36 protein-coding genes, 1 pseudogene and 1 riboswitch are annotated in these 40,717 nt (G+C 69.8%); of the genes and pseudogenes, 15 read left to right on the forward strand and 22 right to left on the reverse strand.

Going from position 1 to position 40,717, the window contains the following annotated elements; translation table 11 throughout:
• The first annotated feature begins 288 nt into the window (after positions 1-288).
• Positions 289-477 (forward strand): hypothetical protein, encoded by a 189-nt coding sequence (locus tag FSY98_RS17035; protein WP_396652355.1) that lies wholly within the window; start codon positions 289-291, stop codon positions 475-477.
• Between the two features lie 667 nt (positions 478-1,144).
• Here FSY98_RS17035 and FSY98_RS17040 read toward each other — a convergent pair.
• From FSY98_RS17040 to FSY98_RS12655, 3 genes and pseudogenes are all read right to left on the reverse strand, one after another.
• Positions 1,145-1,660, reverse strand: a pseudogene (locus tag FSY98_RS17040) (RNA polymerase sigma factor); the annotation flags it as partial.
• A 607-nt stretch (positions 1,661-2,267) separates the two neighbouring features.
• On the reverse strand, positions 2,268-3,434 hold the full coding sequence (gene nagA / locus FSY98_RS12650) for an N-acetylglucosamine-6-phosphate deacetylase (RefSeq protein WP_144877025.1): 1,167 nt from the start codon (positions 3,432-3,434) through the stop codon (positions 2,268-2,270).
• Positions 3,431-4,945 carry a beta-N-acetylhexosaminidase gene (locus tag FSY98_RS12655; RefSeq protein ID WP_144877026.1) on the reverse strand — a complete coding sequence of 505 codons (1,515 nt, stop codon included), beginning with the start codon at positions 4,943-4,945 and terminating at the stop codon, positions 3,431-3,433. The genes nagA and FSY98_RS12655 overlap by 4 nt, the downstream gene beginning before the upstream one ends.
• A 54-nt stretch (positions 4,946-4,999) precedes the next feature.
• Positions 5,000-5,084, forward strand: a riboswitch (ZMP/ZTP riboswitch).
• A gap of 38 nt (positions 5,085-5,122) precedes the next feature.
• Between FSY98_RS12655 and glyA the strand changes: the two genes are divergently transcribed.
• Both glyA and FSY98_RS12665 read left to right on the forward strand, forming a co-directional pair.
• On the forward strand, positions 5,123-6,397 hold the full coding sequence (gene glyA, locus FSY98_RS12660; protein ID WP_144877027.1) for a serine hydroxymethyltransferase: 1,275 nt from the start codon (positions 5,123-5,125) through the stop codon (positions 6,395-6,397).
• 115 nt (positions 6,398-6,512) lie between these two features.
• The gene (locus tag FSY98_RS12665; protein ID WP_144877028.1) at positions 6,513-7,391 is read left to right on the forward strand and encodes a bifunctional methylenetetrahydrofolate dehydrogenase/methenyltetrahydrofolate cyclohydrolase; all 879 of its coding nucleotides are present in this window, start codon (positions 6,513-6,515) and stop codon (positions 7,389-7,391) included.
• Positions 7,392-7,508: 117 nt separating this feature from the next.
• On the opposite strand, the gene FSY98_RS12670 is transcribed toward FSY98_RS12665, so the two are convergent.
• From FSY98_RS12670 to FSY98_RS12705, 8 genes are all read right to left on the reverse strand, one after another.
• Positions 7,509-8,231 carry a DUF6882 domain-containing protein gene (locus tag FSY98_RS12670; protein WP_144877029.1) on the reverse strand — a complete coding sequence of 241 codons (723 nt, stop codon included), beginning with the start codon at positions 8,229-8,231 and terminating at the stop codon, positions 7,509-7,511.
• Between the two features lie 22 nt (positions 8,232-8,253).
• Complete coding sequence (locus tag FSY98_RS12675; protein WP_186307677.1) at positions 8,254-9,504, reverse strand: MFS transporter; 1,251 nt, start codon at positions 9,502-9,504, stop codon at positions 8,254-8,256.
• Positions 9,505-9,622: 118 nt separating this feature from the next.
• Positions 9,623-10,426: an HpcH/HpaI aldolase/citrate lyase family protein gene (locus tag FSY98_RS12680; protein WP_144877031.1), complete on the reverse strand. Its 804-nt coding sequence runs from the start codon at positions 10,424-10,426 to the stop codon at positions 9,623-9,625.
• Positions 10,411-11,196 carry a fumarylacetoacetate hydrolase family protein gene (locus FSY98_RS12685; RefSeq protein ID WP_144877032.1) on the reverse strand — a complete coding sequence of 262 codons (786 nt, stop codon included), beginning with the start codon at positions 11,194-11,196 and terminating at the stop codon, positions 10,411-10,413. Before FSY98_RS12685 ends, FSY98_RS12680 begins: the two co-directional genes overlap by 16 nt.
• 11 nt (positions 11,197-11,207) lie before the next feature.
• Positions 11,208-12,344: a 3,4-dihydroxyphenylacetate 2,3-dioxygenase gene (hpaD, locus tag FSY98_RS12690; protein WP_144877033.1), complete on the reverse strand. Its 1,137-nt coding sequence runs from the start codon at positions 12,342-12,344 to the stop codon at positions 11,208-11,210.
• Positions 12,345-12,438: 94 nt separating this feature from the next.
• Positions 12,439-13,935, reverse strand: a complete 1,497-nt coding sequence (hpaE, locus tag FSY98_RS12695) for a 5-carboxymethyl-2-hydroxymuconate semialdehyde dehydrogenase (RefSeq protein ID WP_144877034.1) — start codon at positions 13,933-13,935, stop codon at positions 12,439-12,441.
• Positions 13,932-14,612: a GntR family transcriptional regulator gene (locus FSY98_RS12700; protein WP_144877035.1), complete on the reverse strand. Its 681-nt coding sequence runs from the start codon at positions 14,610-14,612 to the stop codon at positions 13,932-13,934. The genes hpaE and FSY98_RS12700 overlap by 4 nt, the downstream gene beginning before the upstream one ends.
• Positions 14,609-16,192 carry a fumarylacetoacetate hydrolase family protein gene (locus tag FSY98_RS12705; RefSeq protein WP_144877036.1) on the reverse strand — a complete coding sequence of 528 codons (1,584 nt, stop codon included), beginning with the start codon at positions 16,190-16,192 and terminating at the stop codon, positions 14,609-14,611. Before FSY98_RS12705 ends, FSY98_RS12700 begins: the two co-directional genes overlap by 4 nt.
• Positions 16,193-16,344: 152 nt before the next feature.
• Here FSY98_RS12705 and FSY98_RS12710 point away from each other — a divergent pair, with 152 nt between their 5' ends.
• The 3 genes from FSY98_RS12710 to FSY98_RS12720 all read left to right on the forward strand — a co-directional run bounded on the left by FSY98_RS12710 (position 16,345) and on the right by FSY98_RS12720 (position 20,195).
• The gene (locus FSY98_RS12710; protein ID WP_144877037.1) at positions 16,345-17,724 is read left to right on the forward strand and encodes an MFS transporter; all 1,380 of its coding nucleotides are present in this window, start codon (positions 16,345-16,347) and stop codon (positions 17,722-17,724) included.
• Between the two features lie 85 nt (positions 17,725-17,809).
• Positions 17,810-19,675 (forward strand): FAD-dependent monooxygenase, encoded by a 1,866-nt coding sequence (locus FSY98_RS12715; RefSeq protein WP_144877721.1) that lies wholly within the window; start codon positions 17,810-17,812, stop codon positions 19,673-19,675.
• Between the two features lie 139 nt (positions 19,676-19,814).
• Complete coding sequence (locus FSY98_RS12720; protein WP_144877038.1) at positions 19,815-20,195, forward strand: VOC family protein; 381 nt, start codon at positions 19,815-19,817, stop codon at positions 20,193-20,195.
• 261 nt (positions 20,196-20,456) lie between these two features.
• Here the strand turns inward: FSY98_RS12720 and FSY98_RS12725 are convergent, their stop codons facing one another.
• From FSY98_RS12725 to FSY98_RS12735, 3 genes are all read right to left on the reverse strand, one after another.
• The gene (locus FSY98_RS12725) at positions 20,457-20,891 is read right to left on the reverse strand and encodes an NUDIX domain-containing protein (protein WP_186307678.1); all 435 of its coding nucleotides are present in this window, start codon (positions 20,889-20,891) and stop codon (positions 20,457-20,459) included.
• A 46-nt stretch (positions 20,892-20,937) separates the two neighbouring features.
• Positions 20,938-21,714: a PhzF family phenazine biosynthesis protein gene (locus FSY98_RS12730; protein WP_313955872.1), complete on the reverse strand. Its 777-nt coding sequence runs from the start codon at positions 21,712-21,714 to the stop codon at positions 20,938-20,940.
• A gap of 166 nt (positions 21,715-21,880) precedes the next feature.
• Complete coding sequence (locus tag FSY98_RS12735; protein WP_144877041.1) at positions 21,881-23,533, reverse strand: thiamine pyrophosphate-binding protein; 1,653 nt, start codon at positions 23,531-23,533, stop codon at positions 21,881-21,883.
• Between the two features lie 162 nt (positions 23,534-23,695).
• On the opposite strand from FSY98_RS12735, the gene FSY98_RS12740 reads away from it, so the two are divergent.
• Positions 23,696-24,205, forward strand: coding sequence for a phosphoribosyltransferase (locus tag FSY98_RS12740; protein ID WP_144877042.1), 510 nt, complete (start codon positions 23,696-23,698; stop codon positions 24,203-24,205).
• Positions 24,206-24,224: 19 nt separating this feature from the next.
• Here the strand turns inward: FSY98_RS12740 and FSY98_RS12745 are convergent, their stop codons facing one another.
• The 8 genes from FSY98_RS12745 to FSY98_RS12780 all read right to left on the reverse strand — a co-directional run bounded on the left by FSY98_RS12745 (position 24,225) and on the right by FSY98_RS12780 (position 31,452).
• Complete coding sequence (locus FSY98_RS12745; protein ID WP_144877043.1) at positions 24,225-25,748, reverse strand: ATP-dependent DNA ligase; 1,524 nt, start codon at positions 25,746-25,748, stop codon at positions 24,225-24,227.
• 158 nt (positions 25,749-25,906) lie between these two features.
• Positions 25,907-26,677, reverse strand: coding sequence for an enoyl-CoA hydratase/isomerase family protein (locus FSY98_RS12750; RefSeq protein WP_144877044.1), 771 nt, complete (start codon positions 26,675-26,677; stop codon positions 25,907-25,909).
• 25 nt (positions 26,678-26,702) lie between these two features.
• Positions 26,703-27,890 carry a 1,2-phenylacetyl-CoA epoxidase subunit PaaE gene (paaE, locus tag FSY98_RS12755; protein WP_144877045.1) on the reverse strand — a complete coding sequence of 396 codons (1,188 nt, stop codon included), beginning with the start codon at positions 27,888-27,890 and terminating at the stop codon, positions 26,703-26,705.
• 118 nt (positions 27,891-28,008) lie between these two features.
• The gene (gene paaD / locus FSY98_RS12760) at positions 28,009-28,515 is read right to left on the reverse strand and encodes a 1,2-phenylacetyl-CoA epoxidase subunit PaaD (protein WP_144877046.1); all 507 of its coding nucleotides are present in this window, start codon (positions 28,513-28,515) and stop codon (positions 28,009-28,011) included.
• Positions 28,509-29,390, reverse strand: coding sequence for a 1,2-phenylacetyl-CoA epoxidase subunit PaaC (gene paaC / locus FSY98_RS12765; RefSeq protein ID WP_144877047.1), 882 nt, complete (start codon positions 29,388-29,390; stop codon positions 28,509-28,511). The genes paaD and paaC overlap by 7 nt, the downstream gene beginning before the upstream one ends.
• On the reverse strand, positions 29,387-29,692 hold the full coding sequence (gene paaB, locus FSY98_RS12770) for a 1,2-phenylacetyl-CoA epoxidase subunit PaaB (RefSeq protein ID WP_144877048.1): 306 nt from the start codon (positions 29,690-29,692) through the stop codon (positions 29,387-29,389). The genes paaC and paaB overlap by 4 nt, the downstream gene beginning before the upstream one ends.
• A 135-nt stretch (positions 29,693-29,827) precedes the next feature.
• On the reverse strand, positions 29,828-30,802 hold the full coding sequence (gene paaA / locus FSY98_RS12775) for a 1,2-phenylacetyl-CoA epoxidase subunit PaaA (protein WP_144877049.1): 975 nt from the start codon (positions 30,800-30,802) through the stop codon (positions 29,828-29,830).
• A gap of 230 nt (positions 30,803-31,032) precedes the next feature.
• Complete coding sequence (locus FSY98_RS12780) at positions 31,033-31,452, reverse strand: pilus assembly protein CpaE (protein ID WP_144877050.1); 420 nt, start codon at positions 31,450-31,452, stop codon at positions 31,033-31,035.
• Positions 31,453-31,564: 112 nt separating this feature from the next.
• Between FSY98_RS12780 and FSY98_RS12785 the strand changes: the two genes are divergently transcribed.
• The 8 genes from FSY98_RS12785 (at position 31,565) to FSY98_RS12820 (ending at position 40,695) form a co-directional block, all read left to right on the forward strand.
• Positions 31,565-33,745, forward strand: a complete 2,181-nt coding sequence (locus FSY98_RS12785) for a RecQ family ATP-dependent DNA helicase (RefSeq protein WP_144877051.1) — start codon at positions 31,565-31,567, stop codon at positions 33,743-33,745.
• A gap of 195 nt (positions 33,746-33,940) precedes the next feature.
• Positions 33,941-34,933, forward strand: a complete 993-nt coding sequence (gene dhaK / locus FSY98_RS12790) for a dihydroxyacetone kinase subunit DhaK (RefSeq protein WP_144877052.1) — start codon at positions 33,941-33,943, stop codon at positions 34,931-34,933.
• A gap of 4 nt (positions 34,934-34,937) precedes the next feature.
• The gene (dhaL, locus tag FSY98_RS12795; protein WP_144877053.1) at positions 34,938-35,582 is read left to right on the forward strand and encodes a dihydroxyacetone kinase subunit DhaL; all 645 of its coding nucleotides are present in this window, start codon (positions 34,938-34,940) and stop codon (positions 35,580-35,582) included.
• Entirely contained in the window at positions 35,582-36,346 is a 765-nt protein-coding gene (locus FSY98_RS12800; protein WP_144877054.1) for an HPr family phosphocarrier protein, read from the forward strand. Before dhaL ends, FSY98_RS12800 begins: the two co-directional genes overlap by 1 nt.
• Before the next feature lie 164 nt (positions 36,347-36,510).
• On the forward strand, positions 36,511-37,809 hold the full coding sequence (locus tag FSY98_RS12805) for a hypothetical protein (protein WP_144877055.1): 1,299 nt from the start codon (positions 36,511-36,513) through the stop codon (positions 37,807-37,809).
• 236 nt (positions 37,810-38,045) lie between these two features.
• Positions 38,046-38,423 (forward strand): hydroxyphenylacetyl-CoA thioesterase PaaI, encoded by a 378-nt coding sequence (gene paaI, locus FSY98_RS12810; RefSeq protein WP_144877722.1) that lies wholly within the window; start codon positions 38,046-38,048, stop codon positions 38,421-38,423.
• Between the two features lie 148 nt (positions 38,424-38,571).
• Positions 38,572-39,924: a phenylacetate--CoA ligase PaaK gene (paaK, locus tag FSY98_RS12815; RefSeq protein ID WP_396652349.1), complete on the forward strand. Its 1,353-nt coding sequence runs from the start codon at positions 38,572-38,574 to the stop codon at positions 39,922-39,924.
• A gap of 156 nt (positions 39,925-40,080) precedes the next feature.
• Positions 40,081-40,695, forward strand: a complete 615-nt coding sequence (locus tag FSY98_RS12820; RefSeq protein ID WP_144877057.1) for a TetR/AcrR family transcriptional regulator — start codon at positions 40,081-40,083, stop codon at positions 40,693-40,695.
• The last annotated feature ends 22 nt before the right edge of the window (positions 40,696-40,717 follow it).

Raw genomic sequence — 40,717 nt, forward strand, 5'->3', positions numbered from 1 at the left:
CGTCGGTGCCGGGCTGTTCGGTGCCGGGTTCGTCGGTGCCGGGTTCGTCGGTGCCGGGTTCGTCGGTGCCGGGTTCGTCGGTGCCGGGCTGTTCGGTGCCGGGTTCGTCGGTGCCGGGTTCGTCGGTGCCGGGTTCGTCCGTGCCGGGTTCGTCCGTGCCTGGTTCGCCTGTGCCGGGTTGGTCGGTGCCGGGCTGTTCGGTGCCGGGTTCGTCTGTGCCGGGTTCGTCCGTGCCGGGCTCTTCGGTGCCGGGTTCGCCTGCGCCGGGTTCGCCTGCGCCGGGTTCGCCTGCGCCGGGTTCGCCTGCGCCGGGTTCGCCTGCACCGGGCTCGCCTGCGCCGGGCTCGTCCGTGCCTGGCTCGTCCGTGCCTGGTTCGCCTGTGCCGGGTTCGCCTGCGCCGGGCTCGTCCGTGCCGGGCTTCCCGGTGCCCGGCCCGTCGGTGCCGGGCGTCGTGGTGGGCGGCGCCGGGGGTGTGACAGGCGCGGCAGCCACGGGCGCCGTCGCTGGCGCGAGGTCTTCGGCGGGTTCCGGAGTGATCGGGGCCTCGATCGGCGGTACGTCGGGCAGAGGAGCGGGCGTCGGCACGGGGTCGGTCGTCTCGACGGTCACGGGCTTGTCGGCGGACATCGCCTCATCCGGACCGATGTCGGCGCTGATCGACGATGAATCGCCTCCGCCGGCGCTGGGCATCGACGCAGCGGGGTTCGCCCCGACGAGTCCGGGGATGATGGTCGCCGCGGTGACGACACCGGCGACGACGAGAGCCGCGGAACCGGCGCCGACGAGAGCCCCGACACCGCTGAGTATCCCTCCGCCTGATGTGCCGGCGCCGCCCGTGCCTCCGGCGCCACCTGCCCCTGCTCCGCCCATCCCCGCGCCGGAAGCGGTGCCGGCACTCGCGGCGGCGGCACCGCTGCCGACGACGACAGCGCCCTCGGTCACGGACGAGGGCATCGCGGCCAGTGCGACGATCGGTGCGCCGGCGCCTTGAAGTGTCGCCAGATAGCCGGCCGCGCCGGCGACGCCGAGTACGAGTGGCAGCAGTACGAGCGCGAGTCGCGTCGAGACGTCCTTGGCCTCCGCTGCGACGATCATGCAGCGGGCGCAGTCCTCGAGGTGGGCCTCGAGACGCTTCTGATCACGGACGCCCAGGTTGCCGCGCGAGTAGGCGCCGAGGTGCTCGATGGTCCACTGGCAATCGGACTCGGGCGCTGCGCTGCGGAGGTGAGCCTGGATCCACGCCTCGCGCAGGCCCTCACGCGCGCGGAACGCGAGCTGGGACACCGCTCCCGCCTTCATGCCGAGCAGCGCCCCGGCCTCGGCCGGCTTCATCTGCTCGATCTCGGTGTACCAGAGCACCTCCTGCCAGCGGGAGGGCAGGCTGCGGAAGGCCTGGGCGGTGAGGCTGCGGTCGAGCGCCTCGTTGGCCGCCTGCTCCGTGCTGTCAGGATCGGCGACGGTGTCGAGCTCGTCGATGGCCGATTCGCGGCGTGAGCGACCCCACGCGGCAGCGGTGTTGCGGATGCTCGTGAACAGATAGGCGCGGAACGATCCGTTCGGGCCGCCGCCCTTGAGGATCGCCTGGTAGATGCGCGTGTACGACTCCTGAACGAGGTCGTCCGGGTCGATGGAGGACGTGATGGAGCGGGCGACGGACATGCCAGACGGATAGTGCCGTCTCCACAGCTCGCCGAACGCGGCGGCGTCACCCGAGCGGGTACGCAGAACGAGGTCGGCGTCGGCGACCGCCCCGTCATCCGGGACTGTCCGACCGTTCGCTGTGGTGTCCTGGCTCACTGTCACCCATCTGTCATGGAGAGCGGATGCATCTCCACATGAAGAGACGCGTGAGACCGTCCTTCATCACGCGCCTCGTCCATTCTCTCTCCGATATGACGGGCGCGCCACCCCGCACCGGAAAGTCCGGGTGTCCGATCTCGAAGCGAAAAGGCCAGGTCACGGGGATTTTGCTTCGGGAGGCCGGAAAAACTCAAGAAAAATCCGTGAAGGCGCGTAATGGATCGGGCATCCCGCCGTCTCATCCGATAGAGACAGCCATGGTCCTCTCCGGGGGGCGGAGGGACCACGGCGCTGGTGCCGAGGGGCATGAGCACCGGTGGATGGCGGGTCGGGCACCTCGGGGGAGGAGTTCCCGGCCCGCCGGCTCTGAGAAGGGACAGTGCGAGGGCCGCCGTTCTGGGGGAAGGCGGCCCTCCCCGCCCTGTCGGAAGACCGGAGACAGCAGAGCTGCGCGTCGCGCAGAGGGTCAGCGGAGTTCGCCCACCCAGACACGCGCGATGCGCAGCTGTGCGTCCAGCAGCACTGCGTCGCCCACGTATCCCGATGCGAGAGCGCCGAGGCGGTCGCCGAAGCCGACTGCGGAAGCCGGGGTGGCAGTCAGAGCGCGCACCGCCGTCGGCAGCGGCACTCCGGCGTCCACAGCACGTCGCAGCGCGACATCCTGCGTGAGCGTCGAACCGGCGATGGACCCCGTGTCGTCGGCGCGGGCGATGCCGTCGCGCACCGTCACGCTGACCGCGCCGAGGTCGTAGTGTCCGTCGGCGCTGCCCGCCGCGGCCATGGCGTCGGTGATCAGGGCGACGCGGTCGGGCGCGGTGTCGAAGAGCAGCTTGACGACGTGCGGATCGAGGTGCACGTCATCGGCGATGGCTTCGAGTACGACGCGGTGGTCGGCCGCCGCCGCCAGGACCGGGCCGGGGGCGCGATGATGGATGCCCGGCATCGCGTTGAACGCATGGGTGAGCACCGAGGCGCCGGCGTCGAAAGCCGCGCGTGCCATGGTGGCGTCTGCATCGGTGTGGCCGACGGCTGCCGCAGCCCCGGCCTCGACGATCAGCCGCACGGCATCCAGCCCGCCGGGGAGTTCCGGCGCGACGGTGACCTGTCGCACGGTTCCGGCGCCGGCGTCCAGCAGCCGAGCGACGTCGGCCGGTACGGGTGCTCGCAGCAGGCTCGGCTCGTGAGCGCCGTGGTGACCGGGATCGAGGAACGGCCCCTCGAGATGGGATCCGAGGATGTCGCGGTCGGTGCGCATCAGCTCGGCGATTTCGGCGACGCGACGCGCGAGGTCGTCGAGCGGCGCGGTGACCAGAGAGACGATGGCGCGGGTCGTGCCGTGCGAACGGTGCAGGGCGCGGGCCGTGCGGATGGCATCCACGCCGTCGTCGAACGACGCACCTGCCCCGCCGTGGCCGTGGATGTCGATGAAGCCCGGTGCCAGCAGCGCGCCCCGGCCCGCGGTCTCCTGAGCGTCGACGACCCGGTCGGCCGACTCCCATCCGCCGCCGATGCCCGTCGCCACGACGACGCCGTCTTCGATGCGGACCCAGGCGTCCTCGGCGATGGTGCCGGCATCCACCAGCCGGGCGCCGTGGATGACGAGCGACCCGGACGAGGTCTGCTCGACCGTCACTGCTCGATCCAGTCGATCTCTGGCGAGGCGTAGAAGTTCACGCCGCGGGCGCGCCACCCCGGTGCGAGGGTCGCGACGCGGTCGCGGAACGACGTCCACTCGCGTCCGTCGCCCTGCTGCGGCGACCAGGCCACCTCGGCCAGCGCTGCCGCCCTCGGGAACACGAGCTGCTCGACGTCGGCATAGGTGCGGGTGGTCTCGCTCCACAGCGGCGCCTCGATGCCGAGGATCGCGCTGTCCGGCACGTCGAGCACGGCGGCCGGGTCCCACGAGTACGCGCGCTGCACGTCGACGACCGCCGCCCAGGTGAGTCCGAGCGGGAAATCCGGCGTGTACTTCATGTCGAGGTAGGCGGCGTCCGCGGCCGACACGATCAGGGCCCCGCCGCGCTCGACGAAGCGCGCGGCCTCCGCCGCATGGGTCTCGGAGGGCGTCGTCATGCCCCAGTACTGTCCGACGGTGCCCTCGGCGATGCCGGCGGCCGACCCCATCTCGTGCCACGCGACCGGGATCCGGCCCTCCTCGACCACGATGGCCGTGGCGCGCTCGGCGAACAGATCGAAGTCCGCCTGCGGGGTGCCGAGCGACTCATCGCCGCCGATGTGGATGTACGGGCCCGGGGTGAGCTCGACGAGCTCGCGGATCACGTCGCGCACGAAGTCGTAGGTGCGCTCCTCATGGATGCGGACGCTGGAGTGGCCGACGCCCCAGCCGAGGTAGGGCTCGCCCTTCACGGGGAGCGGCTGGTCGAGCTCTTTCGCCTGCGACACGAGGCCGTCGTTCAGCACGGGCTCCTCGACGAGGTCGGGGTAGGCGACGCCGATCGCATGCGTGTGCCCGGGGAGGTCGATCTCGGGGATGACGATCATGTGCCGCGCGGCCGCGTACGCGATGATGTCGCGGTACTCGTCCTTCGTGTAGAAGCCGCCGCGGTCGCCGTCGGCGGCGGACGCGGACGACAGCTCGGTGAGCTTCGGCCACGAGTCGATCTGGAGGCGCCAGCCCTGGTCATCGCTGAGATGCAGGTGCAGGTGGTTGTACTTCAGCGCGCTCGTCTCGTCGATGAAGCGCTTGACCTCGGCGACGTCGAAGAAGTGGCGGGTGACGTCGAGCATCACGCCGCGCCGGGGGAAGCGGGGCGCGTCGGTGATCTCGACGCGAGGCAGGCTCCAGACGCCGCTCTCCTCGGTGAGCAGCTGCAGGAGGCTCTGCACGCCGTAGAACAGCCCCGCCTCGTCGCCGCCGACGATCTGCAGGTTCTCGCCGATCGAGAGACGGTACCCCTCCGCCGGCGCGGCGCCGGATTCCACGTGCAGGGTGATCGCGCCGGGCTCGGCGACGTCGGTGGTGGTGAGGCGGATGCCGGTGCGGTGCGCCACGGCATCCATCAGCTGGATCGTTGCGGGGGAGTCGCCGATGACTCGCATGCTCTCGGTGACCGGCACCCGGCCCTCGCCGACGATGGCGGAGACGGGCAGGGGGACCAGAGGAAGAGAATGGGGAAGGACCATGAACAAAAACCTACCCTGCAGACCCGCCGCCAGGACAGGGCTGATCCGGTATGCTCGAACCGTCGCGACTGGCGTCTGGGTGGACTACCACCGGGGAGCGACTGACCACGGACTTCGACCGCGCGCCTGGGCCGATAGGAACACCCTTCGATTCCGTTGTCAGAGGAGCATGTCACCATGACCGACCGTTACTTCAACGCCCCGCTCGCCGAGGTCGACCCTGAGATCGCCGAGGTCCTCGACCGGGAACTGAAGCGTCAGCAGTCCTTCCTCGAGATGATCGCCTCCGAGAACTTCGTGCCCGTCTCCGTGCTGCAGTCGCAGGGCTCCGTCCTGACGAACAAGTACGCCGAGGGCTACCCGGGTCGTCGCTACTACGGCGGCTGCGAGGAGGTCGACGTCGCCGAGGAGCTCGCGATCCAGCGGGCGAAGGACCTCTTCGGCGCCGAGTTCGCGAACGTGCAGCCGCACTCCGGCGCCTCGGCGAACGCGGCCGTGCTGCACGCCATCGCCCGCCCCGGCGACACCCTGCTCGGCCTGTCGCTCGATCAGGGCGGCCACCTCACGCACGGCATGAAGATCAACTTCTCCGGCCGTCTGTACGACATCGTCGCCTACGGCGTGAACCCCGAGACGTCGGTCATCGACATGGACGAGGTGCGTCGCCTCGCCCTCGAGCACAAGCCGAAGGTCATCATCGCCGGCTGGTCGGCGTACCCCCGCACTCTCGACTTCGAGGCGTTCCGTGCGATCGCCGACGAGGTCGGCGCCCTGCTCTGGGTCGACATGGCGCACTTCGCCGGCCTCGTCGCCGCCGGTCTGCACCCGAACCCCGTCCCGCACGCGCACGTCGTGTCGTCGACCGTGCACAAGACGATCGGCGGCCCCCGCTCGGGCTTCATCCTCACGAACGACGCCGACATCGCGAAGAAGATCAACACGGCCGTCTTCCCCGGCCAGCAGGGCGGCCCGCTCATGCACGTGATCGCCGCGAAGGCGACCGCGTTCAAGCTCGCCGCGACGCCCGAGTTCGTCGAACGGCAGGAGCGCACCATCCGCGGTGCCGCTCTGATCGCCGATCGTCTGACGCAGCAGGACGTGAAGGACGCAGGGATCGGCGTCCGCTCGGACGGCACCGACGTGCACCTCGTGCTGGTCGATCTGCGCGACGCCGAGCTCGACGGCAAGCAGGCCGAAGACCTGCTGCACGAGATCCACATCACTGTCAACCGCAACGCGGTGCCGAACGACCCGCGTCCGCCGATGGTGACCTCGGGTCTGCGCATCGGCACGCCCGCCCTCGCGACGCGCGGATTCGGCGACGCCGAGTTCACCGAGGTCGCCGACGTGATCGCCCTCGCGCTCATCCCCGGCGCCGACATCGAGGCGCTCCGTGCCCGTGTCGACGCGCTCGCCGCGGCGTTCCCGCTGTACCCGGACCTGCAGCAGTAACGGTCTCGTCTCGCTCTCCGCGCCTCGCTCGGGCGACCTCTGCGGTCGTCGAGTGGGGCGCGCAGCGACGAGACGTGACGAGCACCGCGAACCCCCTATCTGAAAGGCGCCTCACGTGACCGCGCAGATCCTCGACGGCAAGGCGGCTTCGGCCGCGATCAAGGCGGAGCTGACCGAGCGGGTCGCCGCTCTGAAGGAGAAGGGCATCGTGCCCGGCATCGCCACGGTGCTGGTCGGCGCCGACCCGGCGTCCCAGCTCTACGTCGGCATGAAGCATCGGCAGTCCGAGGCGATCGGGATGAACTCGATCCAGCGCGAGCTGCCGGCCGATGCCACGCAGGCCGACGTCGAGGCGCTGATCGACGAGCTCAACGCCGACGACAGCTGCCACGGGTACATCGTGCAACTGCCGCTGCCGAAGCACATCGACACCGACGCCATCCTCGAGCGCATCGACCCGGCGAAGGATGCCGACGGCCTGCACCCCACGAACCTGGGGCGCCTGGTGCTCAACGTGAACAGCCGGATCGACACGCCGCTGCCGTGCACACCGCGCGGCGTGATCGAGCTGCTCCTGCGCAACGACTACGACCTCAAGGGCAAGCACGTCGTCGTGGTCGGCCGCGGAGTGACGATCGGCCGCTCGATCGGCCTGCTCCTCACGCGGCGCGACCTGAACGCCACCGTCACCCTGACGCACACGGGCACGGTCGACATGCCCCGCTACCTGCGCGAGGCCGACGTGATCGTGGCCGCCGCAGGGGTGAAGCACCTCATCCGCGCCGAGGACGTGAAGCCGGGCGCAGCGGTGCTCGACGTGGGCGTGACGCGCGAGACCGATCCCGCGACGGGCAAGAACCTCGTCTTCGGAGACGTGCACCCCGATGTGGCCGAGGTCGCCGGCTGGGTGTCGCCGAACCCGGGCGGGGTGGGTCCGATGACGGTCGCCCTGCTCATGACGAACGTGGTCGAGGCCGCGGAGCGGCTGGCCTGAGCACGTCGCTGTCGCAGATGTGCCGCGGCGTCGCAGGGATTCCCCGGAACCCTGCGACGCCGCGGCATCTCTACGACGCGCGGGTCAGCTGCCGGAGATCCTGCCGAGTCGCTCGACCTAGACCTGGGGCTGCAGGCTGCTCTCGATGTTCGCGATGCGTGCCTGCTCGTCGAAGCGGAAGGTCGCCGAGCCGCTCGCGTCGGTCACCGTCGCGCCCGTGAACGACTCGTCGGTCCAGCTGAGGTTCCAGCCGGCGAGGCGGGCGGCATCCCATACGGACGTGCGTGCGTCGGGAAGAGCGAGACCCGAGAGGATGCGGGGCAGCGCGATCGCGGCGGAGGCGACCGTAAGCGGTTCGATCGGAGCGTCGAGCAGGAACACGGCGGAGGTGCCGCCGCCGACCGGCGCGACGTAGTACGGGGAGCGCCCGGTGAGCTCGACGGCCACGGTGCCGACGGTGTGCCCGGCCGCGGCGATCCACTCGTCATCGCCCGCGGCGTCCGTCGGGAAGGGCAGCTCGGGGTCGCTCAACGAGGCGACTCCGTGCTCGGTGCCGTACTCGCGCAGTTGCGCCGCGATTCCGGCGGCATCGCCCTGCGGGTGCGCCCACGCCCAGAGCAGCGAGCGGGGCCCGGGGGCGATCGTGGCGATCAGGTGAGCGCGAGCGACGAGCTGTCGGGCGGGATCCGCGTTCGACGTGAAGGTGATCGTCCCGGCGGCCATGTCGGCGTCCCACCGGTTGTCGCCGAGCTTTTCGAGCTCCTGCGCCAGGGCGTCCTGCCGGAGGGCGGTGAACAGTGCGGCACGGTCGGCGAGGGGCTGGAGCGCGGCGAAGGTCATGCTCACAGTCTCGCCCGGATTGCTATGAATCCGCCAACCCCTTCTGCTCCGTGCCGAGCGCTTCGGCGGGGCGCCCCATGCGCCACACGCTCGGCACGGCAAGGGCGAGCAGGGCGACCGCGGCATACACGGCACCGGACCAGACGAGCACGGTGACGACGTCGCTGTGCGTGACCAGCCAGCCGTAGACGAGGGTGCCGATCGGCAGCACGACATAGCTGCCGAGCATGTCGTAGCTGTAGACGCGAGAGAGCCTGTCGCCCGGCACGTTCTCCATCATGGCGACGTTCCATCCGGTGCTGAACACCTCGGCGCCCGCACCGGCGAGGAAGGCGGCGATCGCGAGCAGCACGACGGCGGGGTGCACACCGAGCACGGTGAGCGGGATGGCGAAGGTGGCCATGCCGATCATGCCGTACCGCAGCGGGCGCTTCAGGGGGAACCACAGCAGCACGAGCGTCATGAGCAGGACGCCGAGGCCCTCGGCGCTCACTACCCAGCCCCACCCGGCGACGCCGAGACGGTCGTCGTTCTTCGCGATGTAGGGCCCGACGACTCCCCAGGCGCCGATGTGGATGGCGTTCATGATCATGAACGCCACGACGATCGTCCACAGCCACGTGCGGCTCGAGAACTCCTGCCAGCCGACGCGGAGGTCCTGGAACAGCGAGGTGCCCCCGCCGTGCAAGGGGGGAGGCAGGCGGACCATCGCGAGGATCGGGATGGCGGTCGCCCAGGCGACGGCCTGGGCGACCATGACCCACGCGGGTCCCGCGGTCGCGACGACGATGCCGGCGATGATGGGACCGCCGATCGTCGTGGCCGAGCGCACGAACGACAGCATCGCATTCGCCTGCTGCAGGTGCTCCGGCGTGGTCAGCTGGGGGATGATGCCCTGCATCGCCGGGAGCACGAACGCTGTGGACGCCCCGTTCAGCACCGAGAGCAGGGCGAGGAGCGGGATGGTCGCCGTGCCGGTGAAGAGCAGCGCCGCCATCGTGCCGAGGCTGACGATGTCGATCACGTAGCAGGACTGGATGATGAGCGCCCGCGGCAGCCGGTCGGCCACGACGCCGCCGAACAGCAGGAAGACGATGTTGCTGAGCGTGAACGCCGCGAGCACGATGGACAGCGACTGCGGATCGTTGTCGATCTCGAGCACCGCGAACGCCAGCGCGATCGACGACATCGACCCGGTGATCATCGTGATCGCGCGGGCCAGGAAGAACCACCGGAAGCCGCGCTCCTGCATCGCGGCCAGAGCGCGGATCATCGTTCGGGCTCGCTCATGTGCATCAGACCATCCTGGCACCGGCCGGCCGGCTTCGAATCGCGCGAATGGCGACTGCGCCCCTGCTGGAACTGCGATTCGCGCGATTCGAAAGGACGGATCAGTAGCTGGCGCGATCGGGGGCGTCGGATGCCGTGACGAACCGCATCGCGAGGGCCTCCGATGCCCTGGCCAGCAGCGCCACATCCGCACCCACGGCGACGAAGTCGGCTCCTCCTGCGATGTACGCGTCAGCGGCCGCCGGGTCGAACGCGTTCACGCCCACCGGTTTGCCTGCCTCGCGCACCGAGGCGAACACGCCGTCGACGGCGGCGAGCACCTCGGGGTGGGTCTGCTGCCCGAGCAGCCCCATCGAGGCCGACAGATCGGATGGCCCCACGAAGACGGCATCCACTCCGTCGACGGCCGCGATCTCGGATGCCGCGTCGACGCCGGCGACGGTCTCGATCTGCACCGTGAGAGAGGTGTGGCGGGAGGAGTCGGCGAGGTAGCCGTCGACACGATTCCACCGCGCGCTGCGGGCGAGAGCGCTGCCGACCCCTCGCACGCCCTCGGGCGGGTAGCGGGTCGCAGCGACCGCGGCCCTGGCCTCGTCGGCCGACGAGACCATCGGGACGATGATGTTCTGCGCACCGAGGTCCAGCACCTGCTTGATCGCGACGGGGTCGTTCGACGGCACCCGTACGACCGGCGTGATCGGATACGCCGCGACGACCTGCAGCTGCACGAGGGTCGACTCGAGGGTGTTCGCGGAGTGCTCCATGTCGATGAGCAGCCAGTCGAGACCGGAGCCCGCGGCGACCTCGGTGACGAGCGGACTGCCCGAGCACGCCCACATCCCGATGAGGGGGCGAGCGGATGCCGCGAGTGCCTCGCGGAACGACGGGTCTAGACGAAGCGGCATGTGATGGTTCCCATCGGTCCGTAGTCGCACAGCACCTCGTCGCCGCGCGACACCCACATGGGGCGCGTGAAAGATCCTGCCAGGATGATCTCGCCGGCGTCGAGCCGCGCGCCGTGCTGGTGGAACTTGTTCGCGAGCCAGGCCACGCCGGTGGCGGGGTGGCCGAGCACTCCGGCCGCGACGCCGGTCTCCTCGATCTCGCCGTTGCGCGACAGGACCCCCGGCACCCACCGCAGATCGATCTCGTCGGGCCTCCGACGCTCGGAGCCGAGGACCATGGCCCCGTACGCCGCGTTGTCGCTGATCGTGTCGACGATCGTGCGCCCTTCGAGCTCGATGTGCGAATTGAGCACCTCGAGCGCGGGGACGGCGTAGTCGATCGCCGCGAGAGCGTCGTCGAGCGCGCAGTCGGGGCCCTCGAGCGGACGCTTCAGCACGAACGCCAACTCGACCTCGATGCGCACGTTCGAGAAGTGGTCGACCGGGATCTCGGCACCCGACTCGTACACCGTGTCGTCGAACATGACGCCGTAGTCGGGTTCGGTGATCCCCGTCGCCTGCTGCATCGCCTTGGACGTGAGGCCGATCTTGCGGCCGACCAGGCGGCGACCCGCGGCGATCTGCGCATCGCGCCAGACGCCCTGGATGGCGTACGAGTCGTCGACCGTCGCCTCGGGGTGGCGGACGGTGATGCGGGGGATCACGCCGTGGGTGCGGTCGGCCTCCGCGAGTTCGGCCGCGAGCCGCGTGATGTCATCGTGCGAGAGCATCCGTCTTCCCTTCAGAGCTGATTGCCGAGCTTCTTCTCGCCCTCGTCGGCACGCGTGTACGAGAACCCGTCGGCGCCGATCGTGACGGCCATCTCCGAGCTGTCGGTGCGGGCGACGACCGGCTGCGGGTTCCCGTCGAGGTCGAGCACGAGCGACCCGTCGGTGTACCACGAGGGGACGACGGGGTTGCCCCACCAGTCGCGGCGCTGATTGTCGTGCACGTCCCACGTGATGACCGGGTTGTCGGGGTCGCCCGTGTAGTAGTCCTGCGTATAGACCTCGACGCGGTGGCCGTCGGGGTCGCGCAGATAGAGGTAGAACGCGTTGCTCACGCCGTGGCGGCCGGGGCCTCGCTCGATGGCATCCGATCGACGCAGAGCTCCGAGCCTGTCGCAGATCGCGAGGATGTTGTGCTTCTCGTGGGTCGCGAAGCACACGTGGTGCATGCGGGGTCCGTCGCCGCCGGTCATGGCCGTGTCGTGGACGGTGGGTTTGCGTCGCATCCAGGCCGCGTAGACGGTGCCCTCCTCGTCCTGGATGTCCTCCGTGACGCGGAAGCCGAGATCCTGCATGAACTTCACCGCTCGCGGGACGTCCGGGGTGATCTGATTGAAGTGGTCGAGCCGGACGAGCTCTCCGGGGATGTGCAGGTCGTACCGCCACGACATGCGTTCGACGTGCTCGCTCTGGTGGAAGAACTCGATCGGGAAGCCGAGCGGGTCGACGACGCGCACCGAATCGCCGACACCCTTCACGAAGCCGTCGGGGGCACGGCGCACCTCGCAGCCGAGCTCCGCGTAGAACGCGGCGGCGAGGTCGAGGTCCTCAGCGGAGCGCACGCGGTACGAGAACGCGGCCACCGCCGCGATCGGTCCCTTTCGCAGCACGAGGTTGTGGTGGATGAACTCCTCGGTCGAGCGCAGGTAGATCGCCTCGTCGTCCTCCTCCGTCACGTACAGGCCGAGCACGTCGACGTAGAACACGCGCGAGGCGGCGAGATCGGTGACGACGAGTTCCATGTACGCGCAGCGCAGGATGTCGGGCGCGGCGCCCTGCGGCGTCGTGATGGGGTTCTCGGTGCGGATCGGCGCCTCCTGGCTCACGTAGTAGCCCGCGGAGGTGAGGGTCATGTCGTGCCGGTCGGTCATGTCAGCGTCCTTGCTGTGTGATTCCGGTCGCAGCTCGTGCCGCCTCGAGCGAGGCTGAGCGGCTCGAACTGCGATCGGAACGGGGGATCGGGAGTCAGTCCTTGCCGAAGGTGGGGTTGTGCGTCCCGCCGAGCGTGATGTGCACGCTCTGCTGGTCGGTGTAGAAGTCGATCGAGCGATAGCCGCCCTCGTGACCGAGACCTGAGGCCTTCACGCCGCCGAACGGGGTGCGGAGGTCTCGGACGTTGTTGCTGTTCAGCCACACCATGCCCGCCTCGACCGCCTGCGCGAAGTTGTGTGCGCGCTTCAGATCGTTGGTCCAGATGTACGCCGCGAGGCCGTACTTGGTGTTGTTCGCGAGCGACAGCGCCTCGTCGTCGGAGTCGAAGGGCGTGATCGCGACGACCGGTCCGAAGATCTCCTCCTGGAAGATCCGGGCGTCGGGGGAGACGTCGGCGAACACGGTCGGGGCGACGAAGTTCCCTTCCTCGAAGCCCTCGGGGCGGCCGCCGCCGGCGACGAGGCGGCCCTCGGTCTTGCCGATCTCCACGTAGCTCATGACCTTCTCGTAGTGCTCGGGGTGCACGAGGGCGCCGACCTCCGTCGCGGGGTCGTGCGGATAGCCCACCTTGACGCGCTGCGCCTGCGCGGCGTAGCGCTCGACGAACTCGTCGTAGATCGACCGCTCGACGATGATGCGGGATCCGGCGGTGCAGCGCTCGCCGTTGAGGGAGAACACTCCGAAGATGGTGGCGTCGACCGCCGCCTCGATGTCGGCGTCGGCGAACACGACAGCGGGCGACTTGCCGCCCAGTTCCATGGACAGACCCTTCAGATACGGCGCCGCATTGCCGAAGATGATCTGCCCCGTGCGGCTCTCGCCGGTGAACGAGATCAGCGGGACGTCCGGATGCTTCACGAGGGCGTCCCCGGCATCCTCTCCGAGTCCGTTGACGAGGTTGAAGACGCCCTGCGGGAGACCTGCCTCTTCGAAGATCCCCGCCCAGAGCGAGGCCGACAGCGGCGTGAACTCGGCGGGCTTGAGGACCACGGTGTTGCCGGTGGCGAGCGCGGGCCCGAGCTTCCACGACTCGAGCATGAACGGCGTGTTCCACGGCGTGATGAGCCCGGCGACGCCGATCGGCTTGCGGTTGACGTAGTTCATCTGCTTGCCGGGCACCTTGAAGGCGTCGTCGGACTGGGCGACGATCAGGTCGGCGAAGAACCGGAAGTTCTCGGCGGCGCGTCGGGCCTGGCCGAGAGCCTGGGTGATGGGCAGGCCCGAGTCGTACGACTCCAGCTCGGCGAGGCGGGCGTCGCGCGATTCGACGATGTCGGCGATGCGGTGCAGCACGCGCGAGCGCTCGCGCGGCAGCATCCGGGGCCAGGGACCCTCGCGGAAGGCGCGCGTCGCGGCGGCGACCGCGAGGTCGATGTCGGCCTTCTTGCCCGCCGACGCCGTCGTGTACGTCTTGTTGGTGACGGGGTCGAGCACGTCGAACGTGTCCCCGTCGACCGAGTCGACGAACGCGCCGTCGATGTAGTGCTGGATGTGGTCCGGCAGGTCTGCGGGGATGCGGGAGTCGGTCATGAGAGCCCTCCGGTGTGATGAGTGCGGGTGTGCAGGGCGTCGAGGAAGGCATCCCTCGTGCGCCAGCGATGGTCTCGGGCGGCGAGTTCGATCTCGAGGGGATCCGCGCCGATGCGGATCAGCTCGACGATCTGCGTGTGCTCCTCGACGGAGTGGTGCGCGCGACCAGGCACCGACGCGAAGGTCGAGTCGCGGATGCCGGCGAGCCGGGACCACCCTCGGTGCACGAGGTCGAGCAGGTGGGGGTTCGGGCACGGCTCGAACAGCACGGAGTGGAACTGGCGGTTGAGCTCGGTGAAGGCGTGCGCGTCGAAGTGATCCAGCATCCTGGCCATGCGGTCGTTGATGCGCACCGCCTCGTCGAGAGCGTCTTCGCCGAGCAGGGGAGCGGAGAGCGCGGTCGCTGCGCCCTCGACGATGCCGAGGGTCTGCATGGTGTGCGCGTACTCGCTCTCGTCGACGAGTGCGACGCGTGCGCCGACGTTGCGCTCGAAGGTGACGAGTCCCTCCGCTTCGAGGCGCCGGATGGCCTCTCGGACAGGGACGACGCTCATCTTCAGGTCGTCCGCGATGGAACCGAGCACCAGCCGGTAGCCGGGGCTGAAGATGCGCCCGGTGATGCGCGAGCGGATCCACTCGTACGCGACCTCCGATTTGCTCGTGGCCAGGGCGGTCATGAGCGGGCCTCGTATCGCGCGCGCCACTCGGCGTTCATCGGGAAGAGACCGTCGATGGCGTGTCCGGCGGCGACCTGCTCCGCCACCCAGGAGTCCTCGTCCTCCTGGGCGAGCGCCGCGTCGACGACCTCCTCGACGAGCGACGGCGGGATCACGATCACGCCGTCGCCGTCTCCCACGACGATGTCGCCCGGCTGCACGGTCGCACCACCGCACGAGATGGTGACGTCGACCTCCCACGGCACGTGACGGCGTCCGAGGACGGACGGGTGCGCCCCCTGCGAGAAGACGGGGAATCCGAGCGCCGCGACGGCGTCGAAGTCGCGCACGCCGCCGTCGGTGACGACGCCCGCGGCGCCGCGGGTCTGCGCGCGAAGCGCCATGACGTCTCCGAGGGTGCCGCTCGACGCGTCGCCTCGCGCCTCGATCACGATGACCTCGCCTGCGTCGACGGTGTCGAACGCGCGCTTCTGGGCGTTGTAGCCGCCGCCGTGCGAGGCGAACAGGTCTTCGCGGAACGGCACGAACCGCAGGGTCTTCGCAGTGCCGACGAGTTTGGCGCCGGGGATGTTCGCGGCGAGGCCGTCGACGAAGCAGCCGTGGTGTCCGCGCTTGCGGAGCTGGGCGGAGAGGCCCGCGGTCGGCGCGGCGAGGAGCTTCTCGCGGAGTTCGGGGGAGGGCATCCCGGAGGTCTCGTCGCTGCGCTTCTCGCGGAGTTCGGGGGAGAGCATCCCGGAGGTCTCGCCGCGATGCGTCTCGTCGCTGCGCTTCTCGCGGAGTTCGGGGGAGAGCGTCGGCCGGTCATCAGCGGGTGCCTTACCCGCAGACGTCGCTCCGAGTCCGGCCAGATCCGCCGATCCCCAGGCCTCGGTGCGCTGGAGGTCGTCGACCGCGGGGAGCGAGCCGATCGCGGGGTCGAAGGGCATATCGCCCTGGGTGACGGTGGTGACGAGGCGTCCGGATGTGGGTGAGCCCTCGGCATCCGGGGCATCTACCTCGACCTCGACGACGTCGCCCGGAACGATGACCGATGACCCCGCCGGCGTCCCGGTGAGGATGACGTCGCCGGTCTCGAGCGTGAAGTGCTGCGACAGGTCGGCGACGAGCTGCGCGAGAGGGAAGATCAAGCCGTCGGTCGTGTCGTCCTGGCGCAGTTCGCCGTTGACCCACGCGCGCACGCGCAGCGCCGAGGGGTCGACGATGCGGGCGTCGATGAGCTCGGGGCCCAGCGGCGTGTATCCGTCGCCGCCCTTCGACCGCACGTTGGATCCCTTGTCATTGGCGCGCAGGTCGTAGAGTCCGAGGTCGTTCGCGGCGGTGACCCAGGCGACGTGGTCCCAGGCGTCGGCGAGTGCGACCCTACGCGCGGGCGCGCCGATCACGAGAGCGATCTCGCCCTCGAACGCGAGCAGTTCGGTGCCTGCTGGGCGTTCGACCTCGCCGCCGGAGACGCCGACGGAGCTCGCCGGCTTGAAGAAGTACGAGGGAGCGGCCGGGCGCCTGCCGCGCTGATCCGCGCGGGACCCGTAGCTCAGGTGGATCGCGATGATCTTGCCGGGGCGGGTGATGGATGCCGTCACGGGGCGCCTCCTCGCGCGTCGTCTGCGGTGCCGTGCGGACGCCTTGTGCGTCGTATTCGAAATCGTATATCATCGTGTCCACGCCAGGCAAGCACTCGACCCGATCGAGGGGCGTGCCGTGACAATGCGGTCACCATCAAAGGAGATACCCCATGAGCGGGCAGCCACAAGCCGGGTTCACCCCCACCGGCACCATCGCGACAGCCGCCGACCGGCGTCGCGTCGTCTTCGCCACCGTCGTCGGCACCACTGTCGAGTGGTACGACTTCTTCATATACGCCACGGCCGTCGGGCTCGTCTTCGGCCAGCTCTTCTTCGCGCCGCTCGGCGCCAACAGTGCGCTGATCGCCTTCGCGACCGTGGGTGTGAGCTTCCTCTTCCGCCCCCTCGGGGCCTTCCTCGCCGGACACTACGGCGACAAGCTCGGCCGCAAGACCGTGCTCATGTGGACCCTCATCCTCATGGGCGCGGCGACGGCGCTCATCGGCATCCTCCCCACCTACGAGGCGATCGGCGTCACCGCGCCCGTGCTGCTGGTGCTGCTGCGCATCATCCAGGGCATCTCGGCCGGTGGCGAGTGGGGTGGCGCGGTGCTCATGGCCGTCGAGCACGCTCCGAAGGCGAAGCGCGGCATCTTCGGCGCCTCGCCGCAGATCGGGGTGCCGCTCGGCCTGCTCCTCGCCTCGGGCGTGATGGCGCTCATGACGGCGATCGCGCCGGGCGACCAGTTCCTCGCCTGGGGGTGGCGCGTGCCGTTCCTGCTGAGCGTGGTGCTGATCCTCGTCGGCTACTACGTGCGCCGCCGCGTCGAAGAGAGCCCGGTCTTCGCCGAGCTCGCCGAGCGCAAGGAGAAGGCGCGGATGCCGATCGTGCAGCTGTTCAGGAAGCACCTGCTGCTCGTGATCATCGCCGCGTTCGTGTTCGCCGGGAACAACGCCGTCGGATACATGACCACCGGCGGCTACATCCAGGGCTACGCCACCAACCCCGAAGGGCCGATCGGCCTCGAGCGCGGTGCCGTGCTGTGGGCGGTCGCCGGCTCCGCCGTGACCTGGCTCCTCACGACCCTCCTCGCGGGGTGGCTCTCCGACCGCATCGGACGCCGCACGACGTACATCGCCGGGTGGATCCTGCAGCTCGTCGGGGTGTTCACGCTGTTCCCGCTCGTCAACACGGGGCAGATCGGTCTGCTCTTCGCCGGGCTCGCGATCCTCACGATCGGACTCGGCTTCACCTACGGCCCGCAGGCGGCGCTGTACACCGAGCTGTTCCCCGCCAGCATCCGCTTCTCGGGCGTCTCGATCTCGTATGCGATCGGCGCGATCGCCGGCGGCGCGTTCGCCCCCACCATCGCGACGGCCATCGTCGGCGCCACCGGCTCGACCGAGGCGGTCACCTGGTACCTGGCGGGCATGACCGTGCTCGGCCTCGTCGCAACGCTGCTGCTGCGCGACCGCTCGGGAATCCCGCTCGGTCCCGACCACGAAGAGGAGCAGTCCGTGAGCCCCGTCTACGGCATGGCGAGGGCGTGAGCGCCGTCGTCCTGAGCCGGATCCACCTGAGCCGGATCCCCCTGAGCGGGAGAGAATTGTCGCAGTCCGGAAGGAATCGATGACGATGCAGTTCCACCACCACGGCTACGTGTCGGGAGACCCGCGGGTGCTCCCCGCCCGCGTGGCCGACCGCCCGGTCGATCTCCCCGACGAGGTCGACGTCCTCATCGTCGGGTCGGGGCCGGCCGGGATGCTCCTCGCCGCCCAGATGTCGCAGTACCCCGACGTGATCACGCGGATCATCGAGAAGCGCGACGGTCGTCTCGTGCTCGGGCAGGCGGACGGCATCCAGCCGCGCAGCGTCGAGACGTTCCAGGCCTTCGGGTTCGCGGAGCGGATCATCGCGGAGGCGTACAACATCGGCTGGATGAACTTCTGGGGGCCCAACCCCGAGAAGCCAGACGAGATCATCCGGACGTCGCGCACCGCCGACTACGCGTACGACATCTGCGAGTTCCCGCACCTGATCGTGAACCAGGCGCGGGTGCTCGACTACTTCGCCGAATCGGCCGCGCACGGACCCGCTCGGATCGCACCGGACTACGGCGTCGAATTCATCGGCCTGACCGTTCACGACGACGGCGAGCATCCGGTCGAGGTCGGCGTGCGGTACTCGGCGGGGGAGCGCGCCGGCGAGGAGCGCACCATCCGCGCGAAGTACGTGGTCGGCAGCGACGGGGCGCGGAGCGGCGTGCGCCAGGCGATCGGCCGCACGCACGTCGGCGCGAGCGCCGCGCACGCGTGGGGCGTGATGGACGTGCTCGTCAACACCGATTTCCCCGACTGGCGCACCAAGTGCGCGATCAACTCCGAGGCCGGGAACATCCTGCACATACCGCGCGAGGGCGGCTACCTGAGCCGTATGTACATCGACCTCGGCGAGGTCGCGGCCGATGACGACCACCGAGTGCGTCGGACGCCGATCGAGGAGGTCATCCGCAGGGCGAACGACATCCTGCACCCGTACACGCTCGACGTGAAAGAGGTCGCCTGGCACAGCGTCTACGAGGTCGGGCATCGCGTGACCGACGGCTTCGACGACGTGATCGACGGCTCGGGACGCACGCCGCGGGTGTTCCTCACCGGAGACGCGTGCCATACCCACAGCGCCAAGGCCGGGCAGGGCATGAACGTGTCGATGCAGGACGGCTTCAACCTGGGGTGGAAGCTGGGTTCGGTGTTGACGGGGTCGGCGCCGGAGTCGCTGCTCGCGACGTACTCGGCGGAGCGCCGGCCGGTGGCCCAGCAGCTCATCGACTTCGACCGGGAGTGGTCGTCGCTCATGGCGCGCAAGCCGTCGGAGATCACCGATCCTGGCGACCTCGCCACCTACTACCTCGCCACCGCCGAGTTCCCCTCCGGGTTCATGACGCAGTACGGCCCCTCGATGATCACCGCGTCGGACGCGCACCAGCAGCTCGCCGTCGGGTTCCCGATCGGCAAGAGGTTCAAGTCGGCCGAGGTCGTGCGCGCGGCAGACGGCAACGTGACGCATCTCGGCCACCACGCGCGCGCCGACGGGCGATGGCGTGTCTACGCGTTCGGCGATCGAGACGGCGAGGCGCTCGCCGCCTGGGCATCGGATGCTGCGGACGTGTTCGCGCGCTTCACCCCGGCGGATGCCGACGTGGATGCGGTGTTCGACGTGAAGGCCGTCTACCAGCAGCCCTATGAGCAGATCGAGGTCACGTCGACGCCGGAGCTGTTCCGGCCGAAGACCGGCCCGCTCGGGCTCACCGACTGGGAGAAGGTCTACGCGGCCGGACCCTCGAAGTGGACCGAGGTCGACATCTTCGAAGCCCGTGAGCTGTCGCGGGACGGGGTGGTCGTCGTCGTGCGGCCCGACCAGTACGTCGCGGCAGTGCTGCCGCTGGACTCCGTCGACGAGCTCGGCGAGTTCTTGCAGGGGATGCTGCTGCCGGCATCCTGATCTCCGTCGCGCCGCGCGGGGCGCTGCTGCTATTCCGATATACCGGAGCCGGGAGGGGGCGCTCCCTGGTGTGATGTCGGTGGCGCGGCGTACCGTGAGTCGCGTCGGGCGAGGTCGCCCGCCGGAAAGGGTGTGTGCCATGTCGTGGAAGATCGAGCTCATCTTCGTGCCGGTCAGCGATGTCGACCGTGCGAAGGACTTCTATACGAACATCGGGTTCAATCCCGATCACGACCACTCTCCGTCCGAGGGGCTGCGCTTCGTGCAGATGACGCCTCCCGGGTCGGCGTGCTCGATCGCGTTCGGCACCGGACTCGACATCCCTCTCGAACCAGGGCAGCAGAAGACGATCCAGGTCGTCGTGCCCAACGCCGAAGAGGCGAAGGCGCAGCTCACTGCCCAGGGCGTGGAGGCCAGGGGAGTGGAAGATCTCGGATGGGGGCGGTTCGTCTGGTTCGACGATCCGGACGGCAACACGTGGACGCTGCAGGAGCTGCCCGACTACAGCGCGCAGTCCTGAGGCCGCACGGGCGGCACCGGATCACGATGCCGTCCTGCTCGCGCGGTGGTCGGACCGGACGGCGCGCGTGACCGGAGCGTCGTCGGGCTGGGAGGTGCGACTGTCTTCGGGTCTTGTCTCGGCTGCAGCCCTGCGACCGGCAGCCCACGCCGGCAGCCCGATACCCGCAGCCCCGCAGCTCATGCCCGTGACCCCGTACGCGCTGGGTCACGATCCGGCTCGCGTTCGCGGGCAGCGCCCTGACTCATCTCGCGCCGGCGGTCACCGCTCCGTGAGGGCGAGCAGCGTTTCCGGGGCGCCGGCAGGGAACAGGACGCGAGCGCCGGAGGTGACGTCGGCGATCGGGATCCACCGCACCGGGGCGCCCTGGTCGAGGATCTCGAGCACGGCGTCGAGCGGCACGGCATCCAGAGCGCTGCTCGTGAGGGCGAACACGTGGGCGAACTCGTGCCCCGGCTCGCCTTCGTACGTGAAGATGTTCTCGAAGACGCCGAGAGGCTCGGCGCTATCGAGCTCGACGCCGAGTTCTTCCATGAACTCCCGCCGCAGGGCCGCGACGGCTGTCTCGCCGAACTCGATGCCTCCGCCGATCGCTCGGAGGAAGTGCAGGTCACGGGAGCCGTCGTAACCTTCGAGCGCGAGGAGGTGGCCTTCTTTGATCGGCAGGCCGACGGCGATGTTGCGGATGGCAGGCATTGGGGAAGGGTAGCGCAGCGGAAGACGTCGACGCGCCGCGGCCGACCTACCTGATCCTGGTCGCGCCGCCCGACACCTCGATGCCTCCGGAGTCGGGGATGACCACGAAGAGCAGGCTCGGTCGGCGCACGTGCGCACCCTGGTGGATGCGGATGCTGCGCTCCGCATGGCCGATAGCGCGAAGGTAGGCGCCGACGGATGCTGCGGCGGAGCCGGTCGCCGGGTCCTCGGTGATCCGGCCGACGGGGAACAGGTTCCGCGCGTCGAACTCGGAGGGACTGATCGTGTGCAGCACGGTCACCGTGCCCAGCCACCCCTGCTCGCGCATGAGGGCGGCGACCTCGACAGGCGCGAACCGGAACTGGTCGAACACCTCGCGGGCGGTGATCGTCACCACGGGGTGCCAGTTGCCGGCGAATGCCTCTCGCGGCGGGAACCGGGGATCGAGGTCGTCACGGTCGATCCCGAGCAGGCTGAGCAGCCGGGTGAGCACGTCGTCGTCGAGGTCGCGCACCTCGGGCGTGACGCTCGTGAACGAGACCGCGACCTCGCCGTCTGCGACGTGGGCGCGCAGGGCGATCGGCCCGGACGCCGTGTCGAAGACGACCTCACCCGGCCCGTCGCGCTCCGCGAGGGCCACCGCGGTCGCGACGGTGGCGTGTCCGCAGAACGGCACCTCTGCGGCCGGAGACCAATAGCGCACCCGGTACCGCGGAGTCGGTGCATCGGCGGCGCGGGCGACGATGAAGGCGGTCTCGGAGTACCCCACTTCGGCGGCGATCTGCTGCATCCGCTCGTCGCTCAGGCCGGAGCCGTCGAGCACGACGCCGGCGGGATTGCCGCCGTCGGGGGGTCGCGGCGAAGGCGCTGTAGTGCAGCACGTCGGGGTCAGCGGTCATGTGGCGAGCCTATCGACGGGATCGGTGTCTTCACCCCGTGCGAGTCGTGCGAGTTGTGGGGGACCCGGGGGCGGCACCGCATCCCTCGCATCAGGAGTTCACCCGGATGATCTCCTGCTGGTACGGAGCGATGACGTCGCCCGAGATGCGGAGGTCGAGAAGGAGGAAGCGGCGGTCCGCGGGGGCCTCGGCAGACCACGTGCGCAGGCGTTCCAGGTCGGCGAGGGTGCGCACGACGACGCCCTCCGCGCCGACGGCGGCCCCGAACGCGGCGAAGTCGACCTCGGGGATGCGCATCGGGCCTTCGGCCAGGCCCTTCAGCCCGTAGAGGTTCACCTCCGCGCCGTACGCGGCGTCGTTCCAGATCACGGCCATGCCCCGGCCAGCGGCCGCCCGTACGGCGGATTCGAGGTCGGCGATCGCCATCAGGCCGCCCCCGTCACCCGACGTGAGCACGATCGTGGAGTCGCGGCGGGCGAGGGCTGCGCCGACGACGCTGGGCCACCCCTGACCGATCGATTGGAAGGCGGTGCCGATCATCATCATGCGGTCGGGGGCTGCGACCGGCCAGTACATGTTCGCCCAGCCGATGAAGTGCCCTCCGTCGGAGACGACGACCCGGTCGTCGGGCAGCAGCTCGGCGATTCGCGTCGCCGCGGAACGCGGGTCCAGCCGACCGTCGGGCGCGAGGTCGTCGCCGCTCTCGTATGAGCGTGCCGAACTGAGGTCGACGCTGTCCCGCCATCTAGAGGTCGCGGTGCCCTGACGCCGCAACCGCTCGACGATCTGCTCTGCCGCCAGCCGGGCGTCTGCGCGCACGAATCCGCCGACGTGCGGGTGGGTCGCGGCGGGCGCGATGTCGATCTGGAAGACCCGGGTGCCCGGGGCGAAGAGCTCGCCGAAGCGCATGGTGAACTGGTTGAGCGATGCGCCGAACACGACCGCGACGTCGGCCGACCGCACGAGCTGCATCGCGCCGTCCGCGCCGAACCCGCCCGTGACGCCCAGATCGTAGGCGTTCTCGGGGAAGACTCCTCGACCGAGCGCCGACGATGCGGTCAGCGCTCCGGTCTGCGCGGCGAGCTCGCCGAGGGCATCGCTCGCGCCGGCGAGCCACGCTCCGCGACCGGCGAGCAGCAAGGGGCGCTCCGCATTCCGCAAAGCGGCGGCGATCTCGTCGAGCATGCCGTCGGCGAAAGCTCCGCGCGGAGAGAGCGGGGCGGGGAGGCGAGGCGCCGGCGCCGGCGGAACGGGACCGGCTTCGAGGGCAGCCACGTCGTAGGGGATCGCGAGCACCACGGGCAGGCGATAGGTCTGCGCGTGCTCGATGGCGATGACGGTGGTGGCCGCGGCATCCGCTCGACCCACCGTGTACGTGCGTGCTCCGACGGCTGAGGCGAGGGCGATCTGGTCGACGCCCCACGGGCGCCGCCCCGACGTGGGCTCGTCGCCGACGACGAGCACGAGGGGGACGTGCGCCTGCACGGCTTCGGCCAGCGCGGTGAGGGTGTTCGTGAACCCGGCGCCGTAGGTGGCGGTGCCCGCGGCGATGCGCCCGGAGGCTCGGAAGTGGGCATCGGCGGCGACGACCGCTCCCTGCTCATGGCGGACGGCGGTGAACACGGCATCCGTCTGCGTCTCGAGCGCGTCGAGGAAGTAGGCGTTGCCGTTGCCCATGACGCCGAAGACGGCGTCGATGTGCTGGACGAGGGTGTGAGCGACGTGCGCGGACACGGTGGGCATGCGAGAGCCTTTCGAGACAGTGACGGAGAGGATGCGTTCCGTATGTGTCTCGCCGCCGCGTCATCGCGGGGCTTCGTGCCTCTTTTTCAAGCACCGGCGTCGGGCCGGACTCCTCGATTCTAGTGCGGCTCGGACGCCGGGAGCGTGAGGGAGAATGGACCGGTGACGGATGCTTCGATCGAGCGTGAGACGCTCACCTGGGACGGTTTCGGTTCGGCGACGCGGGATCTCGCGCGAGCGATCGTCGACAGCGGATTCGAGCCGGAAGTGGTGGTGGCGATCGCGCGCGGCGGGCTGCTGCCGGCCGGGGCCATCGCCTACGGGCTGGGGGCGAAGAACTGCGGCGCGATCAACGTCGAGTTCTACACCGGGATCGGCACTGTGCTCGATGCTCCGGAGGTCCTGCCGCCTGCGCTCGACATGGACTACCTCGACGGCCGCCGCGTGCTGCTCGTCGACGACGTCGCCGACTCGGGCCGCACGCTCGCGCTCGCGGTGCAGCTGCTGACCGACAAGGGCGCCGACGTGCGCTCGGTCACGATCTACACGAAGCCGTCGACGATCATCCAGCCGGACTACGCGTGGAAGGACACGGATCTGTGGATCAACTTCCCGTGGTCGTTCCAGGGCACCGTGCGCGAAGAGGATCAGGGCCTGCCGCCGACGGCTTGACCCTGCACCTGACGGTCTGTCACCCGCGCAGCAATCCCCGCAGCGTCTGGATCGTGTCGGCCTCGGCCGGCGTCTTGTCTGTGCGGTAGCTCTTCACCCGCGCGAATCGCAAAGCGATCCCGCCGGGGTAGCGCGGGGACCGTTGCACCCCGTCGATCGCGATCTCGACGACGAAGTGCGGGTCGAGGAACACGGTGCTCTGGGTGCGGCGTGTCTCGTGTTCGGGGAACTGCTCGGTCTGCCACCGCAGCAGCTCATCGGTGAGCCCCTTGAACGTCTTGCCCACCATGACGAGCCCGCCGGGTTCGCCGAACTCCCCTTCGGGGTCGCGGGCGCCCAGGTGCAGGTTCGACAGCCATCCCTGGCGGCGCCCTGATCCCCACTCGGCTCCGAGGACGACGAGATCGTAGGTCAGGACGGGCTTGACCTTGATCCACGCCTTGCCGCGTCGACCGGCGGTGTAGGTCGAGTCGATGCCCTTGATGAGCACCCCTTCGTGACCGGCGGCCAGGGCGTCGCGTGACAGCTGCTCGGCGGCATCGGGGTCGGCGGTGACGATCCCCGGCATCCGCCACTCGCCGGCGACGCGCTCGAGTTCGGCGAGGCGGACGGACAGCGGTTCGTCGATGAGGTCGCGGCCGTCGACGTGCAGGACGTCGAAGAACCAGGGGCGCAGGGCGAGCTCTCGGGCGGCGTCGGCGCCGAAGCGCGACATGGTCTCTTGGAAGGGGCGGGGTCCGCCGTCCTCGTCGAGCGACAGCGTCTCGCCGTCGAGGATGACGTCGTCGACGGGCAGGCTGCGGACGATCTCGACGAGTTCGGGGACGCGGTGGGTCACGTCGGCGAGGCTGCGGGTGTAGACGCCGACGTCGTCGCCGTGGCGGTGCACCTGGATGCGGGCGCCGTCGAGCTTGTACTCGACCGACGCCTCGCCGGTGATCGCGAGGGCCGCGGTCGGGCTGGCCGCCGTGCCGGCGAGCATCGGCAGCACGGGGCGTCCGACGGCGAGGCCGATCGCGTCGAGCTCCTCTTCCGTGCCGGTGATCGCCACGACGGCCGTCTCGCCGAGGTCGCCGGACAGCATCGCGGCGCGCCGCACGATGTCGGCTGGCCGCTCGGATGCCTTCGCGACCGCGTCGAGCAGCACACCCGCGAGGGCGCCGGTGCGCAGCTCGCCCAGCATCGAACGGGAGAGGAAGTCCCACTCCGCCGCTGTCGCGCGCGAGGCGAGGTCGGTGAGGAGGCGGGTGCGCGCGGCGGCCGAGCCGGACCCCGACGACGCCGCCAGGTCGTCGAGAGCGGCGTCGACGTCTGCCAGAGACAACACGGTCTCATCGACGTGCGTCACGTCGAGCGAAGAGAGTCCGCGCCACCCGATTCCGAGCTTGCCCTGGCGTGGTGCCGCGAGCAGGAGGCCCACGAGTACGGGGAGCTCCTCGGCGCCGGCTCTGGAGAGCAGGGTCGCGAGGGCGTCGACTTTCGCGAGGCGGGAGGAGGTGGACGTCACCGTCTCGGCGGTGGAGACCACGTCAGCGAGCTTCATGTGTGCAGTCTGGCACTGGGGTGGGACATTCGATCAGACCCTTGTGCCGGCCGATGGTGGTGGGGTCTGAGCGCGGTGAGGTGCATCGGGATCAGCATTCGATCAGACCCTTGTGCTGGCGGAGCCGGCTTCACCACGCCCTCGCTCACCGCCCTCGCTCACCGCCCGCGGAACTCCGGCCGGCGCTTCTCCTGGAAGGCTGCGAAGCCCTCGCGATAGTCGTCGGTGCCGCAGAGTGCGGCCTGGGCGGCGTTCTCGAGCTCGACGGAGTCCCAGAGGGCCAGCCGCTCGTCGCGGATCCGCGCGACGAGCTGCTTGCTGGCGAGGAAGGCGGCGGTGGCGCCGCGGGCGGCTGCGGCCGCGGCATCCGTCGTCGCCTGCACGACATCGTCGTCGGGGAGAACGCGCGAGAAGAGCCCTGCGCCGACCGCCTCCGCTCCGCTCATGAGCCGACCCGTGTAGATGAGGTCGAGGGTGCGGTGCGCGCCGAGGCGGTCGACGAAGAGGGCATGCCCGCCGGAGTCGAGGGTCGCGCCGAGTGCTGCGAAGGGCGATCCGATCTTCGCGGATTCGGCGACGTACACGACGTCAGTTGCGATGAGGAGTCCGAGACCGACGCCGAGGCAGGCGCCGTGCGCGACCGCGAAGGTCGGCGCGGGGAACCTCGACATGCGCTGCAGCAGCGGTGTGACGAGGCCGCCGAGATAGCCGATCACATCATCGTCGCGCGGGTCGACGTCCGCGATGTCGCGTCCGGCGCAGAACGCGCGGCCCTCACCGCGCAGGACGAGGGCACGGACGCCTGCCCGTTCGGCGTCGTCGTAGGCGCGCCCCATGTCGCTCAGCGCCTGCTCGTCGAGCGCATTGAGCTTCGCCGGGGCGTTCAGGACGATCGTGGCGACATCGTCTGCGATCTCGAGGTCGATCACCTCATGCTCCTTCCGGTGCCTCTTCTCACACGTCGTAGTCGACGACGACGCGCTCGCTGGTGGGGTGGGACTGACAGGTCAGCACGTATCCGCGCTCGAGTTCGTCCGGCTCCAGAGCGTAGTTCTCGGTCATGGTGACGCTGCCCTCGAGCACCCGGGCGCGACACGTGCCGCACACGCCTCCCGCGCACGCGAACGGTGCGTCCGGGCGGACGCGCAGCGCGGCGTTGAGGACGGATTCGTGCGCGTCGACGGGGCTCTCCACGGTCGAAGAGACTCCGTCGAGGGTGACCTCGATGCGTACCGTCCTCTCTCCGGCTCGTACTTCGACCGGACGCGCGGCGCGGACGGGCTCGTCGCCGGTCGTGAACAGCTCGAATCGCACATGGTCGTCCGCGACCCCCACGTCGGCGAGCACGGCTCGGCAGAGGTCGACCAGCGCGAGCGGCCCGCACAGGAACCATTCGTCGACGTCGGTCGGATCGATCAGGGAGCCGAGGATCGTGCGCAGCCGCTCCTCATCGAGTCTGCCCGACAGGACCGGAGCGGTGCGTTGCTCGCGGGAGAGCACGTGGTGCAGCGTGAGCCTGGTCGGGTACCGGTCCTTGAGGTCGGCGAGGTCTTCGAGGAACATCACGTCGACGGTCGACCGATTCGTGTAGAGGAGCGTGAACCGTGCGCTGTCCGATCGACCGAGCACCGTATGCGCGAGCGCCATCAGCGGCGTGATGCCGGAGCCGGCGGCGATGCCGACGACGTGGCGGTGATCGAGGTCGTCGAGCCCCGAGGTGAACGTGCCCTGCGGGCTCATCACGTCGATCTCGAATCCCGCGTGCAGTCCGGTCTGCGCCCAGGAGGAGAACAGGCCACCCTCGTCGCGCTTGACGGCCACGCTCAGCCGGGTCGGTGCGCCGGCGGCCACCTGCTCGGGCGTCCGGTGCTCCGGTGCCCGGCACAGCGAGTACGAGCGTCGCACCTCGACGCCGTCGAGCGTCGTCCGCAGAGCCACGTACTGGCCTGGCAGGTGGTCGTAGTCGTCGGCGAGCTCGCCCGGGACGGTGAAGGTCACCTCGACGGCGTCGTCGGTGAGCGGGCGGACGCTCTCGACCGCGAGCGTGTGGAACGTCGCGCGCCGGCGGGGCGGGCGTCGGTCGTCGGATGCCGGAGGCGGCGGTGCCCCGATCGGCGTCGGGTGTGTCGTGAACAATCCCATCAACGCATCCCGCTCATCAGCGCAGTCCAGTCATCCGCGGTCCCCGCTCGTCCATGAGTCCCGCTCATCAGTGCAGTCCGGTCATCCGCGGTCCCCGCTCGTCCATGGATCCCGCTCATCAGTGCACCTTGAAGTGGTCGAAGGGCTCGAGGCACGCGCGGCATTCGAAGAGCGCCTTGCACGACGTCGACCCGAAGCGGGAGACCTCGCGGGTGTCGAGCGACCCGCAGCGCGGGCAGCGCACGCTGATCGCCAGACGGATGGGGCCGGCGGAGACGGCCGCGCGCCCGGACGGAGGGGCGATGCCGTAGCGTTCGAGCTTCTGCTTGCCGGCATCCGACATCCAGTCCGTGGTCCACGCGGGGGAGAGCACGAGTCGGACGTCGACGCGGGCGGCTCCCGCCGCGGTGAGGGCGAGGACGACGTCGTCGCGGATCGTGTCCATCGCGGGACACCCGCTGTAGGTGGGGGTGATGTCGACCCGCACCGTCTCGGCGTCGAGCTCGACCGCGCGCAGCACGCCGAGGTCTTCGATCGTCAGCACCGGGACCTCGGGATCGGCGACGCCCGCGGCGATCGCCCACGCCGCGTCGCGCGAGAGGGGCGCGTCGTGCAGGGTCACCATGATGCCCCCGGATGCCGTCGGGCGAGCACCTGCATCTCGGCGAGCAGATGGCCGAAGGGAGTCGCGTGTTCGCCGCGGCGGCCGCCGGCGGACGAGGCCGCGACGGTCGGCACCTCGAGCTGAGCCTCGGAGAAGACGGTGTCGATCACGGTGTCGAAGCCCGCGCGCAGGCTCGACGGTCGCACGGCCGCTCTGCCGAGGCGTGCGACGAGGTCGTCGTCGCGGAACAGTTCGTCGACGTACGGCCACACGTCGCCGATCGCGCGGATCATGCGTCGGCGCGACTCGTCGGTGCCTCCGGCGAGCCGCAGCACCCACTGCACGGAATGGTCGCGGTGGTAGTCGACCTCCTTCAGCGCCTTCTCGGCGATCGCGGCGAACGTCTCGTCGGTGCTCGCGCGGAGCGCGGAATAGAGCTCGAACATGTAGGTGGAGACGACGAACTGGCGCGCGATGGTCTGCGCGAAGTCGCCGTTGGGCTGTTCCACGATCCATGCGCAGCGGAAGTCCGGCTCGTCGCGGAAGAACGCGAGGTCGTCTTCGCTTCGTCCGTCGTGCGACCCGGCGTAGTGCAGGAACGACCGCGCGTGTCCGAGGAGATCGAGTGCGATGTTGCCGAGTGCGACGTCCTCTTCGAGCTCGGGGGCGCGGGAGATCCATGCGCCGAGCTGCTGGGAGAGGATGAGGGCGTCGTCGCCGAGCCGGAGTGCGTACTCGGCGACGTCGACGGATGCCGCGACCGCGCCGCTGCCGGAGATCTCGGCGCTCAGGCGCAGCTCGTCGACCGACACGTCACCGTGGATGTCGCCGTGGTGCGTGTCGCCTCGCTCCGCTCGCTCGACGACCGGGAGGGTGACGTCCGGTTCCGTGCTCACAGGTGCGGCACCCCCTCGGAGGCCGTGTAGTACACGGCGTGCCGGTAGTTCTTGCCCGCCGCTGTCTCGAAGTATGCGCCTTTGGCGTCGGGGTCGCTCGTGGTGATGGCGTCGGCCGGCACCGCCCAGATCGAGACCCCCTCGCCGCGCCGGGTGTAGAGGTCGCGGGCGTTGCGAATGGCCATGTCGGCGTCGGGGGCGTGGAGCGAGCCGACGTGCACGTGGCTCAGTCCGCGGTTCGCCCGCACGAAGACCTCCCAGAGGGGCCAGGGTTCGTGTTCGTCAGTGCCGGGAGTGGCCATCAGGCCACCGCCCTTTCGCTTCTGATGAGAGCGCAGGGTTCGTGTTCGTCAACGCCGGGAGTGGCCATCAGGCCACCGCGATTTCACCGCGTGCGAGTGCGCAGGGCTCGTGCGTGTCGTGTCCAGGGGTCGCCATCACGCCACCGCTCGATCCGCCGCGGCCCGCTTGCGGGCATATTCGACCGCGGCCTCCCGCACCCACGCGCCCTCCTCGTGGGCTGTGCGCCGCCGCTCGAGGCGCTCGGCGTTGCAGGGGCCGTTTCCCCGCAGGACCTCGAAGAACTCGTCCCAGTCGATCTCGCCCATGTCGTACCGTCCGGCCTCCTCGTTCCACCGGAGGTCGGGGTCGGGTAGGGTGACGCCGAGGATCTCGGCCTGCGGCACCAGCATCCCGATGAACCGCTGCCGCAGCTCGTCGTTCGAGAAGCGCTTGATCTTCCACGCCATGGACTGGGCGGAGTTGGGGGACTGGTCGTCGGGCGGGCCGAACATGGCCAGGCTCGGCCAGTACCAGCGGTCCACCGCATCCTGCGCCATCCGGCGCTGCTCGTCGGTACCCCGCATGAGCGACAGCAGGATCTCGAAGCCCTGACGCTGGTGGAAGGACTCCTCCTTGCAGATGCGCACCATCGCGCGGCCATAGGGGCCGTAGGACGCCCGGCACAGCGGCACCTGGTTGCAGATCGCCGCGCCGTCGACGAGCCATCCGATGGCGCCCATGTCGGCCCAGGTCGGAGTCGGGTAGTTGAAGATCGAGGAGTATTTCGCCTTGCCGGAGATGAGCTGGTCCATCATGGTGTCGCGTGTGATCCCGAGCGTCTGCGCGGCGGAGTAGAGGTAGAGGCCGTGGCCGGCTTCGTCCTGCACCTTCGCCATGAGGATCGCTTTGCGCTTCAGGCTCGGCGCGCGGGTGATCCAATTGCCCTCCGGCTGCATGCCGATGATCTCGGAGTGCGCGTGCTGCGAGATCTGCCGGATGAGGGTCTTGCGGTAGGCGTCGGGCATCCAGTCGCGGGGCTCGATGCGCTGCTCGTTCGCGATCAGCTCGTCGAACAGGTGCTGCTGCTCAGAGGTCTCCTCGATGAGCGAGAGGTCTGCGGGGCTGGTCATCGTCGACTCCTCCGTACGACTGACGTGTCGATCGCTTCTTTACTGACCGATCGTTAGGTTATTCTGACACACGTCGACGAGGTCTTCAAGGAGCGTCGCAGCGGACCGCTCTGCGGCAGCGGGAGACGAGCGCGCAGACCCACTCCCGCGCCTTCTCGACCGTCCTCTCGACCGTACTCTCGACCGCCTTCTCGATCGACTGTTCAGCCGCCCGCCAGGGGGGGCGTCGGTCAGCGGGAGCGCGAGACGAGCTCCAGGAGGGCGCGTCCGTACGCCTCCGCCGGCTCTGGATGCTCGAACGAGAGCTGCTCGCCGGCGATCTCGACGTCGACCCGGAACGAGTCCTCGAGGCGCACCAACGCATGGAACGTTCCGCGCAGCAGGTCCCGCAGCTGATCCTCACGCGGCAGCCAGACGGCGTCGGCGAGCGTGACCGCGTCGAGCGCCCACTCCGTCGTGCCGTTGAACGCGAGATCCGTGCCGCTCGGGGTCTGTCGTGCCTCGATCGTCATGGCGCTCACGGTGAAGACGTCGGCCTCGGCCTCGAGCTCGATCTCCTCGGGCAGGTCCAGCTGGAAGCGGTCGCCCTCCGCGGGGTGCCAGCGCAGTCCGGCATCTCGGAGGCGGACGGCGAGTTCCCGTGAGATCATGCCTCCACGCTAGCGGCGATGGGAAGGGCGGGATCCGGATCCCCCGTCCGCGCGGCTCGGACCTGTGGACGGCGAGCCCGCGGATGTCCGACGCCTCGTGCAGAGTGGAGGCATGACTTCCCCCGCCGAGACCGCGCCGTCGTCCGTGACGAGTGACGGCACCAGACAGCACGCGCTCGCCGCCCTGCGGGAGTTGGTCGGTCGCGAGGACGCCGATTTCCATGACGGGCAGTACGAGGCGATCGAGGCCCTCGTCGACGGTCGACGCCGGGCGCTGGTCGTGCAGCGCACAGGGTGGGGCAAGTCGGCGGTGTATTTCGTCGCGACCCTGCTGCTGCGCCGTCAGGGAGCCGGACCGACGGTACTGGTCTCGCCGCTGCTCGCCCTGATGCGCGATCAGATCGCCGCGGCGGAGCGCGCGGGTGTGCGGGCGGTCGCGATCAACTCGACCAACGCGCACGAATGGAGCGATGTCCTCGCCCAGCTCGACCGCGACGAGGTCGACGTCCTGCTCGTGTCGCCGGAGCGCTTGAACAATCCGGCGTTCCGCGAACAGCAGCTTCCGGCCCTCGTGCAGCGCATCGGCATGCTGGTGGTCGACGAGGCTCACTGCATCAGCGATTGGGGGCACGACTTCCGCCCCGACTACCGACGCCTGCGCGACCTCATCGCGCAGATGCCGACGGAGGTGCCTGTCCTGGCGACCACTGCGACGGCCAACAGCCGGGTCGTCGCCGATGTGGCCGAACAGCTCGGGAGTCTCACGCAGGCTCCTCTTTCGTCCTCTTCCCCCTCGTCCCCCTCTTCTTCCCTCCCGTCCGAATCCGTTCTCACCATTCGCGGGCCGCTCGCTCGCACCTCGCTGCGACTCGGCGTGCTGCGACTCCGCGACTCCGCGAGTCGGCTGGCATGGTTGCTCAGCCACCTCGACGACCTCCCGGGCTCCGGAATCATCTATGCGCTCACCGTCGCGGCCGCTGTCGACACCGCGCGGCTGTTGCGTGAGCACGGACACGACGTGCGTGCGTATACGGGCCAGACGGATGCCGAGGAGCGCGAGGAATCCGAGGGGATGCTGAAGCGCAACGAGGTGAAGGCGCTCGTCGCGACGAGCGCGCTGGGGATGGGATTTGATAAGCCCGACCTCGGCTTCGTCGTGCATCTCGGAGCCCCCTCCTCGCCGGTCGCGTACTACCAGCAGGTCGGTCGTGCCGGTCGAGCGAGTGACAGTGCCGACGTGCTGCTGCTTCCCGGCGTCGAGGACCGCGACATCTGGCACTACTTCGCGACGGCGTCGATGCCCGACCGCGAGCGGGCCGAGCGGGTGATCGGCGCGCTCGGTGACACTCCGATCTCGACGCCGGCGCTCGAGGCGATGGTCGACATCCGGCGCACGCCGCTGGAGCTGCTGCTCAAGGTCCTCGACGTCGACGGCGCAGTGCGGAAGGTGCAGGGCGGCTGGATCGCGACAGGCGAGCCGTGGACGTATGACGCGGCCCGCTACGAACGGATCGCCGCCGAGCGCGTGGCCGAGCAGCAGCACATGCTCGATTACGAGCAGACCGGCGAGTGCCGCATGGAGTTCCTGCAGCGGGCGCTCGATGACGACACAGCGGCGCCGTGCGGCCGTTGCGACAACTGCGCGGGGGTGTGGTTCCCGCAGGAGATCGCCAGCCAGGCCGGCGCCCAGGCGGCGGAGTCGCTCGACCGGGTCGGAGTGCCGATCGAACCTCGGCGGGCCTGGCCGACTGGCGCCGACCGACTCGACGTCCCGGTGCGCGGGCGGATCCCCGCCGACGAACAGGCCCATGAGGGTCGCGTGCTCGCCCGGCTGACGGATCTCGGGTGGGGCGGCACCCTCCGCCAGGTGTTCGCCGCCGGTGCGCCCGATGCCGCGATCACGCCGCAGCTGCTCGACGCCTGCATCCGGGTGCTCGCTCGGTGGGAATGGGCTGAGCGGCCGGTCGCGGTGGTGGCCATGCCGTCACGCGCGCGTCCTCTCCTCGCCGACTCGCTCGCGCGCGGGTTGGCGGAGGTCGGCCGCCTGCCGTATCTCGGGGCGCTCGCGCTCGTCGACGGCGGACCGACCGGCCAGGCCGGGGGGAACAGCGTGTTCCGACTCGCCGGCCTCTGGGATCGGCTCAGCGCCGACCACCTCGACGTGCCTTCCGGGCCGGTGTTCCTCGTCGATGATTTCGTCGACAGCCGCTGGACCGTGACCGTGGCCGCGCGCGTGCTGCGCCAGTCGGGCGCGACCGGCGTGCTGCCGTTCGCGTTGGCGCTGCGCGGCTGACCGCGCGCTCTCTCGGCCGGGCGCGCCCGCTCGCGCTCTCGCCAGCCAGCCCGCCCGCCGCGCAGCTCTCTCTCTTGACATCGAGTCCCGGCCCGAGCACATTCGACAGTGACGGGCGACTCCGGGAATCCGCGGGCCAGTCGTCGGGAGAGTCGTCGAAGAAATTCGCGCGGCCGAGATCAAGGGAGATCCACCATGAAGAAGCTCATCAACGCCCCGGAAGACGTGCTCGTCGAATCGCTGAGAGGGGTGGCGCTCGCGCATCCCGAGCTCTCAGTGGACCTCGAGACACACGTCATCACCCGTGCGACGCCCAAGGCGCAGGGCAAGGTCGCGGTGGTGTCCGGCGGCGGATCGGGTCACGAACCCCTGCACGGCGGTTTCGTCGGGGTGGGCATGCTGGATGCGGCGGTGGCCGGCGAGATCTTCACCTCGCCGACGCCCGACCGGGTGCAGGCGGCGACGAAGGCCGTCGATCGCGGAGCCGGCGTGCTGCACATCGTGAAAAACTACACGGGCGACGTGCTGAACTTCGAGATGGCCGCCGAGCTCGCCTCCATGGAGGGTATCGAGGTCGGCACCGTGATCGTCGACGACGACGTCGCCGTGCAGGATTCCCTCTACACCGCGGGTCGCCGCGGGGTGGGGCTCACGGTGCTCCTGGAGAAGCTCGTCGGAGCCGCGGCCGAGGAAGGGCAGGATCTCGCGTCGGTCGTCGCGCTCGCGCAGCGCATCAACGGCCAGGGTCGCTCCATGGGCATGGCGCTCACCAGCTGCACCGTCCCCGCCGCGGGGAAGCCGACGTTCGATCTGCCCGACGACCAGATGGAGATCGGCATCGGCATTCACGGCGAGCCCGGCCGTCACCGTGAGCCGCTGGCTCCGGCATCCGAGATCGCACGTCAGCTCGTCGAGCCGATCGTCGCCGACCTCGACCGCACCGGACCTGCGATCGTCATGGTGAACGGCATGGGGGCGACTCCGCAGATCGAGCTGTACCTGATGTACGCCGAGGTGGCTGCGCTGCTCGAGAAGGCGGGGATCGAGGTCGTGCGCAGCCTCGTCGGCAACTACATCACCTCTCTCGACATGGCCGGGTGCTCCGTCACGGTGCTGGCGGCGGACGACGAGCTCCTGCGGCTGTGGGATGCTCCCGTCAACACTCCGGGTCTGCGCTGGGGGGTGTGACCGCATGACCGACACCATCGGCACCGCGACCCTCGTCGACTGGGTCACCCGCTTCCGCGACTCGATCGCCGAGAATCGCGAGTGGCTGACGGAACTGGACTCGGCGATCGGTGATGCCGACCACGGCGCGAACATGTCGCGCGGCATGACGGCGGTCGTCGACAAGCTCGCTTCCGCCACCCCGTCGACGATCGACGAGCTGCTCAAGAGCGTCGGGATGACTCTGGTGAGTTCGGTGGGCGGCGCGAGCGGCCCGTTGTACGGCACGCTGTTCCTGCGCATGGGGGTGTCGGCCGGGGCGGTCGCCGAGCTCGATGCCGCAGGCCTCGCCGCGGCGTTGCGCGCCGGCGTCGACGGCATCGTCGCGCGCGGCAAGGCCGAAGCAGGCGATAAGACGCTGATCGACGCCATGTCGCCCGCGGTCGACGCGCTCGACGCGGGCGTCTCCCGCGGGGCAGGGCTGGCTGACGCCACCGCCGCAGCCGCGAAGGCCGCGGCGGCGGGTCGCGATTCCACTCTGCCGCTGGTGGCCCGCAAAGGACGCGCGAGCTACCTGGGCGAACGCAGCGCCGGACACCTCGACCCGGGCGCGGCGTCCGTGACCCTCCTCTTCGACGCGCTCGCCGACGCGGTCGCCGGCGCGTCCTGATGATCGGTGTCGTCGCCGTCTCCCACAGCGCTCGGCTCGGAGAGGCGGCCCTCGAGCTCGCCATGCAGATGGTCCCGGCGGGCGAGGTGCAGGTGCGCGTGGCAGCCGGCGCGGGTGCGGATGCCGACGGCACGCCCATTCTCGGCACCGACGCGGTCGCCGTGGCTTCCGCGATGGACGAACTCGCTTCCGACTGCGACGGGGTGCTCGTGCTCATGGACCTCGGGTCGGCTGTGATGAGCGCTGAACTCGCGCTCGAGCTGCGCACGAGCGTCGTGCCGGTCCGGCTCGTCCCCGCTCCTTTCGTCGAGGGGCTGCTCGCGGCGGTGGTATCGGCGTCGGCCGGGCGAGAGATGGATGCCGTCGCTGCCGAGGCCATGGCGGCGCTCACATCCAAGACGGAGCAGTTGGGCGAGTACCGTGCGAGCGCCGTCGATGATGCTTCCACTGCGGACGGCGGGGGCGGTGCGCAGGGTCTCACCCGCACCGTCCGGGTGCGCAACCCGCTCGGCATCCACGCGCGTCCGGCTGCACTGATCGTCAAGGCCTCGGCCGGTGCGGAGGTGACACTGCGACGGCTGCCGGACGGCCCCGAGGCGTCGGCCGCGAGTCTGACGCGCCTGCTCGTGCTCGGCGCGAGGCAGGGGGATGAGATCGCGCTGACCGCGACGGGACCGAGCGCCGCGGATGCGCTCGATGGCGTGGCGACGCTGTTCGACGAGGGTTTCGGCGAGGGCACATCGTCGTCCCCGCACGTCCCGTGATCGCGCCCTCATAGCGGTCGACCGGCACGTATGCCGTCGAAGGAATGTGACCTGTAACGGTTTCACGTCGAGTTCGCGTCCTGCATTCCGACATACCGCGAACGAATCTAGGATCGCCGCAGGGGCAGCGCCCTGGTGGCGCGAGCGGACCATCGGAGGGTCGAATGCACAGTGGAGTACGTCCAGTAACGCGTCGGAGACGCGCGCTCGCCACGACGGCCGTGGTCGCGCTCGCGCTGCTCACAGCCTGCACGCCTAAGCCAGCGCCCGAAGCCAGTTCCTCGGCGTCTCCCTCTCCCGCTCCGTCGACCCCGGCGCCCTACGACGGGCCGGTACAGTTCGTCGGCGACGAGCTCGCACTGTTCGCGCTGACGGCGAAGGAAATCGCGGGGGTCTTCCCCGGGTCGCCCCCGGCGGGATCGGTCACCGACCACTTGACCGAGTACTCCGATGGCGGCGGACCGCCGTACAGTCCCGAGGTCTGCGCGATTCTCGTCGCGGAGCCGTCCCTGCGCAGCATCGGCGCGCGGGTCATCCCCTGGGAGGGCGTCGACGGCGACGCGAGCACGGGAGCCCAGCAGATCCTCCAGTACCCGTCCGAAGAGCACGCCGCAGACGCGATGACGCAGCTCCTGTCGACGGTGGACCAGTGCGCGCAGTTCGACGCGGACGGGCCCGGCTCCTTCGACGCCGTCTTGGTTCCCGATGAGGATGGCGTCCGCGCCCTCGCCGGGACCTTCTCAGCGGACTTCTCCGGCAACCCATGGACCGCACACCACGAGTTCGTCTCGGCCGGCAATGTCCTCGTGCACCTCTGGCAGCCTTCGCCGGACGAGGGCGGATTCGACGCAGAATCCGCGGCCGTGCTGCTGCGTGACCGAGCTGTCGCCGCGCAGCAGTCCCTCATCGAGAAGTTGACGGACGAGCCGCCCGAGACGTCCGAACCGGAACCGGTCGATCCCGCCTCGGCGTGGAACGAGTGGGAGTTCACCCCGGACGGCGTCGGGCCGCTGCGCCTCGGTGACGCGCGCGAGACGGTGCTGGCCGCTGCGCCGGGTGCGACGTCGGAGGAGATCGTCGACGGCGCCTACGTGCGGCTGCGGTCACCCGATGGCGCGGCCTCGCTCGTGCTGCACTTCACCGAGCAGGATCAGCTCGAGAGCATCACTGCGGGCGACGCGAACATCGTCGGTGACGGAGAGTTCGATGGCGCAGCTCTCCCCGCGGCCGGGGGAGTGCGTGTGGGTGCGTCCCTCGTTGACGCGGTCACGGCATTCCCCATGGGCACGTACGTGCGAGTGGTCTCCTCGGGCGAATACTTCTACCGCTGGGCGACGCGAGACGGGCGGGTCATCGACTTCCGTGCCGATCGGAGCACCGACGACCAGGACGCGATGATCAGCGGCGTGACCGTGACCGACGCGACGCTGGCGCCGACGGCCACCCACCTCGTCGTCGATTGACCCCGCTGCTCGACCGATGGGCGGCAGGGCTTGGTCGAAAACACCTCTTTACTAACCGATCGTTCAGTTAGTATGGTCGGGTCGGATGCTGCGCGAGCGGTGTCCGCCTCGACGAGGAGGTCGACATGGCAGAGACCCGCACCGCTGACGAGCCCGTGCCCGTTCCCGAGTCCGACCAGCCCGTTCCCGGGTCCGACCAGCCGGTTCATGAGTCCGCCCCGCCTCCGAACCGCGCGATGATGCAGCGGGATCGCGCCTCGGCGTCCCTCGGGCTGGTCGTCGGCCGAGACGACCCCGGATACGCGGTCGTCTCGATGCGCGTCCGAGACGATATGACCAACGGCTTCCGCATCACCCACGGCGGTTTCGTGTTCGCGCTCGCCGACACAGCTTTCGCGATCGCGTGCAACGAGGACGACCGGGTGACGGTCGCTGCCGGTGCCGACATCTCCTTCCTCAAGTCGACGACGGCCGGTCAGACGCTGACTGCGACCGCGGTGCGCCGCGCCCGATCGGGGCGCTCAGGTATCTACGACGTGACGGTCGTCGACGAACTCGGCGATACGGTCGCCGAGTTCCGCGGGCGTTCGCGCACAACATCGCAGACCTTCTGACCGCATCCGCTCCGACAGCGACCTTCCGACCGCATCTCCCTGACCGCATCCGCTCCGACAGCGACATTTCCAGGCGCATTTCCCAGACCGCATCCGTTTTGACCGCACTTCCAGACCGCATCCTCTTCGATCACAGACTGGAGCACTCATGTCGATGACGACCGAACCCTCCACCGCATCATCTCCGCCCGCCTCCATCTCGATGATCCGCCCGCCCTCCGCCGACGAACTCGACCCGGAGGAGCGGCTGAGCCGGCCGGAGATCGAGCAGTTGCAGCTGACGAGGCTGCAGCAGACCGTGCAGCATGCATATGCGAACGTGCCGCTCTACACGCGCAAGTTCGACGAGGCGGGTGTGCACCCGGACGACATCCGCTCGCTCGCCGATGTCGAGCGGCTGCCGTTCACGACGAAGGCGGACCTGCGCGAGACCTATCCGTTCGGGATGTTCGCGGTGCCGATGAGTGAGGTGGCGCGCATCCACGCCTCCAGCGGCACGACCGGACGGCCGACGGTCGTCGGCTATACGCGGGGCGACCTGGATCGCTGGGGCAGCCTGGTGGCGCGCTCGCTGCGGGCCGCCGGTATCCGTCGCGGAATGAAGGTGCACAATGCCTACGGCTATGGGCTCTTCACCGGCGGGCTCGGCGCTCACGCCGGTATCGAGGCTCTCGGAGCGACGGTCATCCCGGTCTCGGGCGGCCAGACCGCGCGGCAGGTGCAGCTCATCCGCGATTTCGAGCCGGAGGCGATCCTGTGCACCCCGAGCTACCTGCTGACGATCGCCGATGCGATGGCGGCGCAGGGCATCGATCCGCGGTCGACGTCGCTGAAGGTGGCGGTGCTGGGTGCTGAGCCGTGGACCAACGAGATGAGGCGCGAGCTCGAGCAACGGCTGGGCATCGACGCGGTCGACATCTACGGCCTGAGCGAGGTGATGGGCCCCGGCGTCGGAAGCGAATGTCTGGAGGGCAAGGATGGTCCGCACCTGTGGGAGGACCACTTCCTGCCCGAGGTCATCGACGCGGAGACGGGGGCGGCGTTGCCGGACGGCGAGCTCGGTGAGCTCGTGTTCACGTCTTTGACGAAGGAGGCGTTCCCGGTGATCCGGTATCGGACGCGCGATCTCACGCGGCTGCTCCCCGGCACCGCGCGTCCGGGGATGCGGCGCATGGAGAAGGTCACCGGGCGCAACGACGACATGATCATCGTGCGGGGGGTGAACCTGTTCCCGACGCAGATCGAGGAGCTGGTGCTCGGCATCGAGCAGCTCACGCCGCATTTCATCCTCGAACTCACCAAGGAGGGCCGGATGGATGCTCTCACGGTGCGGATCGAGCGCCATCCCGATCTGTCGGTCGAGACCTGCGAGAGCGCTGCGGCGGTTCTTGCTCAGCGCATCAAGGTCTTCGTCGGGTCGACGGTCGGGGTGCGGCTCGAAGAGCCGGGTGCTCTGCCGCGTAGTGAGGGCAAGTACAAGCGGGTGTACGACCTGCGGTGAACTGTCGGGCGCTGGAGCTGATGTTGAACTACTGAGCCGCGAGCCGGGTGCTCTGCCGCGTAGTGAGGGCAAGTACAAGCGGGTGTACGACCTGCGGTGAACTCGCGCCCCGCGCGCTGCGCACCCGGTCGATCCGCGGGTGGGAGACTGGTTGCGATGTCCGAGATGCAGAGTGCGCGACGCGGTCGCCCGGGGTATGACCAGCAGGGGATCCTCGCGGTCGCCGTGGCCGCGTTCAACGAGTACGGCTATGACGCGACGTCGATCGGCATGCTGGCCGAGCGGCTGGGTCTGTCGAAGTCCGCGATCTACCACCACTTCGGCTCGAAGGACGAGATCCTCGATCGGGCGCTCGACTCCGCGCTGAGCAGCCTCGAGGCAGTCGTGGAGGAGCCTGAGGGCGGCGCGGAGGGTTCGGTCTCCGCCAGTGCCGCGGATCGGCTCGAGCACGTGCTGCGGGGTGCGGTCCACGTGCTCGTCGATCAGCTGCCAGCGGTCACTCTGCTGCTGCGGGTGCGCGGCAACACCGACGTCGAACGGGCTGCCCTGTCTCGTCGACGGACGTTCGATCGCCGCATCACCGCGCTCGTCTCGGCCGCGCAGGACGAGGGCGCGCTGCGCGACGACATCGATGCGAGCGTCGCCTCGCGTCTCACGTTCGGCATGATCAATTCGATCGTCGAGTGGTATCGCCCTGGCGGGCGGGAGGGCGCCGACCGGCTTGCCGACGACGTCGTCGCGATCGCGCTCGATGGGTTGCGCAAGCGCTGACTCGGCGTGGGTGATTCCGCCT

Origin of the sequence: Microbacterium sp. 1.5R, assembly GCF_007667425.1 — a bacterium.
Lineage (GTDB): Bacteria > Actinomycetota > Actinomycetes > Actinomycetales > Microbacteriaceae > Microbacterium.

Excerpts from the sequence above, each read along its gene's own strand:
- FSY98_RS12715 (WP_144877721.1), top strand. The coding sequence starts at position 17,810 with ATGCAGTTCCACCACCACGGCTACGTGTCGGGAGACCCGCGGGTGCTC.
- paaK (WP_396652349.1), top strand. The coding sequence starts at position 38,572 with ATGTCGATGACGACCGAACCCTCCACCGCATCATCTCCGCCCGCCTCC.
- dhaK (WP_144877052.1), top strand. The coding sequence starts at position 33,941 with ATGAAGAAGCTCATCAACGCCCCGGAAGACGTGCTCGTCGAATCGCTG.
- paaE (WP_144877045.1), bottom strand. The coding sequence starts at position 27,890 with ATGGGATTGTTCACGACACACCCGACGCCGATCGGGGCACCGCCGCCT.
- FSY98_RS12655 (WP_144877026.1), bottom strand. The coding sequence starts at position 4,945 with ATGGTCCTTCCCCATTCTCTTCCTCTGGTCCCCCTGCCCGTCTCCGCC.
- FSY98_RS12725 (WP_186307678.1), bottom strand. The coding sequence starts at position 20,891 with ATGCCTGCCATCCGCAACATCGCCGTCGGCCTGCCGATCAAAGAAGGC.
- FSY98_RS12710 (WP_144877037.1), top strand. The coding sequence starts at position 16,345 with ATGAGCGGGCAGCCACAAGCCGGGTTCACCCCCACCGGCACCATCGCG.
- FSY98_RS12785 (WP_144877051.1), top strand. The coding sequence starts at position 31,565 with ATGACTTCCCCCGCCGAGACCGCGCCGTCGTCCGTGACGAGTGACGGC.
- hpaD (WP_144877033.1), bottom strand. The coding sequence starts at position 12,344 with ATGACCGACCGGCACGACATGACCCTCACCTCCGCGGGCTACTACGTG.
- glyA (WP_144877027.1), top strand. The coding sequence starts at position 5,123 with ATGACCGACCGTTACTTCAACGCCCCGCTCGCCGAGGTCGACCCTGAG.
- dhaL (WP_144877053.1), top strand. The coding sequence starts at position 34,938 with ATGACCGACACCATCGGCACCGCGACCCTCGTCGACTGGGTCACCCGC.
- FSY98_RS12670 (WP_144877029.1), bottom strand. The coding sequence starts at position 8,231 with ATGACCTTCGCCGCGCTCCAGCCCCTCGCCGACCGTGCCGCACTGTTC.
- hpaE (WP_144877034.1), bottom strand. The coding sequence starts at position 13,935 with ATGACCGACTCCCGCATCCCCGCAGACCTGCCGGACCACATCCAGCAC.
- paaA (WP_144877049.1), bottom strand. The coding sequence starts at position 30,802 with ATGACCAGCCCCGCAGACCTCTCGCTCATCGAGGAGACCTCTGAGCAG.
- FSY98_RS12780 (WP_144877050.1), bottom strand. The coding sequence starts at position 31,452 with ATGATCTCACGGGAACTCGCCGTCCGCCTCCGAGATGCCGGACTGCGC.
- paaB (WP_144877048.1), bottom strand. The coding sequence starts at position 29,692 with ATGGCCACTCCCGGCACTGACGAACACGAACCCTGGCCCCTCTGGGAG.
- FSY98_RS12680 (WP_144877031.1), bottom strand. The coding sequence starts at position 10,426 with ATGCCGCTTCGTCTAGACCCGTCGTTCCGCGAGGCACTCGCGGCATCC.
- FSY98_RS12685 (WP_144877032.1), bottom strand. The coding sequence starts at position 11,196 with ATGCTCTCGCACGATGACATCACGCGGCTCGCGGCCGAACTCGCGGAG.
- FSY98_RS12800 (WP_144877054.1), top strand. The coding sequence starts at position 35,582 with ATGATCGGTGTCGTCGCCGTCTCCCACAGCGCTCGGCTCGGAGAGGCG.
- FSY98_RS12735 (WP_144877041.1), bottom strand. The coding sequence starts at position 23,533 with ATGCCCACCGTGTCCGCGCACGTCGCTCACACCCTCGTCCAGCACATC.
- FSY98_RS12720 (WP_144877038.1), top strand. The coding sequence starts at position 19,815 with ATGTCGTGGAAGATCGAGCTCATCTTCGTGCCGGTCAGCGATGTCGAC.
- FSY98_RS12805 (WP_144877055.1), top strand. The coding sequence starts at position 36,511 with ATGCACAGTGGAGTACGTCCAGTAACGCGTCGGAGACGCGCGCTCGCC.
- FSY98_RS12675 (WP_186307677.1), bottom strand. The coding sequence starts at position 9,504 with ATGATCCGCGCTCTGGCCGCGATGCAGGAGCGCGGCTTCCGGTGGTTC.
- FSY98_RS12745 (WP_144877043.1), bottom strand. The coding sequence starts at position 25,748 with ATGAAGCTCGCTGACGTGGTCTCCACCGCCGAGACGGTGACGTCCACC.
- FSY98_RS12700 (WP_144877035.1), bottom strand. The coding sequence starts at position 14,612 with ATGACCGCCCTGGCCACGAGCAAATCGGAGGTCGCGTACGAGTGGATC.
- paaD (WP_144877046.1), bottom strand. The coding sequence starts at position 28,515 with ATGGTGACCCTGCACGACGCGCCCCTCTCGCGCGACGCGGCGTGGGCG.
- paaI (WP_144877722.1), top strand. The coding sequence starts at position 38,046 with ATGATGCAGCGGGATCGCGCCTCGGCGTCCCTCGGGCTGGTCGTCGGC.
- FSY98_RS12820 (WP_144877057.1), top strand. The coding sequence starts at position 40,081 with ATGTCCGAGATGCAGAGTGCGCGACGCGGTCGCCCGGGGTATGACCAG.